At 44.4% G+C, this 57671-nt stretch carries 50 protein-coding genes and 2 tRNA genes (1 of these 52 running past the window's edge); 21 read left to right on the top strand and 31 right to left on the bottom strand.

The features are described 5' to 3' along the window. The 3 genes in view from DV872_RS07155 to DV872_RS07145 are tightly spaced (at most 58 nt apart) and all read right to left on the bottom strand, a layout consistent with a single transcriptional unit that may run on beyond the window. A protein-coding gene (locus DV872_RS07155; protein WP_114629177.1) for a hypothetical protein crosses the window boundary here: on the bottom strand, nucleotides 1-1472 show its 5' portion. It extends 169 nt beyond the left edge of the window; 1472 of the gene's 1641 nt are visible here — the first part of the coding sequence; the start codon lies at nucleotides 1470-1472; its stop codon lies off the left edge, out of view. Between the two features lie 2 nt (nucleotides 1473-1474). Then, entirely contained in the window at nucleotides 1475-3073 is a 1599-nt protein-coding gene (locus DV872_RS07150; protein ID WP_114629176.1) for a cyclic nucleotide-binding domain-containing protein, read from the bottom strand. 58 nt (nucleotides 3074-3131) lie between these two features. Next, nucleotides 3132-4076 carry a DMT family transporter gene (locus tag DV872_RS07145; RefSeq protein WP_114629175.1) on the bottom strand — a complete coding sequence of 315 codons (945 nt, stop codon included), beginning with the start codon at nucleotides 4074-4076 and terminating at the stop codon, nucleotides 3132-3134. 65 nt (nucleotides 4077-4141) lie between these two features. Between DV872_RS07145 and DV872_RS07140 the strand changes: the two genes are divergently transcribed. Beyond that, nucleotides 4142-5944: a diguanylate cyclase gene (locus DV872_RS07140; protein WP_114629174.1), complete on the top strand. Its 1803-nt coding sequence runs from the start codon at nucleotides 4142-4144 to the stop codon at nucleotides 5942-5944. 28 nt (nucleotides 5945-5972) lie between these two features. Here DV872_RS07140 and DV872_RS07135 read toward each other — a convergent pair whose 3' ends face one another. After that, nucleotides 5973-6506: a hypothetical protein gene (locus tag DV872_RS07135; RefSeq protein ID WP_114629173.1), complete on the bottom strand. Its 534-nt coding sequence runs from the start codon at nucleotides 6504-6506 to the stop codon at nucleotides 5973-5975. A 245-nt stretch (nucleotides 6507-6751) separates the two neighbouring features. On the opposite strand from DV872_RS07135, the gene DV872_RS07130 reads away from it, so the two are divergent. Next, nucleotides 6752-7321, top strand: coding sequence for an FHA domain-containing protein (locus DV872_RS07130; RefSeq protein WP_114629172.1), 570 nt, complete (start codon nucleotides 6752-6754; stop codon nucleotides 7319-7321). A 50-nt stretch (nucleotides 7322-7371) separates the two neighbouring features. On the opposite strand, the gene DV872_RS07125 is transcribed toward DV872_RS07130, so the two are convergent. The 7 genes from DV872_RS07125 to DV872_RS07095 form a co-directional block, all read right to left on the bottom strand. After that, the gene (locus tag DV872_RS07125) at nucleotides 7372-7914 is read right to left on the bottom strand and encodes an NADH peroxidase (RefSeq protein ID WP_114629171.1); all 543 of its coding nucleotides are present in this window, start codon (nucleotides 7912-7914) and stop codon (nucleotides 7372-7374) included. 123 nt (nucleotides 7915-8037) lie between these two features. Further along, nucleotides 8038-10329 (bottom strand): RND family transporter, encoded by a 2292-nt coding sequence (locus tag DV872_RS07120; RefSeq protein ID WP_114629170.1) that lies wholly within the window; start codon nucleotides 10327-10329, stop codon nucleotides 8038-8040. Nucleotides 10330-10339: 10 nt separating this feature from the next. After that, nucleotides 10340-11110, bottom strand: coding sequence for a lysophospholipid acyltransferase family protein (locus tag DV872_RS07115; protein ID WP_114629169.1), 771 nt, complete (start codon nucleotides 11108-11110; stop codon nucleotides 10340-10342). 236 nt (nucleotides 11111-11346) lie between these two features. Further along, nucleotides 11347-12522 (bottom strand): glycosyltransferase, encoded by a 1176-nt coding sequence (locus DV872_RS07110; protein WP_114629168.1) that lies wholly within the window; start codon nucleotides 12520-12522, stop codon nucleotides 11347-11349. Nucleotides 12523-12867: 345 nt separating this feature from the next. Beyond that, nucleotides 12868-13251 (bottom strand): GNAT family N-acetyltransferase, encoded by a 384-nt coding sequence (locus DV872_RS07105; RefSeq protein ID WP_158546872.1) that lies wholly within the window; start codon nucleotides 13249-13251, stop codon nucleotides 12868-12870. A gap of 59 nt (nucleotides 13252-13310) precedes the next feature. Continuing rightward, the gene (locus DV872_RS07100) at nucleotides 13311-13790 is read right to left on the bottom strand and encodes a GNAT family N-acetyltransferase (RefSeq protein ID WP_114629166.1); all 480 of its coding nucleotides are present in this window, start codon (nucleotides 13788-13790) and stop codon (nucleotides 13311-13313) included. A gap of 234 nt (nucleotides 13791-14024) precedes the next feature. Further along, nucleotides 14025-14096: transfer RNA gene (locus DV872_RS07095), tRNA-Gly, on the bottom strand. Nucleotides 14097-14235: 139 nt separating this feature from the next. On the opposite strand from DV872_RS07095, the gene DV872_RS07090 reads away from it, so the two are divergent. Further along, nucleotides 14236-15180, top strand: coding sequence for a calcium/sodium antiporter (locus tag DV872_RS07090; RefSeq protein ID WP_158546871.1), 945 nt, complete (start codon nucleotides 14236-14238; stop codon nucleotides 15178-15180). On the opposite strand, the gene DV872_RS07085 is transcribed toward DV872_RS07090, so the two are convergent. Beyond that, nucleotides 15160-15861 (bottom strand): arginyltransferase, encoded by a 702-nt coding sequence (locus tag DV872_RS07085; protein WP_114629164.1) that lies wholly within the window; start codon nucleotides 15859-15861, stop codon nucleotides 15160-15162. The genes DV872_RS07090 and DV872_RS07085 overlap by 21 nt on opposite strands. A 70-nt stretch (nucleotides 15862-15931) precedes the next feature. On the opposite strand from DV872_RS07085, the gene DV872_RS07080 reads away from it, so the two are divergent. Further along, complete coding sequence (locus tag DV872_RS07080; RefSeq protein ID WP_114629163.1) at nucleotides 15932-18082, top strand: peptidase U32 family protein; 2151 nt, start codon at nucleotides 15932-15934, stop codon at nucleotides 18080-18082. Here the strand turns inward: DV872_RS07080 and DV872_RS07075 are convergent. The 4 genes from DV872_RS07075 to DV872_RS07060 all read right to left on the bottom strand — a co-directional run bounded on the left by DV872_RS07075 (nucleotide 18073) and on the right by DV872_RS07060 (nucleotide 23958). Then, nucleotides 18073-19818: a lipopolysaccharide assembly protein LapB gene (locus tag DV872_RS07075; protein ID WP_114629162.1), complete on the bottom strand. Its 1746-nt coding sequence runs from the start codon at nucleotides 19816-19818 to the stop codon at nucleotides 18073-18075. The genes DV872_RS07080 and DV872_RS07075 overlap by 10 nt on opposite strands. Next, nucleotides 19815-22007, bottom strand: a complete 2193-nt coding sequence (locus tag DV872_RS07070) for a transglutaminase family protein (RefSeq protein ID WP_158546870.1) — start codon at nucleotides 22005-22007, stop codon at nucleotides 19815-19817. The genes DV872_RS07075 and DV872_RS07070 overlap by 4 nt, the downstream gene beginning before the upstream one ends. Beyond that, complete coding sequence (locus DV872_RS07065) at nucleotides 21937-22845, bottom strand: DUF58 domain-containing protein (protein WP_114629160.1); 909 nt, start codon at nucleotides 22843-22845, stop codon at nucleotides 21937-21939. Before DV872_RS07065 ends, DV872_RS07070 begins: the two co-directional genes overlap by 71 nt. A 177-nt stretch (nucleotides 22846-23022) precedes the next feature. Further along, entirely contained in the window at nucleotides 23023-23958 is a 936-nt protein-coding gene (locus DV872_RS07060; RefSeq protein WP_114629159.1) for a MoxR family ATPase, read from the bottom strand. 104 nt (nucleotides 23959-24062) lie between these two features. Here DV872_RS07060 and DV872_RS07055 point away from each other — a divergent pair. Both DV872_RS07055 and DV872_RS07050 read left to right on the top strand, forming a co-directional pair. Then, nucleotides 24063-24136, top strand: a tRNA-Ala gene (locus DV872_RS07055). Nucleotides 24137-24208: 72 nt separating this feature from the next. Beyond that, the gene (locus tag DV872_RS07050) at nucleotides 24209-25849 is read left to right on the top strand and encodes a hypothetical protein (protein WP_114629158.1); all 1641 of its coding nucleotides are present in this window, start codon (nucleotides 24209-24211) and stop codon (nucleotides 25847-25849) included. 3 nt (nucleotides 25850-25852) lie between these two features. On the opposite strand, the gene DV872_RS07045 is transcribed toward DV872_RS07050, so the two are convergent. The 3 genes from DV872_RS07045 to DV872_RS07035 are packed head-to-tail and all read right to left on the bottom strand — an operon-like array spanning nucleotide 25853 to nucleotide 27445. After that, entirely contained in the window at nucleotides 25853-26131 is a 279-nt protein-coding gene (locus tag DV872_RS07045; RefSeq protein WP_114629157.1) for a leader peptide processing enzyme, read from the bottom strand. Further along, entirely contained in the window at nucleotides 26128-26670 is a 543-nt protein-coding gene (gene lspA, locus DV872_RS07040; protein WP_114629295.1) for a signal peptidase II, read from the bottom strand. The genes DV872_RS07045 and lspA overlap by 4 nt, the downstream gene beginning before the upstream one ends. 13 nt (nucleotides 26671-26683) lie before the next feature. Beyond that, nucleotides 26684-27445, bottom strand: a complete 762-nt coding sequence (locus DV872_RS07035; RefSeq protein ID WP_114629156.1) for a Nif3-like dinuclear metal center hexameric protein — start codon at nucleotides 27443-27445, stop codon at nucleotides 26684-26686. 159 nt (nucleotides 27446-27604) lie between these two features. Between DV872_RS07035 and DV872_RS07030 the strand changes: the two genes are divergently transcribed. Together DV872_RS07030 and DV872_RS07025 are read left to right on the top strand one after the other, a co-directional pair. Next, nucleotides 27605-29083: an HDOD domain-containing protein gene (locus DV872_RS07030; protein ID WP_114629155.1), complete on the top strand. Its 1479-nt coding sequence runs from the start codon at nucleotides 27605-27607 to the stop codon at nucleotides 29081-29083. 118 nt (nucleotides 29084-29201) lie between these two features. Continuing rightward, nucleotides 29202-29432 carry a glutaredoxin domain-containing protein gene (locus DV872_RS07025; RefSeq protein WP_114629154.1) on the top strand — a complete coding sequence of 77 codons (231 nt, stop codon included), beginning with the start codon at nucleotides 29202-29204 and terminating at the stop codon, nucleotides 29430-29432. On the opposite strand, the gene DV872_RS07020 is transcribed toward DV872_RS07025, so the two are convergent. From DV872_RS07020 to rsmI, 4 genes are all read right to left on the bottom strand, one after another. After that, nucleotides 29429-30220: a TrmH family RNA methyltransferase gene (locus DV872_RS07020; protein ID WP_114629153.1), complete on the bottom strand. Its 792-nt coding sequence runs from the start codon at nucleotides 30218-30220 to the stop codon at nucleotides 29429-29431. The genes DV872_RS07025 and DV872_RS07020 overlap by 4 nt on opposite strands. Next, nucleotides 30220-31347, bottom strand: a complete 1128-nt coding sequence (locus tag DV872_RS07015) for an iron-containing alcohol dehydrogenase (protein WP_114629152.1) — start codon at nucleotides 31345-31347, stop codon at nucleotides 30220-30222. Before DV872_RS07015 ends, DV872_RS07020 begins: the two co-directional genes overlap by 1 nt. 77 nt (nucleotides 31348-31424) lie before the next feature. Further along, nucleotides 31425-31709: a flagellar biosynthesis anti-sigma factor FlgM gene (locus DV872_RS07010; RefSeq protein ID WP_114629151.1), complete on the bottom strand. Its 285-nt coding sequence runs from the start codon at nucleotides 31707-31709 to the stop codon at nucleotides 31425-31427. Nucleotides 31710-31759: 50 nt separating this feature from the next. Further along, nucleotides 31760-32440 carry a 16S rRNA (cytidine(1402)-2'-O)-methyltransferase gene (gene rsmI / locus DV872_RS07005; RefSeq protein WP_114629150.1) on the bottom strand — a complete coding sequence of 227 codons (681 nt, stop codon included), beginning with the start codon at nucleotides 32438-32440 and terminating at the stop codon, nucleotides 31760-31762. Nucleotides 32441-32497: 57 nt separating this feature from the next. Between rsmI and DV872_RS07000 the strand changes: the two genes are divergently transcribed. The 4 genes from DV872_RS07000 to ltaE all read left to right on the top strand — a co-directional run bounded on the left by DV872_RS07000 (nucleotide 32498) and on the right by ltaE (nucleotide 35726). Next, nucleotides 32498-32923: a hypothetical protein gene (locus DV872_RS07000; protein ID WP_114629149.1), complete on the top strand. Its 426-nt coding sequence runs from the start codon at nucleotides 32498-32500 to the stop codon at nucleotides 32921-32923. Nucleotides 32924-32953: 30 nt separating this feature from the next. Further along, nucleotides 32954-33256 (top strand): MGMT family protein, encoded by a 303-nt coding sequence (locus tag DV872_RS06995; protein ID WP_114629148.1) that lies wholly within the window; start codon nucleotides 32954-32956, stop codon nucleotides 33254-33256. A 50-nt stretch (nucleotides 33257-33306) separates the two neighbouring features. Beyond that, nucleotides 33307-34593: a 3-phosphoshikimate 1-carboxyvinyltransferase gene (gene aroA, locus DV872_RS06990; RefSeq protein ID WP_114629147.1), complete on the top strand. Its 1287-nt coding sequence runs from the start codon at nucleotides 33307-33309 to the stop codon at nucleotides 34591-34593. Nucleotides 34594-34688: 95 nt separating this feature from the next. Continuing rightward, the gene (gene ltaE / locus DV872_RS06985) at nucleotides 34689-35726 is read left to right on the top strand and encodes a low-specificity L-threonine aldolase (protein WP_230391477.1); all 1038 of its coding nucleotides are present in this window, start codon (nucleotides 34689-34691) and stop codon (nucleotides 35724-35726) included. Nucleotides 35727-35745: 19 nt separating this feature from the next. Here the strand turns inward: ltaE and DV872_RS06980 are convergent, their stop codons facing one another. From DV872_RS06980 to DV872_RS06965, 5 genes are all read right to left on the bottom strand, one after another. Further along, nucleotides 35746-37041, bottom strand: a complete 1296-nt coding sequence (locus DV872_RS06980; RefSeq protein ID WP_114629146.1) for a CBS domain-containing protein — start codon at nucleotides 37039-37041, stop codon at nucleotides 35746-35748. A gap of 26 nt (nucleotides 37042-37067) precedes the next feature. After that, nucleotides 37068-37190: a hypothetical protein gene (locus DV872_RS27105; RefSeq protein WP_255525815.1), complete on the bottom strand. Its 123-nt coding sequence runs from the start codon at nucleotides 37188-37190 to the stop codon at nucleotides 37068-37070. Nucleotides 37191-37323: 133 nt separating this feature from the next. After that, nucleotides 37324-39198, bottom strand: a complete 1875-nt coding sequence (htpG, locus tag DV872_RS06975; protein WP_114629145.1) for a molecular chaperone HtpG — start codon at nucleotides 39196-39198, stop codon at nucleotides 37324-37326. A gap of 363 nt (nucleotides 39199-39561) precedes the next feature. After that, nucleotides 39562-40122, bottom strand: a complete 561-nt coding sequence (locus tag DV872_RS06970) for a HEAT repeat domain-containing protein (protein ID WP_147283118.1) — start codon at nucleotides 40120-40122, stop codon at nucleotides 39562-39564. A 228-nt stretch (nucleotides 40123-40350) separates the two neighbouring features. Beyond that, nucleotides 40351-41181, bottom strand: a complete 831-nt coding sequence (locus tag DV872_RS06965; protein WP_158546869.1) for an AraC family transcriptional regulator — start codon at nucleotides 41179-41181, stop codon at nucleotides 40351-40353. Between the two features lie 132 nt (nucleotides 41182-41313). Between DV872_RS06965 and melA the strand changes: the two genes are divergently transcribed. From melA to DV872_RS06930, 7 genes are all read left to right on the top strand, one after another. Next, nucleotides 41314-42717 (top strand): alpha-galactosidase, encoded by a 1404-nt coding sequence (melA, locus tag DV872_RS06960; RefSeq protein ID WP_158546868.1) that lies wholly within the window; start codon nucleotides 41314-41316, stop codon nucleotides 42715-42717. A 253-nt stretch (nucleotides 42718-42970) separates the two neighbouring features. After that, complete coding sequence (locus tag DV872_RS06955) at nucleotides 42971-44731, top strand: sensor histidine kinase (RefSeq protein ID WP_147283117.1); 1761 nt, start codon at nucleotides 42971-42973, stop codon at nucleotides 44729-44731. Then, on the top strand, nucleotides 44728-46281 hold the full coding sequence (locus DV872_RS06950; RefSeq protein ID WP_114629140.1) for a response regulator: 1554 nt from the start codon (nucleotides 44728-44730) through the stop codon (nucleotides 46279-46281). The genes DV872_RS06955 and DV872_RS06950 overlap by 4 nt, the downstream gene beginning before the upstream one ends. Nucleotides 46282-46409: 128 nt before the next feature. Further along, nucleotides 46410-47660, top strand: coding sequence for a sugar ABC transporter substrate-binding protein (locus DV872_RS06945; protein ID WP_114629139.1), 1251 nt, complete (start codon nucleotides 46410-46412; stop codon nucleotides 47658-47660). Between the two features lie 73 nt (nucleotides 47661-47733). Beyond that, entirely contained in the window at nucleotides 47734-48636 is a 903-nt protein-coding gene (locus DV872_RS06940) for a carbohydrate ABC transporter permease (protein ID WP_114629138.1), read from the top strand. Continuing rightward, nucleotides 48626-49471 carry a carbohydrate ABC transporter permease gene (locus DV872_RS06935; RefSeq protein WP_230391475.1) on the top strand — a complete coding sequence of 282 codons (846 nt, stop codon included), beginning with the start codon at nucleotides 48626-48628 and terminating at the stop codon, nucleotides 49469-49471. Before DV872_RS06940 ends, DV872_RS06935 begins: the two co-directional genes overlap by 11 nt. Nucleotides 49472-49715: 244 nt before the next feature. Further along, nucleotides 49716-50960 (top strand): hemolysin family protein, encoded by a 1245-nt coding sequence (locus tag DV872_RS06930; RefSeq protein ID WP_114629136.1) that lies wholly within the window; start codon nucleotides 49716-49718, stop codon nucleotides 50958-50960. Here the strand turns inward: DV872_RS06930 and DV872_RS06925 are convergent. From DV872_RS06925 to DV872_RS06915, 3 genes are all read right to left on the bottom strand, one after another. Continuing rightward, a complete protein-coding gene (locus DV872_RS06925) occupies nucleotides 50957-52195 on the bottom strand; it encodes a DUF763 domain-containing protein (RefSeq protein WP_114629135.1) in 1239 nt (412 codons plus the stop codon). The genes DV872_RS06930 and DV872_RS06925 overlap by 4 nt on opposite strands. Nucleotides 52196-52200: 5 nt before the next feature. Continuing rightward, on the bottom strand, nucleotides 52201-53163 hold the full coding sequence (locus DV872_RS06920; RefSeq protein WP_114629134.1) for an iron-sulfur cluster assembly scaffold protein: 963 nt from the start codon (nucleotides 53161-53163) through the stop codon (nucleotides 52201-52203). Nucleotides 53164-53225: 62 nt separating this feature from the next. Then, nucleotides 53226-54401 (bottom strand): aminotransferase class V-fold PLP-dependent enzyme, encoded by a 1176-nt coding sequence (locus tag DV872_RS06915; RefSeq protein WP_114629133.1) that lies wholly within the window; start codon nucleotides 54399-54401, stop codon nucleotides 53226-53228. Between the two features lie 183 nt (nucleotides 54402-54584). Here DV872_RS06915 and DV872_RS06910 point away from each other — a divergent pair, with 183 nt between their 5' ends. Together DV872_RS06910 and aspS are read left to right on the top strand one after the other, a co-directional pair. Continuing rightward, entirely contained in the window at nucleotides 54585-55499 is a 915-nt protein-coding gene (locus tag DV872_RS06910; RefSeq protein ID WP_158546867.1) for a DUF2156 domain-containing protein, read from the top strand. A gap of 78 nt (nucleotides 55500-55577) precedes the next feature. Next, nucleotides 55578-57359 (top strand): aspartate--tRNA ligase, encoded by a 1782-nt coding sequence (gene aspS, locus DV872_RS06905; protein ID WP_114629131.1) that lies wholly within the window; start codon nucleotides 55578-55580, stop codon nucleotides 57357-57359. Nucleotides 57360-57671: the final 312 nt, after the last annotated feature.

The following is a 57671-nucleotide window of genomic DNA, read 5'->3' as shown; positions in this document are numbered from 1 at the left end:
TAGCTCCAGCGGTAGATGGCAACTCCGTCATTATTGGCCTTGTACTGCCCGTAAAGCCCATACTGGCTCTGACTGACAACATTATCCTCTTCATCATATTCCCAGCTGTAGGAAGCAATGCTCTGGTTGTTCTCTGCCGGACGTTCCTGCTCGTCATAATGCAGCTCTTCCAGCTTGTTTCCTCTCAGGTCATAGTTCCAGCGGAATACGGCCACACCCGAGTGATCTGTCTTTAGCTCATCATAGTCTGAGTAGCTTCTGGACTCTGTCATATTACCAAAATCGTCATAGATATAACGGTACATGGAAATTCCCCATTGATCTTCTTTAAGAGAATCATCCACATCATAGTATTTCTGCTCTGTAATATTGCCGCGTTCATCAAAAACCCAGCGATAGGAGGCAAATCCATTACTGTCCAGAACCTTATTCTGTGTCCTGTCCAGATTCTTCTGCTCCAGCTCATTTCCCTGAGGATAATGAATCCATCTGTACACGGCCACACCCGAAGCGTCGGGAATCATCAGACCGAGATCTGAATAATGCTCTTCCCTGATTCGGTTACCCATTTCATCGTAGATCCATTGGTAGCGGACTACCAGGTTTTTATCGGCCTTCAGTCCACCGTCTTTTCCAAAATTGACCTGGGATACTTTGTTCCCCTTTTCATCCCAGTGGTAAACCACAGATGCCAGCCCATCGTCATTTAAAACAGGGAAATCATAGCTGTCAAACCAGCTCTCTCTCAGCAGATTTCCCTGGTCATCCCACTCTCTGCGAACGACTGCCGGACGCCCATCTGAATCTACAGGGAGTCCTCTCTCATCCAGCTGCAGGACCCGTGAGAGATTACCTCTGTCGTCATAAAGAAAACGCAGCTCAAATACCCCGCTGTCACCGATTCTGTTTCCATCAGGATCAAAATAGAGCTCTGAAACCTTTCGGCCGCTTTTATTAACATCCCACATGATTGAGGCAATACCCTTGCTGTTAGCCTTAAGGTTTCCGTAGCGGTCATAATAGAAGGCGGCCGTTATATCTCCAGAAGAGTTCTGCCTGAGACGTACCGAATAAACACCCTGCTCATCGGGAGCGGGCATCCCTCTGGAATCCAGAAAAGTTCGACGGATGTAGTTTCCATTGTAGGAAAACTGAATAACAGGTACACCCAATAAGGGATCCTTTAAAGAAGTTCCCCTTCTCAAGTATTCAATCCGACTGATCCTTCCGTCATCAATTGTAGATATTCTATAACAATTAACAGAAAGAGCCTCATCTTCGGCCAGGGGATATCCGCCAACTAACCTCTCATCCTCTGCTATACGTATTTTCCTGAAGTAGGAGATCTCCTCCTGCCCGGATGCTGTACCGGGAAAAATGAAATGAAGCAGCATCAATGCCCCGAGGAAAATAAGAAAACACGCTGCCGGGCTCCGTCTGTGAGCTGATCTTCTATTTTTAACTGTACTCATATCTATATCCTCATGGTCTTCACAGGGCTTGTTCCCTGCACCTGTTTGATTATCTCGGCAAATTCTCCGAACTGTTTCAGAGAATCCTGTTTTCTCTTCTCTTCCTTCTCCTGCATCAGCTGATCCCTGAAACGGAAGATTTCCGCCTGAACCTTCATGGGCCGGGCAACCGAGAAGAACTGAAGTGTCCCGCTGTTTCCCGGTGTCTCAATCAGAACATCCCCGTAGTTGAGAAGGATCTTAACAATCCCTTTCTGAGAAACCCTGACATTCAGTATTCCAGAGAGGTCTGTCTGAGTGCGCTGCTCCTCCCTGGCGAAGGGTTTTCTCTCAATATCCCAGACATAGGGGAGGTCAATCTTATAGATATCATTCCACCAGTCCAGGGAAAACCAGAGGATTCTGAAGGCAGCTGACAGGCGCAGTGTCCATAGAATGAGCGGAAAGATTCTTCCCGTATCACCGCTAAGAATAATTGAGGCCACTATTGAGAGCAGTAGAACTGAGACCGGAACAAAGAGCTGAAAAAACAGAACAGCAGCGGACTTTCTGAAGATCCTGCTATCGGGTCTCTTTTCTGCAGCAATCTGGCTGTGTACGCCCCTATATCTCCGTGAAGCAACAGAAGCTGCCGCCTCAGAACCCGAGAGCTGATCCCTTACAAGCTCCCTGAATTTTTCCCTCTCCTCACCCTGGGAGACGGTATTCTGCAGGTTCTTCAGCTCCATCATTTTTTTCTGAAGGTCCTTGGGCTTATCTATATGCCTGAAGACAATTCCTGCTCCGGCTGTCTGTATCGTAAGATCTCCGATTTTCAGAAGATGTCTCAATATTCCGTTTACATTGACCTGTATACTTTTAATCTGATCCAGAGGAAGCTCCTCCTGATCTCTTCTGAAATTTCTCCAGTTAAAGAATCTTTTGGAGGCTGTTTTATCACTCACCCTGTAGAGTGTCATGTTTCTTAAAAAGACCTCGAAGCCTGCCAGAATCATCCCGACAGCACTGAGAACAAGGAACCACGAAGAAATCACCGACAATATAAGACCGAGAAGAATAAGGGACACAGGAACCAGCATAAACAGAGAGAAACTCTTCCTGCTGGTTCTCCCTTCAAAATGAAGCATTCCCTTCTTCTGTCCTGCAGGCTTCTTTACAGCCTTCCAGGCGTCTTCTGGAAAACCGGAAATATGATAGCCCGCCTTATCCATTCTGGGTTTCAGCGCTGCTTTCACCGAGGGGTAATTCTGAATAAAACGTCTGAATCCTTCTCCTCTCAACCTGAGGACAACAGTATCTTCAGCCGCCGTATATGGTGTATCCAGTTTACGGGGAACAGTCAGGGACTCAAGCCCCCAGAAATCTCCGGAAAAATAGCTATTTCGCCTCTGGCTTCCCTCTGAATTGAAAATGATTCTCCCTTCCAGCACCAGATATAGGCTGTCCAGAGTATCTCCCTTAAAAAGAACGGAATCCCCTTTCAGGTATTCCTGAATGAAATAGAATTCCAGCAGACCTTCTTTTTCATGCTTTGACAGGCGGCGAAAAAGAGGATGAGATAGGGCAATCTTGTGATATACATCGAATTCTGAGGTTTCCACACTTCAATATCGGCAGAAGGAATCTCCTCTATAAGAGCAAAAGTGATTTCGTCAAAAACTATTCTTCCATAGAGGCGGCTGCAGGCGAAGCTATGCCCCCGGAAACCGCAGGGCCCTCAGTATCAGAAATTCCCGGGGCGGAGGATCTACGAACTTCAAGGATTTCAGAAAGGAGAACACCCGAAATAATCAGAACAGCTCCTCCCAGCTGAAGAGGAGAAAAGTGCTCCCTGAGAATTATAACAGCAAGAATAGCCGAGAAAACAGGCTCCAGGGAGTAGAGGATTGCCGCTCGTGTAGGGGTTATGGAATTCTGAAAGCGTGTCATCACATAGACTGCCACCACAGACCCCAATAGACTCAGGAAAAGCATATTCCCCCAGAGGAGAAAGGACGAATTGATAAAAGGAGTCTCAAAAACAGGAGAACTGGCAAAAGCAATAAGGGATGTCACAAGTAACTGCAGAGCAGTCAGGGCACCGGCATCTTCACCGGGAGACCAGAGGTTCAGGCAGACAATATAAATACTGAATGAAGCTGCACTGACCAGGGTGATGAGGTCTCCTTTGCTCAGAGTTCCTCCACCCAGGCCTCCGGTAATAAGTGTTAACCCGGCAAAGGCTATGACCAGCCCCAGAAGGTTGGCTGCCCGGGGTTTCTTTTTCAGAATCAGAAACTGAAACAGAGGTGTCAGGAGGGCATAAAAGTAAGTAATAAATCCGGATCGGGAGGCGGAAGTATAATTTAATCCAACAGTCTGAAGCCCGTAACCGAGGTACATCAGTATCCCGAGAAAAAGCCCTTTAAGAAGCAGGTTTTTATTAAGAGCAGAAAGCTTGACCGGATTCAGAATAAGGAAGAAGATAAAGGCAGAGGAAAACCGGATACCCATCAAAAGCAGGGGAGAGACATAATCAAGTGCGACTTTTATTGAAACAAATGTCCCGCCCCAGATCAGGGTTATGAGGATTAGATAGAATTCGGCTTTTCTGGTGATATTCATGGAGGAAAATTAGCAGATCCGGCCTAAACAGGCAATAGAGAGTCAGCTGGAAATGCGGGTTAAGAATGAGAATCAATACAGGTTTTATCAGGACCATACTCTTATTAAGCACCATCCTCCTTATCCTGAGCAGCTGCAGTCTGATCAGGACTCATAATGTTGATATCTTAAGTGGAACAGCCGATGTCAGCGGCCTGGACTCCCAATACATTACATCCCTGGATGGGGAGTGGGAGTTCTATCCAGATCTTTTTCTGATACCGGGAGACATTAAAATTTCATCTTCCGCTAAAACGATGATAAAAGTTCCCTCAGTCTGGAAAGGGAATCCTCCGGGCCGGGGATATGGAACCTACAGACTTGTACTCACCGGACTTGAGCAGGGTAAAAGGTACAGTTTTTATTTTTTTGAAAAAGTCTCGGCCGCCTCCTATTACATAGACACCACTTTCATGGGCGGGGACGGAATTCCGGGAAAATCAAAGAATACAGAAATTCCGGATTTCATTCCTTCTCTGCACAGCTTCAGCGCAAAAGGACAGAGTGCGGTTCTTATGATTCAGGTATCCAATTTCAGCATGAAAAACGGAGGTCTCTGGGAATCTGTCCGCTTTGGTGAAGCAAAAACCGTACACAGGTACTGGGCACTCAGGATAATTCTTCTATCAATAATTATCGGAGCCATGATAACAATGGGAATATATCAGGTATTCCTCTTTCTTCTGTACAAAGAGGCACTGGCCACTCTGTGGCTGAGTCTGACGATAGGACTGGTTGTTGTCAAAACCATGATAACCGGTGAACATATTCTGATGAGATTCCTTCCGGGAATCAGCCAGATCTTTTTGTTAAAGCTATCCACCATGTCCGTTGTATTTATGATTCCTTTTTACCTGATGTTCCTTCACAAAAGTTTTCCGGGAATCTGCAGCACTAAAGTCCTGAAGGTCAATTTTATGGTATCTTCATTTTATGCTGCTCTCATAGTCTTTCTGTCATTTCTGAGTATGCAGTCTGTCATTGAATTCTATCTCTGGTTCATCATTATAAATCTGATCTATATAATCCTGATCATAATCAGAGCAGTCAGAGAAAAACGACCAGGAGCAAAATGGTCGCTCATAGCCTCAATACTTATTCTCAGTTTTGCCCTCAATGACATACTCTATGATATGCATATCATACAAACCGGCTATACCCTGAATCTGGGACTTCTGATTTTTCTTATGCTTCAGGCATTCCTCACTGCCGACCAGAATATTATGGCCTACTCAGAGCTCAAGCTGCTCCGTTCAAAACTGGAGGCCGAAGTTGAAAACCGTACTGAAGAACTGAAAGAGGAAAGAAATAAACTGGAAATCCTGGCCAGAAATGATACACTCACGGGTCTTTTTAACAGAAACAGCAGCAGTGATATATTTGAACGGGAGATACTCCGCTACCAGAGAACAAGGGTTCCATTTGCTGTTGTGATGATTGATCTGGATTATTTCAAGGCGATAAATGATTCCTACGGACATGCTGCCGGTGACTATGCTTTGCAGGAGCTTGGAAAAGCCATAAGGGATATTAGTAGAAGAACAGACTACTGTTTCCGCTGGGGTGGTGAAGAATTCCTCCTCCTCCTGCCTGACACAAAAGAAGCTGATGCCCGGATACATGCTGAAAAGCTACGCCAGAATATTGCTGATTCCCCAGAGGCCGGAGAGCAATCCTTTTACCTGACCCTGAGCTATGGTATCTCATCAATTTATGATCCCGGGGAGAAATCTGTAGATATTGTAAACAGGGCGGACACTGCTCTCTACAGAGCAAAAGAAGAGGGCCGAAACAGGGGTTATATCTACAAAAAACCCACGAATTCCTAAGCCCTCATATCTATTTGATAATTATCAATTAAAGTTCATCAAGAACTTTCTGGTTCATATCGGAAAATTTTTCTATAATAACGGTCACTGCATCCTCAACCATACAGGTCTGCTCTTCCAAATCAAGACTGAGCGGGGGAACAACAATACGGTAAAGGGGGGATGTTTTTTTCATTTCTCCCGTCGAGAAAACAAGAGACTGCCCTACTTCCGCACAACCCTCAATTTCCTGGTTATCAAGATCCATTGTCTCGGGAACATCCTTTCTGAGTCCGATACTTGTGTAACGAATCTTACGTTCACCATCCTCAAGAGGACTCAGAGAGATAAGAGAACCTGAATAAGTCAGAAGCAGGGCGGCTCTTTCGTCCTCAGGCCTGAAAACCCCGACTTCATCCATTCCCCGGTCTATCATCTCCTGTTCAAAGACTTCCATCTTTTCAATCCAGCTCTGCTCAAGGGCTGCATAGCTCTCATCTCTATCTTCCAAACCGAATTTAACAGCAACATCTCTTAAGTGATCTGAAACAGGTTCGGGAACTGTCTGTACTATTGTATTCATCTTCCTACCTCCGAAATTATCATCTCCCGGGAACCGGCTGCCGGCTACCAGCAGCTTACACTGCCGCCGACTCGCCACCGGTATTCTGCAAGCCGAGGAGGCCCTTCCCCCAAGGGGAAAGGCCTCCTCCCAAACAAATCCTGCGGGGGATGATATAAATATGCCCCGGAGTCAAAAAATTCGATATAGACCGTTTGGCCTATTCGGGGGTGAAAAAATAAACAATGTGATGTATATATGAAAGTATGTCGGACATAAAATACTTTTTACAGGGACGTGCAAAGGGAAATTCCCCCCTGATCATACCTCTGGAAAAAAAAGAAACAATAATCGGCCGCAGTAAAAACTGCAGTCTCATCCTTCAGGCTCCTTCGGTCTCAAGGAAACACAGCAGAATCAGAGTTGTCGGAGAAGATGTCTTTCTGAAGGATCTGGGCAGCCGGAACGGCAGCTATATCAACGGAGTAAGAATAATAGATGAAGCCCTCCTCCGCAGCAGTGATATCATCCGTGTTGGAGAGATGGAATTTACCTTTCAGGTAGAACTGCCGGAAGAAGAATATGAAGATGACTCTGAAAAGACTCAGATTGATATAAAGAAACAGCAGGAGAGTAATTTTGTAAAGCAGTTCAATCTCTCCTCCAGGGAAGAGGAAGTGTTTTACCTTCTTATTAAAGGACTCAAGATCAAAGAGATCAGTAAAAAACTCTTCATATCCCAGGGTACAGCCAAGAACCATGTACTCAGTATTTACGGTAAAACTGACTGTCACAGCCGGATTGAACTGGCTCAGAAGTACCAGGACTTTCAATAAAAAAGACCTCCGAAGAGGTCTTTTTTATTATCAGATTATAGATATACGACTTAGAAGTAGCGTTTCAGCAGACCTTCAAATACACAGCCGTGGCGCGCTTCATCTTTACACATTTCATGTACAGTATCATGAATGGCATCGTAGTTAAGCTGTTTGGCTTTAGTTGCCAGTTCTTTCTTTCCTTCACAGGCACCGTTTTCTGCAGCGGCTCTCATTTCGAGATTTTTCCTGGTAGAATCGGTTACGACCTCACCCAGCAGCTCTGCAAACTTGGCAGCATGCTCAGCTTCTTCCCAGGCAATTCTTTTATATGATTCAGCAACTTCAGGATATCCTTCTCTATCGGCCTGACGGCTCATAGCAAGATACATACCGACTTCGGTACATTCACCCATAAAATTCTGCTTCAGTCCTTCAAGGATTTCAGGATCACAGCCCTGAGCGGTTCCTACAAAATGCTGATCGGCCCATGCCATTTTACCGCTGACCTGCTCCTTGAACTTCTCGGCAGGGGCATTACACTGAGGACAGTTTGCAGGGGGAGTATCACCTTCATACACATAACCACAGACAGAACAAATGAACTTTTTCACAGACAGACTCCTTAATAATGATAATTATTCCTAAATAGATACTTTAGATTATCCCATTTCATTTGCGAATGCAATAACTTTTTTTAAAAATCTTTATTTATTACAATTTCAATAAGGTATAAATCAGAAGCGCCCGAAAGGTTTTGATTTAGAGACAAGAATCGGTGTAATAAAAATATCCGCCATATAAGCTGACAGCATTCCGAAGAATGTAAGAACTCCCATGTAGATCATACTGTTTACCTGAGAGACAGTAAAAACAATAAATGTTAGACAGAGAATGACTGTAGTCTGAGTAATAGCCGTCCCCACAACTCTGAAGCTGTGGCTGATTCCAGAAGAGTAGCTTCTTTTTTCAGTAATACCCTTTTTCATATACGAGATAAAATGGATAGTATCATCCACCGCCAGCCCCATAATCAGAGGCGCAACTGTCATAGTGACAAATTCCAGAGGGATTCTGAAGAATCCCATGATTCCGCCGCAGACAACGATTGGAAACAGGTTGGGTATCATAGCGATAAGCCCAATTTTAAAACTCTTGAAAACCGCAATCATCAATACCGTAATGATCATCATACTCATAAAAATGGAGCGGACCAGACCACGCGTTACATACTGGTTCATCAAGGCCATCTGGTATGTAGAGCCACTTAAAAAATAGTCTGTTTCTTCAGAAAATGCATCCTTTACAATGCGATCTATCTCATCAAGATTCTCTTCGATCACAGCCGATGAAAATCCGTTAAGCTCCACATGAATCCTCGTGGAGCCGTAATCTTCGGTCACCCATCCCCTGAGGAGTCCTGGAGAGAGCCGTTCAAAAACATTGAAAAGAGCTCTCAGCTGAGAATCCTTTTCTGGAATATCGTAGGTCCCTCTGTTCTTATGAAAGATTCTGTTGAATTCCCGCACTGTAGCAGTGAGAGAGCTTGTCCGGACAACAAGGGGAAGCCCTTCAATATCCGCCTGTACCTGATCAATAGCGGCAAGAACGTCTGTACCTTTGAGGTCATTTTCCTCAAGCAAAAGAGTCAATTCCAGATACTCAGTCGTTCCAATTGAGGAGTCGGCAATTCTTTTTTGATCCAGCATATGCGGAAGTCTGAGTCCCATCATTTTCTCGGCATCAAAATCAACCCGCAGCAGGGTTATGCCATAGATTGAAACAAGAGTAGCAAGAACAAAAATAACTAGAATGGACTTTTCATAATGCCTTACAGTAAAGGAAATTCTTTTCAAAATCGGTTCAAAATTAATGCTGATTTTTTTTGCACCCCGAGACTGACTGCGCCCCAGTGAAAGGATTCCGGGAAACAGAGTCATACTGATGACATAAACCACAATAAGGCAGAGAGATGAGGTATACCCCACCCATCGGATAGGCTCGATATCAACAAAAAGAAATGTCAGCATGGCAGCCGCTGTGGTCATAACAGTAAAAAGGATGGGGCGCCAGGTCTGAATAATTGCCTTGAAAACTGAATCCTTGCGGCTCTGACCGGAGGCATAATAAAGATCAAAAAAATGAGTTATATGGACTGAATACCCGATAGAGAGCCCCATGGTGAGTAGAATAGGAACAGCCATAAAGGCATTATCAAGCTCCTTCCCTGTCCAACCATAATAGGAAAAGACACCGGCAACCGAAAAAAAGATAATTACCAGAGTTCCGATAATAGCCTGAAGATTTCTGAGAATTAAGGCTGTCATCAATACAGAGACAATAGCTCCTATAATCAGGATTTTCATAAAATCCGCAAGCATCTCCTGCTCTTTGCGGTGAGCATAAACAGGAACACCTGTTGCTGTAAGTCGGATACCATCGGGAGCATTGAAGGACTTAACCGTATTATAAGCTGCCATTCCGGCAGTAAGCTGTGGAGTCTGATCTCCGCTCCAGTCACTACCCGTTGGATACTCTTCAAGATTCAGAAGTATCCAGGCCTGAGTCATATCCTCTGAAAACAAATGTCCTCTGAAAGACTCAATCTCAGTGAATTTCCGGCGGATCTCTTCGATCTCATCAGAATCAGTAACAAGTTCTCCACCTTCAAAACTAAAGGCCAGACCACCGGCCAGAACAGGGTTTACCGCACTCAAAGAAACAATGCTCCCTGCGAAAGGAACCTCTTCCAGCATCCGTTGTCCCAGGTTGTTGATAGTTTCAAGGCTGTCAGAAGAAAAGACATCAGAACTCTCCACAAGTACGGCCACAAACTCATTTTGGTTAAAGAGCTGGTTAAATCTGTCCTGAGAAGTTAAAACAGGGTCATCTGCAACAAAATAATCAGCCAGGTCCGTAGTAAAACGGATCTGCATGAGCCCTGGAATGCAGAATGCAAGAAGGGCCGCCGAGAGAAGAAAAATGAGTACAGGATATTTCTGTAAAGGCTTCAAATAATTCAGAACCATAACTCCGAAATCAGGACTTGTGATATTCAGCGATGGTATCTTCCATCCAGCAGGCTACTTTCTCAGCCATTTCCCTGAGTTCCTGTTTAGGGAAAGTATGACCTTCCTTCAAGGCAGGTGGATAATGAGCTTCACCGAATACACAGGTCATCTTAACCCAGTTTGGTGGAAGTTCCTTACCGAAGAGATGTCGTCTTTTCAAAATATAGACCATAGGAATCACCGGTGCCTGATGCAGATATGACTGATGGAAAGCACCGAGTTTAAATTTATGAATGGTCTGACTCAGATGGACAAGCTCTCCCTCGGGTAGAAAGTGAATATGGTACCCTCTCTTAAGAGCTTCACCTACGGGCCCTGTTATCATCTTAAAACCTACAGGATTCGCGGGAATCGGAAAGGCCTTAAGAACACGAAGTACAAAACGTACAAAGGGGACTTCATAGTTTCTCTGTACAACAGAGACATAAAGACGCTTTGGCAGCAGAATATAGTTGGCAAATACGGTATCAAAATAATGACAATGATTTGAGACAGTTATACAACCGTTCTTTCTCAGAACCTTATTAACATTTCTCTTGCCTTTGACTCTCAGGCCGAAATAAAAACTGCTGAAAAAAACCATAATTAAAGTAAGGGCAAAAAGAGGGGCCGTAACTATAGCAAACCATCTTTCAAAATAGATAAATTTATAAGGTTTCTTAAAATCAATTTTCTTGATGTTATTATTTACCTCAATGATTTTCTCTTCCGGAATATCAGGACGTTCTCTCGTTTCCATAATAATTACGTTGACTGCTTCTCTTCTAAAAGATAGAAGACTGTCAGACCCCTTTTATTTGATTACTATATTTTTTGTTCACAACGATATCCGGATTACACCGAAACCGGCAGAATAACTTATTCTATACCATTCCGCAGATATTAAGATATCTCTTTTGAGATTTCTTAATCCGGATACTCATTGCCGGGAAGCATCGGTATTCCGACACAGCTGCCCGGCAAAAGAGAATACCCTCAGGCCATTTTCTTCTCTTCCAGAGGAAGATTGTTGCTGGAACCATTTGAATATTCAATGACATCCTGATGGAGCTGCTCCATGGAATCAATAACCTTGTCCATTCTGAAGTTTTCAGCCATCTCAAGAGCCTTGGCTTTCATCTCAGTAAGCTCTTCTCTGTTTTCATACCAGTAGTCGATCTTGGCAGCGAGCTGGTCTATATCGTCAAACTGGAATACGAACTTTTCATTCAGACCAAACTGTGAAGCAGCACTCAAGGGAGAGTTACCGATAAGACAGGGCAGTCCGGAACCGAGGGCTTCAAGACAGGAAAGACTTTCCAGTTCAATAAGAGATGAATGAAGGTACATATCTGCTGTATTCAGATAGGTCATCTTCTCTTCATCACTGATAAATTTGACCTGGGGAACAACGGGTAAATCTTTTCCCTGCTTCTTAAGCTCATCTTCTGCAGGACCTTTTCCGCAGATCAGCAGCTGGATATTATCTTTATGCTTTGATTTCTTGATTGCTTCAATCATCATTGTCTGCTGTTTTTCATAGGCAAGACGACCAATGCTCAAAAGTACAAATTTATCGCCGAAGAACTCGGGTCTCTCTTTTTCCATGGGAACATACTGACGGGGAATACCGTTTGAAATAACACGAAAGTGGGCATTGCTGCCTTTACTTTTAATCAGATCGGCTGCGAAGGGAGAGGGGCAGTGAATTGCCTCAACTCTTCTGAATAGCTCAAAGTTGAACCAGTTATTGAAGAACCAGTCACCAAGATTGTTATCATTATTCATGGCACCGGTCATATTCTGTGACTGAATGTGGCAGGCTCCAAGAACGGGAACATCCATTTTCTTAGCCATTTTGACTGCGGGCCCAGCCATAAAATAAGGAAACTGAATCTGTACAAGATCAGCACCTGTAAAAGCCTTTTTCAGTATAGACTTCACACCCTTACCAAATTTAAAGTCCATGCTGACCATGGTTTCTTTTACACCGGGGAGATAGAAGCCCGGAACTTCAAATACTTCTCCATTAAATTCAGAAGCACTTTTTCCTGCAGTTGTTACAAGGGCAATATCATGCCCTCTGTCCTGAAGTTCTTTGACAAGTCTATGAGTTGCTACAATACATCCATTTCCTGGGTTCCAGCTGTCAATTACAAATACGATTCTCATTCCTTTTCCTCACTCTTCTGCAGGCTGTTCTGAATCAGTGAAGGGGGGGTACTAACTGCAGATTTCTAATAATTCATAAACAATAGAATATTCTGAAAATTAATTAAAGATATCTATGTTCAATAATCCGAATATAAGTATTAAACAGACATATAGAAGGATTGTGTTATTAATAAATTATTTTATTGAAAAAATCCAGCCCCCAAGGTGACTGGACCAAGCTATTTCGGGCCCCGCTTGCAAGACCGAGCAATGAAACGGGGCAAAATAACCAGTTTCCGCCAATACTCCGGTCTGCCTTAGACAGCCTGTGTATCCCCTTTCCCTGGGCATTTGCCCTAATAATTATAGCTTCAAAAAATGGGATTCTTTAAATTTTGAAGAATTCTGAAACCCGAGAGACTCATAAAATTTAAAAGCCTCTTTGTTCTCTGTATAAAGTCGTATCCCTTGATAATTTTTCTTTGCATGTTTAATAATTTTAAGCATCAATTGTTTACCTATGTTTTGTCTCCGAAATTTTGGACAAACATAAAGATGTCTTACTCTCCCAATGCTTGAAAGGTTCGTGTATGGATCAATGTTGAGTCCTCCCATACCAACAATTTCAGCGTTTATAAATGCCCCAAAAAAAATCTCTCCCTTTTTATCAAATCTATTGATTCCTGTAATCCATTCCTCAACCGTATTTGATACAAATGAAATTCCTTCTTTCTCAGAATCTATCACTAATGCTTTTAGAGTAAGAGAATTAATAAATTGAATTCTTCTTATTTGATATTTCATAGCTATTCAATGCGACCATTCATATATGTCTCTCTTGATAAATTATAATACCACTGCATTACTTTTTGATTTTCCAATGAAGTTAATTCTCTCTCTTTCTTAAATTTGAACTGAAATCCACATTTTTCATTGACTCTTTTTGACTGTAAATTATCTTCAAAGTGTCCATACCAGACTAGGTCTATCCCCTTATGAATGAAGGAATATTCAAGAACTTTCCTCACAGCTTCAGGAATGTATCCATTCCCCCAGTATTCAGGATTTAGAACATAGCCGACTTCTCTTTGTTTTATACTCTTGATTCTTTCATCAGGTGTCGATTCATGCAACCCGAACCCAGCAATAACTTTATTCTCAGTGGTAATAGGTTTCCATCCAGCATCAGGTCCTACTAAACTACTTTTTGCATATTCCAGAGAATCTTTTACATCAGATAATTGCCAGGGTCTTAAATTTAATCGTTTTGTTTCAAGAGTACGCATTAACAGTCCTTTTACATATTGCTTAATAGATCTGATATTCTCAGTATTTACGAATGAATTATGAAATATAACTTTGTATCCCGGAATCAACCAAAAGGATGATTTTGCGGTTAAACAGAAAGAATAGTGAATATATGCACTGGATTTTCGTAAAAGAAAAGAATCTATCCGCGGAAGGGTTCAAATACGGGCTTATAAATTAAAAAGCCGTTCCATATGGAACGGCTGATTTTCAGCGAAAGACGGGACTTGAACCCGCGACATCGACCTTGGCAAGGTCGAGCTCTACCACTGAGCTACTTTCGCAAATACTGAATCAACATAATATTCCATTTTCAAATTTAATCAAGACCTTCTGCAAAGTTTTTTCTTTTTAAGAATGCAGAACTTCCACAAATCATCTGAAGGGGGTATCATTTCCTATCTTTTTATTCAGGTGGTGGGAATGACACTTTTTTTATGGTTACTGGCTTTGACGGGGGGATTACTGATCCTAAGCCTCAGTTCTGACTGGTTCGTCGATGCTGCCGAAAAAGTGGGGATCTATTTCAGACTTCCCGGATTTATCATCGGTGTGGTGATTATCGGATTCGGAACATCCCTCCCCGAACTGGCTTCCAGTATTGTTTCTGTTCTGCAGGGACGTTCGGAAATTGTTATTTCAAATGCCATCGGTTCAAATATAACAAATATTTTCCTGGTTCTGGGGGTCAGTGCGCTTTTTGCAGACTCCTACACAATCCAACACGATATTTTCAAGACGGATCTCCCCTTCCTAATGGGCTCTGCCATCATGATAGGTCTTATGACCTATGATCAGAACTTTACGATTGCAGAAGGTATAATCTGTCTTGTTGCTTTAGCACTCTACCTGTACCGCTCCATTACTCATGGCCAGATATCCGAACAGATAAAAGAAGAGGAAGCAGAGGAACAGAACAAACCATCTGTGATGACCTGGCTTGTTCTTATAATCAGCCCTGTTCTCATAACCCTTGGTGCAGACCTGACCGTTAAATCAGTCGTAGCTGTTTCTGAGATTCTCAAGATTGGGACTGAAATTATTGCAGTAACCGTTGTATCACTGGGAACTTCACTTCCAGAAGTCATGGTATCCATACAGGCAGCCAGGAAAGGTAAGGGTGATATGGCTGTAGGAAACGTTATCGGCTCCAATATCTTCAATACTTTTGCCGTTATGGGTGTGAGTGCATTCTTCGGTACACTGAAAATATCATCTTCCTATCCCGTAAAGACACTTCCCATATTTCTCGGGGCCACTGTGATGGCGTACTTCATCGTGCAGGATAAGAAAGTATTCCGCTTTGAAGGAATACTGCTGCTGTTGTTTTATGTCTTTTTCCTGGGATCATCCTACGGAATCTTCTAAAACAGATTTCCAGCTGCCCTGATCCAGTAATTCATGGGGGTGAAAGCGCCCCTTATAAACCATCTTAGGACTCTCCTCAATGTAATATCCCAGGTAGTAATACTGAAGTCCCAGGCTGGCACTCTCCCTTATTTCTTCCAACACACTGAAGGTTCCAAGACTGTATTCGGAAAAGTCCGGATCAAAGCAGTAGTACACCGAACTTAGTCCCGTTGCAGATTGATCAAGTATTCCGAAGCCGGCAAGTTTTCCACCAATAAAATACTCAGACTGGAATGAAGGGACCACGGGTGTGTAGAAATTCCGGATAAATTCCTCTTCACTGCTCTCCTGTTCAAAGCGTTCCCTGCTGTGTTTTACATATATATCGTACAGCTCTCTACGGGGTTCAAGGGGGCGGAATTCCACCCGGGTATCACTGTTTTTCCTGATGACCCGTCTCTGACTCCTGGAGGCTGAAAACAAATAGGCATCAACCCTGATAGGCTTACATTTGAGACAATCCGGGCAGCAAGGTCTGAAAAAAACAGCACCGAAGCGCCTGTAACGCCTATCAAGGAGAGTCTGAAACTGTTCTAAATCCAGATCTGTAGCAACAAAGTATTCCTGTCTCCAGTTCTCGTTCTTGAGATAAGGACATTGATCTTCCTCGGACAGAACAGGTTCTCTCAGAATTTTCATAAGTTATATTCTATCAGAATCGGGGTATAAGAAACTATACACAGCAGCCCCGCAGGTGGTAGATTGCCACATGATAAAAACCGAATTACTGGCTCCCGCCGGAAATCTGGACAGCGCTATGGCTGCCCTTGAAAATGGAGCCGATGCTGTTTACTGCGGACTTCAGGAATTCTCAGCCCGTAAAGGGGCTAAAAACTTCACCCTTGAACAGGTCAGTCGTCTAAGGGAATGGACCCTTCAGAATGATAAGAAACTATATATAGCCCTCAATACAATTATTAAAGAAGATGAGCTTCCACGGATACTCGGCTACCTTCGCAGCCTGGAGGCACTTCAGGTAGACAGTATTATTCTTCAGGATCCGGGGCTTGCCCGTATTATTCATAATCACTTCCCCGGTCTCACTCTCCATGCCTCCACACAGATGGCAGTACATAATCTTTCGGGGCTGGAGATTCTCAAAGAACTTGGATTCAGCCGGGTTGTCCTCCCCAGAGAAATGACAATGAAAGAGATGGCGGGCTTTAGAAAAAACATGCCGAAAATGGAGCTGGAAGTCTTTATTCATGGAGCCCAATGCTACAGTGTTTCAGGTATGTGCCTTGCATCGGGAATGCTCCTGGGACGCTCAGCTAACAGAGGAGAATGCGGTCAGATCTGCCGCAACTGGTTCAATCAGGACAAGGAGAAGGGTTACTTTCTCTCATCAACCGATCTATGGGCAGGACCTCAGGTTCTGAACTTGCAGGAGATGGGGATAAGCTCACTGAAAATTGAAGGCAGGATGAAATCACCGGCCTATGCAGCCGCAGCTTCCCGCTATTACAGGGCGATCCTGGACGGAAGTAGAGCAGATAAATTGAAACCTCTGGAACAGGATCTGAGGATAGCATTTTCAAGAGAGTCGGGAACAGGACATCTGGAGAAGAAGAGAGGTATTTCAATGGTGGACCGGAAATTCCCCGGTCATAAAGGTCTTCCTCTTGGTGAAATCACGAGCAGTACTGGAAAACAGATTCAACTTAATTCATCTGCAGATCTCCATAAACGAGACGGTTTAATGTTCTTCGATAACAGGGGGCAGTCCTCCTCCTTTTCTCTTGAATTAAAACAGCCCCTGAAGGCAGGGGAAGTAAAACTGAATATTCCTGTCAATGCACCCCGCTCCGGAACAATGCTCTACAAGGTTCAATCCCACGACTTTCACAGCAAGGCTTTCAACGAAAACAGTCTTCCTTTATTTAAAATATCTCCCCAGGGGAATATCTGGTTCTCAGATGATCATATTGATCTGGAAATTCCAAAACTGAATTTCAATAAAACATATCCCCTGGAATCTGAAGAATCCACCGGAGACCTGGGGCCTGAAGAAAAAATTCTGGCAGAATTTGCAAAGAGTGGAGCCTACACCTTTATCCTGGACCGACTGAAACTCGAAGCCCGGGGAATTGATCTGAACCAGAGATTTATCCCTCCATCCCGCCTTAAAAAGTTACGCCAGGAGATCTATAAAGATATTGAAGCTGCACTGAAGACTTCTGAAGAACAGAGGATAGAAGAGATAGTAAAGCTGCTCAATTCAGAAGCCGCTACACTGGACAGTTTTATGTCACCCCTGCCTTACAGGGTCGAATTGAACCCCTCGGAGACGGAACTTCCCGTAATCATCCCCGAAGAGATTGATACGGCAGTTCCTGCAGAATTGGATGGCTGTAACTACTACCCTCTGTCGCCTCTGATTTACCCTTCCCCCGAGGGAGCCTTTGTAAAGAGAATTGAAAAGAAACTCCAGGACAGCTCTGCTTCTAAGAACTATGTGGGAATCGCTAACTGGGGACATATCCAGATGTACCGCAAATTAAAGTCTGCCGGTCATAAAAATCTGCGCTGCTATGGTGATACAGGGATGCTTCTGGCCAACAGTCAGGCGGTTCTTCAGATGAGGGAACTCCTTGGTCCCGGATTTACCGGAGCCTATGCCTGGATTGAATCAGAGAAAAATGAGACTCCTTCTTCTCTGAGCCCAGTGGGTAAAAAGTTTAAACCACCCCTTTTTATCAGTAGAAACTGTTTTAAAAAGCACAGTCTGGGCGGAAGCTGTACAGGATGTAAACGTAATATGGAATATTCCATGACACAGAAGGGCCAGAATTATAAGATTATTATACGTAACTGTCTCACATGGATTTTTGCTGCAGAGCCCGGAGAAGTTCAGAACTGAAAGACCTGCATCCGGAAGCTGCGAACCCAGTCTCTGAGCTCTTCAGACAGCTTTGATTCTACCTTGGTATTTCCTGAATAAAGAACCCTTCCCTCTGGATCACTCATTGTGTATTTTATTGAATCTGAAATGCTGATCCTCAGAACAAGTGCATTCCCCTTACCCTGAATCAGACGAAAACCACTCTGTTTCAGGAAGCTCTCAAGCCTCCGTTTCTGGAGGCCGGAAGCCTTTTCACCACTCAGCTGCAGCTCCAGAGGGAGGCGCAGGCCATATTGAACCAGAGAGCCCGGGTTCATCTGATACATCTTCATAAGAATATCATTCTTCTCCCGGCTGTTTCCTCTCATCAGGAGAACACGGCTCCGCAGAACATCTTCAAGTGGCTGCCTCTCCCATTCAGGGTTCAGCCCCTGTTCCGCACGGGCAAGAAGATCCTTGTCCTTAAGCTCCTTACCTAACACCAGATCATACCAGGGTTCAGCCTGGGGAAAGTCCTCCAAAGCCAGGGCATTGAGATAGTACTTCTCTGCCTGCCTGGGGAATCCTTCGGATCCCGATGCAAGAGTAAGAGAGCCCCTCAGCTCTGAACCGCCCTCCAGCTGAGAACGTCCTTCCCGGAAAGAGATATTTCTATAGAGAGTACGGTAATAAAGAGCCTTCCCCTTATTCTCAATAAGTTGAAGCAGACGCCGGCCTCTGGCGGATACTCCCCACTCCCTGAAAAGAAGCTGCTGTTGAACCTTTCCTTCATAGACTTCAAAAAACTGTCTGTAGAGATCCATTACGAACTGATCCTGATTCAGCCCGTAATAATACATCCAGGACTCATCATTATCCTCTTCGATCTTTCTGATCTCCATTAAAGACTCATCAAGGCGTCCCTGTACTCTGTACAGAGATGCCAGATTTGTCCGGGACAGAGGAGTCTTGTCCAGACCCACGGCCTCCCGAAATTCCCGTTCTGCATCGATGTAGGACTGCTTCATCATATATAGGTCGCCCAGTGCCAGATGACCGGCGGCCCTATCCATCAGTTCCAGTGACTGGGTGGCATAATCCACAGCAGCTTCATAATCATAAAAAGATTTCTCTGCCAGGGAAAGGTTGTAATATCCTACGGATGCAAAATAAGAATCCTGTTGCTCCAGAGCATCCAAAATGGCATCCAGATAGTATTTACGGCAGAGATCAGGGCTGTTTATTTCAGAATACAGGGTTCCAAGAGTAAGAGACAGGTTCCGATCGAAGTCCTTCTCAAGAGACTCCCTGATGCGGACTATTCCTTTCTCCGGCTGATGTGTTTTATAATACATCCATCCCAAATCATCCAGTAGAGTACTCTCTCCCTCATCCACAAGTGATTCCAGGTAAGAAAGAGACTCAAAATTCTGATCCAGATAGCCCAGTGTTGATGCAAGCTGCATTCTTAATTCCACAGAATTTGTCATATCGAGAACTTCTGCCTCTTTATAGGATTCAAGGGCAAGGGTATAGAGTTCCTGCTCTTCATACAGATCTCCCCGTACCATGGGGAATCGGAAATCTCCTGGATAATCTGCAATTCCCTTCTCTATCAGATTTAGAGCCTTCTCATAAAAATCTGTATCAACAGCCGAACGGATTTCCTGTAGGCGGAGTTCTGCATCATCCATTTCCTGTGCAGAGATCAGGACGGGAATAAGGAGTAATCCGAGGGAGAAAACAATTATGAAAAATCGAGCAGAGAGTCTCACTTTATCCTCCACTTAAAGAACAGCAGTCTGAATAGAATGCTCAGATAACGGACTCTTTCTTTCTTCTGAATTGAGCCATAAAGGAAGCTCCTTAACTCCTTCCCCTTCTCTTCAAGAAGATTCAGGTCATCAAGAGAGGACATTCCGAAGCGGATTTTTTCATACTGTGCTACAAAGCCGGGAAAAGAGTGGATCTCACTATTCAGATCTTCAGCATACTCCTGTATGGATTCCATTTTTCTTCTCTTTCTGAACAGGGATGTGAGGATAAACAGGTGAATGTGGAAAAAGTCTGATGCTTCTGAGCCTTTTTTCGGCACTCTGTTCAGGATCAGATAGAGAAAAAGCAGTTTAATACACAGGTAAATACACAGAACCAGAACAAGGACTGCTCCTCCGAGACGGACTGCTCTTCTCTTTAGAAAAATGAAAGATCCTGAATTATTTTTTTCCTGAACAGGCGAATCGCTTACTACCGGAATCTTCAGGGAATCCCTGTTCTCCAGAATTTCTCTTAAATATGGTTCCATCTCCTGTGGAGAAAAAGGTGTAATTGTAAACTCCTCTCCCGGAGCCGGAGTCTGGGAGGTGGGATCAAATTCTATCCATCCGAAACGGGGGAAATAGACCTCTACCCAGGCATGTGCCTGATTTGCTTTTACCGGATAATAATTGAGAACCTGGGAGGATTCATCAACCCAGAAGCCCAGAGCAACCCGCGAAGGAATACCAACACTGCGGCAGAGAAGGGCCATTGAAAATGCAAAATAAGAACAGTAGCCTTTTTCTGATTCAAATAAAAAATGTGATAACTGATCTCCGGTATCAGACTCCCCGGGATTCAATGAATAAAAATAATTATCCTGCAGATAATCTTTTACCGCTTCAACCTTATCATAATAAGTGAATTTCCCGTCAATGATTTCCAGCGCCAGCTGCTTGAGGTCTTCTTTCTCACTACCTCCTGTATAATACTCAAGAAAGGCTTTTTCTTCGGGAGTCCCGCTGTCAGGGGCAAGTGTCTCCAGTAGATCCCATCCCCAGGCCGTACTGACTCTGGAATCGACTCTGTATATCCTGGAGAAGGAAGAACTGTCCCAGCTAAGATAAGGAGTAACAGAGACCGGACTGTTAAGCCCCATAAATGCTGAAGAATCAAAGTTCACAAGGTAGTATTCCTGAACAACGGTCCTGGTCAAATTAAAATCGGGATACTCCCAGCTTCGGGGCAATTCTCCCAGCAGATAGTCGTTCTGCAGAAAATCGGCTGTCTCCGGTGCATCCTCAGTATCCCTGTAGAATCCTTTTTCCGGACTGTAGGCAGATAGAACAAAACGGCGGGTAAGATTTTTTTCCGCCCCGCCCTCCATCTTCATAAGAAAAACCAGATCATCCTTCATGGAAATCTTACTCTCAAGGCTGAGATATTCTGAAAAGTCAAAGCGAAACAGGGAAGATTCCAGAAGCCCCCCCCCTTCCTTACGGGATTCATTCTTATATAGGTGATTTAAAGGCAGCAGTCCCGAAAGGGGAAGAATAAAAAGAAGAATTGCCGGAATCAGTGCAAGACGCCTCCCTTTGCGGCCTCCGCTAAGAATCAACAGGATCTGTACAAACAGGAAAATGAAAATAAAGGCATAAGATATCTTCAGGTCATCCATAGGGAGCTGCAGAGACCATCCGCCACGGCTCATAATAAAGGACAACAAAATCAGATTGATAAGCAGCACGATAAAGTGCCCGGCCCTGCTTCGGATAGATATAAAACGGAGAGTCTGCGCCGTCATCACCGCAGGTAAAACAGGCAGAAGATAGGAATGAAAGTTCAGAAGGAGAAGATCCTGAGGCAGAGAGAGGCCTGCTGTAAGGAAAGAAAGGATTCTAATCAGTATAAAAAACAACAGAGAAATAAGCAGACTCAGAGAAAATGAGAGGATTTCCCTGTGGATACTTCTCTCAAGGGCAAATCTACAAGAGGAAACCAGCAGATCCAGAATAACAAAGAGTACAATTCCTAAAACAGGAGAAAGAGGTGCTTCAGGCAGAGTAGAGGAGCTGATACTCAACCAAAAGACTGTGAATATCAGAAGATGCTGAAAACGTTGAAGCAATGAGGGATTAAGCCTTAACAATGTTCCACCCCCGCAGCTTTCCTTTTCTCCCCGTCTTCTCAGAAGAGCAAAGGACAAGAATTTTTCTTGAATCCCTGAATGATGCATCAAGAGATCTCAGAACAGTTTCATCCGGCATCATTCCAGAAAAAAAATAGACAATACCGAAACGCTCCTCTTCAACCTTATTAAAGATTGTCAGACTCACTGGGTGCACCGAGGCAAAAAGATCGTCCTTTTCTAAAGCAGTAAAAGTCTCCAGCCCCTGAATTTTATCCTTCCCCGGCAGCAATGCCGTAAGCAGAAGCCCTGCCTCAGCCAGCTGCTGAGTCAAAGCGGATAGCTTTCTAAACAGACGATCCGTGTCATCCATACTGCCTGAACCGTCCAGCATCAACAGAGCCGACTTCTTTGAGGGAGACAGGCTGTTCCCCTCTTTTATAAAAAGCTCATCATGCCGGGCCAGCATCTTCCAGTTGATACGGCGGGGATCATCCCCTGGATAATAGGGGCGGGTATCAAAAAACTCCCGGTCTTTCTGCCAGGAAATAAATGCACGCTTCTCGGGCACATGATTTCTCCGGGCAGGGACTCCCCTCTCCAGATACTGTGAAGCAGGGTAAACTGTGAGCTGACTATTTTTTTCCCCCCTCAGCCGGTATTCAAAAAACCCGCACCAGTCCCTTAGCTTCAGGCAGTGATCCTCAACCTGATAAATACCTCTGGGAAAATAAGGTGTTTCTTCTGTTGATGAAAAATCCAATTCCAGCTTCCGATGCCCCACTCCCTGCCAGTAAAGACGGGAACTGAGAATCAGAGTTATATTGTTCTGCCCCGATTCCTCAACAAGCCCGGAATACTCTGTTCTGTCTGAACAGCGCAGAGGCAGAGCCGGACAGATCAGGGTCTTCAGCATCCCTGCCAGACGTATGAGAAAGACTGCAAGAATGAGAATATAGAGAATAAGGGAAACCAGTGCTCCTGCAAAGGGAAGAACCTGAGTCGAAGATATTGCGTATATCAGGAGAAAGAGAGAAAGAAAAAAAAAGCCGTCCCAGCTTGTGTTACCCTGAATTTCCCAGGGTTAGTGAATTTAGAGGAGCCCATCACACTCCTTCCGGCTGATCGTTGTAATCAGTTCGCCGGCATCCAGGTCACTGGACACAGTACTAACTCTGTGGGCCAATACAGGAACTGCCATATCCCGTATATCCTGATCTGTCACAAAATCCCTGCCGGACACAAAGGCGAGTCCCCTGCAGGCAGCAAGAAGCATAAGCGCGCCACGCGGGGAGACTCCCGCATAAAGGTCCTGAGAATTTCTTGTTGCTGCGCAGATTCTGATAATAGTCTTCATAAGACTCTCTTCACAGAAAACTCCCGCTGCAGCATCCTTGCATTTCATAAAGCTGGAAAGAGTGCAGACCGGCTGAAGTTCCGGAAGTATTGTATGAGAAGGATCTGATTTCAGTATGGACAGTTCTGAATCTTCATCAGGATAAGATGGCTTGAGACGGATCATAAATCGGTCTTTCTGTGCCTCGGGAAGGGGGTAGGTCCCTTCATGATCCAATGGGTTCTGAGTAGCAAGGACCAGAAAAAAATCTTTCAGGGGATAGGTTTTACCACCAAGAGACACCTGTTGTTCCGCCATCACCTCGAGGAGAGCCGACTGGACCTTAGGGGTTGTTCTGTTTATCTCATCGGCAAGCAGAATATGTGTAAAAACAGGGCCCGGTCGAAATTCGAAATTTGACTCTTCTCTATTCCACACATCCACTCCGGTAATATCATAGGGAAGCAGATCAGGGGTAAACTGTATTCTTGAGAAATCAGATAAATCTATCAATGCTGAAAGGGTCTGAGCCAGGGTTGTTTTACCCGTCCCGGGCAGCCCTTCAAGGAGGACATGACCACCTGCCAGGATAGCGGCACAGAAGAGACGGATCAGTTCATCCTGCCCCTGAATCACTTTCTTGAGTCCCTCATTTAGAGAATGTGGAATTTCTTTGGGATCTATTGTGATCATCACTCATTATTATATTGACGGATCGCCAAGAATACAATAAATTTAATTTTATAGAATATATTGACAGCTTTCAGCTAAGTCATTAAGATGGCGTTACGTTTTACGGGGGTGTAGCTCAGTTGGCTAGAGCGCGTGAATGGCATTCACGAGGTCATGGGTTCGATTCCCACCACCTCCATTATTGAGCTGAATCTTTTCTGTAATCACAGTGAAGTTCAGCTCTTTTTTTTTACAACAATAGGGATAAGACATGGGGAACAACGACATTTTTTCCGGTGATATTGATCCGGAAATTGCTTCTTTGCTCGGTATTGATGACTCTACAGACGTAGAAACTCCTGATTATGAGAACCTCTTCAACGATGGTGCAGCCGAAGAAATTACGGAAAGCTCAATCCTTGAAGAAGACATCAGCAGGGAGGGCTTCCTGCTTCCTGAAAAAGAGAGTCAGGAATCTAATCCTCTTTATTCAAATCCTAACTACTATAAATCCATATTAAACGGTGAAGGAGAACTGGCTCATAACATCCATGAAAATATTTCCCAGTTTCTCAAAGCCACAGATCCCAAAGAAAAACTTAAATTCAGAACAAGACTGATAGGTCAGTACTGGGAACTTTACGGCATTATATCTTCCAGAATAATGAAGCTTCAGGTTGAACCCAAAAGAGGTGTTCTCCGCTACGGACTGCTTCTACCTAATATAGTTTCTGCTGAGCAGCGTAAAATGCTGGGGAGCATCATCGAAAAGAATGAAACCGGGGAACCCATCTATTATGTGGATGAGTGGCTGGAAAAAGTTGCCTCCGGCATGGTTTCACCTCTTGCGACTGACGACCTGAAACCAACTAAAAGATCAGGTGACCAGAAGGTCAAAATGCAGCTGGATAAATCCAAAGGAAGCCGTGAGGCACACCTTGGAACCCTGGGAAATCTCCAGAAAAGGAGAAAATTGATTGAGGAGCAGCTGCAGAACCGTCTGAATGATCTGAAGAAACATACCAGAAATTCGGTGTTCAGCGAACTTGAAAGTCTCTATTCCGTAGGACAGAGCAAAAACATAGGTGATATGATAAATACCCTGAGAGAGCTTTCTTCTCTCCATAAGGATATGAGTATTCATTATGATCAGCTCAACAAGGCGGATCAGGATTTCAAGAAGCTGAGAAAAAAGGCCAAAGAGAGCGGTGCCATTGCAGAGGTAGCTCCATCGGAACTCCAGAAGGAGGGAGGCAGCATCAGACAGATGGCCAAACTCTGTGTAGGTCGTCAGGGAAACCACTTCCCCATACTGATGAATCAGTTCTTCAGCTCCCGTCTTCAGTCCATCGCAACCAGAGAAAATGTCATCAAGTTGCTTATGGAGATTGAAAAACTGGATGAAGGTGTTTTCAAAAGAACATTTCGTCAAAAAACAAACCGAATAGTTCCCCATATAATACTTATCCCCTGTTACGGTGACAGAGGAATCTGCTGGGAACCTTTTGAGCGATATAATAGAGCCACAAGCCGCGGCCGTGTTGCCATACCCATATTCCCAAAAGATCTTAAAATAGCTGTTCTGACAGCAGTTGCGGATCTGAGATGGCAGGTTTCAAAGGAAAAAGCTCAGCATTACTGGATGGAAGAGGGACTGACGGGTCATTATTACCAGTATTTTTCAGACAAGAAGCTCAGAGGAGATGTACGTCTGAAATTCATCGAAGACTATATTCTATGGATAACAAAAGAGGGTGAAGGGGTTCAGAAACTGGACAAGGAAGCCCGGGGTATATTCTGGAGAGACATCCCCTTTCCTCAGGATCTAAAAGATAATCTGAGAAAAAGAGGTTTTGTTTATAACGAGCTATATAAAAAAGATATGAACAGAGCGGCCTCGGACGGCTACTGAAATTTATCTACGCTTTTTGCTTGAAAAGATAGGATGCATATAGTCCTCCAGATTCCACTTTTTCGTAATAGCTTTAATGATTTTGGAGTAGAGGAAAAAAGACCCTACTACAGAAAATCCGATAATCAGCAGGAATATCAGCATTTTAACATTGCTGCCGGTTTCGGGTGTCAGCACCTTGTTCCCTAAAAAGAGGAACAAAACAAAAAGCCCCAACATTAGAACTACATTGAGTACGGTTCCACCTAACATAAAAAGTATGGTATTCAATTTCTTATTCATTTCTTTTCTTTCTCCTTCCCCCAGAACGATATGAACAGGAGGATTCCGAAAACAACAACTGATGCGTCTGCAATATTAAATGTGGGCCAGCGCTCCATTCCGAAAAGTCCGTAAAAACGAAAATCCAGAAAATCCACAACACCCTCGGGACGGAAGATTCTATCAATCTGATTTCCCAGACCGCCACCTAGAATTCCGGCAAGACAGTATTTCTGAAAAACTGTCTCCTCTCTGCTTCTTACGATATAAACCACAAGAACTGTCATGGCAATCAGAGGCAGGAGAATAAAAAGCCCCTTCCTGAAAGCCAGAGGCAGAGAATCACCCATACTGAAAGCTACACCTGTATTCCTTACGTGAATCAATCTGAAAAAATCATTCCACATGGTAAAAGCAATTGTTCTGTATGGAATTTTTGCTATTACCAGAAGCTTGGTAATCTGATCTGCAATTATCAGCAGAATGGTCAGAATAAAAGGCTTCATTAAGGTTTTCCTATTGGAAGCAGTCCCGTCGGGGAAAGCTGTTGTATCACTCATGTCACCTACCATATCAAAGACCTGTTGGAACATCAATGAAAATTGTTTCCAGTTTAAGCTCTTCCTCAACCTTTTTCTGTATGGACTGAACTCCAGTCAGTTCCGTCAGGTAGTGACCTCCAAAGAGGACATTGATTCCGGCTTCCAGAGATTGATGGTAAATCTGATGAGAGGAGTCTCCGGTAATATAGAGATCCACTCCCTCTTTTATGGCATCACTCACTTCATGAGTACCGCCACCTGATATGATGGCAACAGTGTTTATTTCGGATGGTCCGAAGGGCAGCATTCTTGGATTATGCTCCCAGCCGCCAAACAGGGCTGGAACCAGCTCATCCCGCTTCAGGGCTGTCTCCAACCTACCTTTAATACCTATATTAAAACCTTTATATTCCCCAAATCCTTCCTGATCCTTCAGGCCGAGGATATCGGCGAGTCCTGCATTATTTCCGTATTCAGGATGCATATCCAGAGGCAGGTGAACCGCATAGAGAGCAAGATCATTATCCATAGCGGTCATAACCCGTTTAAAATGATCTCCGATGACGGCCAGAGGTCTTCCCCAAAATAATCCGTGATGGACAAAAAGGAGATCCGCTCCTTCTTCGGCAGCCTTCTCCAGAGTTTCAAGGCAGGCATCAACGGCAAAGGCAACCCTTGTCAGCTTTCTATCATACTCACCGACCTGCAGACCGTTGAGTGAGGCATCCGCCCGCTCCATTGCATCTATTTCAAGAAAGGAACGGCACCATTTATCAAATTCCAGAATATTCATAAGACAAGTATACCTGATCTTTCAGCTCAACGCGAGATAATCACCTATGCTCATTTAAAGTATCTTTGCTTGACAACCGCCCCGCCAAAGATATATTTTGAAGTATAATGGCTGAATAGCAAACAGGCATTACAGAATACAGAATTCAAAGGAAAGGCCATGCCTCCTACCAACATATCCGAAAAAATCAAGGTTGCTATCCAGAAATCAGTGCCTGTGACCGTGACAACTTATAAACTGAACCATGAAACCGAAGTGTATCTTGAAGATATATTAGGAGTATACCTACGGGAACTCGGGCAGGACCCTCTTGTGGACCGCTTGGCCTATTGCCTTAAAGAACTTGCGGTCAATGCAAAAAAAGCCAATACGAAAAGAGTCTACTTTGAAGAAAAGGGTCTATCCCTGGAGAGCAAGGAAGATTATGCAGAAGGGATGAAAAACTTTAAATCCGAGACAATGGACCGGATTGATCATTACCTGGAAATTCAGAAACAGAAAGGTCTGTATATCAAGGTTTCTTTTCATACCTTCAGTTCCAACTTCAGAATAGCTATCCGCAACAATGTTCAGATCACCCGCAAGGAGCAGATGAGGATTTACGACCGCATTGCCCGGTCAAGGGCTTTCGATAGCATGGAGGAGGCTTTCTCTGAAGTCCTGGATGATTCAGAAGGTGCAGGTCTCGGTATAGTTATCCTGATCCTGATGCTTAAGAAAATGGGTCTGGATGAGGACTCCTTTGAAATCGATGGTTCCAGCGGTGAAACTATTGCATCACTGACCATCCCCATCGCCCAGGTTAAACTGGATGAAATGGACATGATGACAAGCAGAATTGTTTCTGAAATTGAGGCCCTCCCTCAGTTCCCTGAAAATGTTACCGTTATCCAGCAGCTTATAAATGACCCCAATTCTGATATAAATGAAATTGCGAGACGAATCAGTACCGACCCTTCTCTGACTGCCGACCTGCTCCGTGTGGTCAACTCGGCAAAATTCATGCTGCCCAACAGAGTGGACAATATTGCCGATGCGGTAAAGATGGTCGGACTCAGAGGACTGAAGAATCTACTGTACTCCTATGGATCAGAAAAGATTCTGAACCTGCCTCAGAAAAAGGAACTCTGGGACCATGCTCACAGGACAGCATTCTACTCCTTCAGTCTTGCAAGAAATATCAAACTTCCTAAAGATTTTATCGATGATGCATATGTCGGCGGTATCCTGCACGATATGGGAAAAATTGTTTTCTCAAGCATACATCCCGAACTTCTTGAAAAGATTCAGGAGTTCTCATCAGAAAAAGAGCTCTCCGCCAGTCTGTTTGAAAACCTGGCAGGTGGTTACAACCATGCCCAGATCGGTGCAAAAATCGCTGAAAAATGGAATTTCTCCAACTCTCTTGTGGAAGCCATCCGCTTTCACCACGAACCCCATTCATCAAGTGTAGCAAACAGAAAGGTAGTCAACTGTGTCTACCTGGCCAATGCTATCTGTGATATGGAAAAAGAGATGATAACCTTTGACCAGCTCGATTCAGATGTTTTAAAATTCTTCAGAATCACATCTGAAGCACAGCTGGACAGAATGAGAGAGATCCTCGGTCAGGCCTTTAAATCCGAATTGATGATGTAATTTCATTTTTCATTATTTTTATTCAGTTTATTGAATTTACCCTTGACCTCTGGCCACGCTTCTAATATATTTGTATATATGATATTTAATATATACATAAACGATTAAGGAGTTTGGTATGTCAGTAGTTGTTTATTCAACCCCAAGCTGTGGTTACTGCAATATGGCCAAGGATTACTTCAAGAAAAATAATATTGCTTTCACAGAGTATAACGTCGCCGTTAACTCCCAGAAAGCGGAAGAAATGGTCAAGAAATCAGGTCAGATGGGCGTTCCCGTGATCGATGTAAATGGACGTGTCATAGTCGGCTTTAACCAGTCTGCCATTGAAAATGCCCTGCACCGTTAAACCATAGACAAAGAAGAGGCCCAGGCATTCATAACAATACCGAAGGCAACAGAAACATTCAGAGATGCTTTGTTTCCATAGAGATCTATGGAAACAATGCCGCCTGTCTGTTCCGCAAGAGCAATACATTCGGGTGATACGCCCAGCTCTTCAGAACCCAGCACAAGAATCCCTTTCCGGGGAAATGAAAAATCTGCAATAGATTCTCCTCCCAGTTCCATAGCAAAAATACTTTCATCCATAGCTGCCAGCTCAGAATAGTTCATACGCCTCCAGGGGATACGCTGAGTACAGCCCATGGCGGTCCTCACAGCCCGTGGATGATCCGGATCCGCCGTGCCGGGAGAGATATAGATATTGGAGATACCTAGGCACTCAGCGGTCCTGAATACAGATCCTACATTAAAGGGAGAACGCAGTTCATCCAGATAGATGCTGCATGGAAAGCTCTGCCGCTCTCCGGCTCTTCCATCTTCAGGATTCAGAAGATCCCAGTCTGCAGGAGCAATATCAAGATAGCTCATAAAGATATGCCGCATTCGATTTACAAGAATAAGAAGAGAAGAGACATCGGCTGTTTCGGTGAGGAGATTCCGAATACTATTAACTGGATTCTCAGGGAGCCTCAGGGCCTCTTCTTCCTCAACTGCATTCAGAAATTCTTTCAAGTAGAGCAGGTCGGGATTTATTCCCTTATGGAGTCCAAGCTCCCACTCCCCCAGTATGCGGATAATTTTACGCTCCCGGGTGCCTTTCTTAAGAGAGAATAATTTTCTGACAGTAATCATTACCAGCTGCTTTTAAGTATTGAAAAAATCTGGTCAACAGTAATTCCACTGCTGCCCAGCTGAGTAAGCATCTGTCCTGTTGTTTCGGCAGCCAGAGCCAGAGAGTCCTGTGCAATGCCGGTATTTCTAAGCTGTGAAGGCATGGAATACCAGCCTATCAACTCCCGCACTGCGTCTTTCAACTCATCCGGAGTTCTGGGGGCATCTTCTATATCCCTGAGCTGATCCAGAAAATCACTGATCTCACTGGCGGCAACAGAACAAAGATAATCAAGGATAAAGGGCATCAGAATCATGGCAATAACAGAGCGCGACTGATCAAAATGACCACTTACAGCCATTACAAGAACTCCCGGCCAGAATATTCCTGTTTCCTGGTGCGCCATCGCTGTCAAAAATCCTGCTTCCATCAGATCGGAAGCGGCATCTAGATCCCACTCTCCGACGAGAGCTTTCTTTCTCCGCCACAGACGGCGGAAGGCTGAAACACTGTGTACTTCGGATAGAAATGATCTTGTGGGAAAAACGGCACATACCAGAGTATTCATCATCAGTTCAAAGAAAAGAGGTGTTCTGTACCTTTCTGGAAGCACCAGAGAGTGCACTGGATCACATACCTGCAGGCATGTGCTATTTGGATGGTAATTAATAATTCTGCTTATACCATTTCTGCTGTCGGTCAGAAGAAATCTCGACTGTAGAAACAGGGGCGACCAGAAGTCGCTGAGAACTTCGATACAGGGAAGTGAAAGACCTCCACCACTCCCCCTTTCCATAAGAGTATCAGGGTGAAGTCCTTCAGGTACGGAAGCGGCGACTGCTCTTGCAATAGCAATAGTTCGTCCTCCGCCCATCGCAAGGATTGACTCAACATGGCTGCCTTTTGCCAGATTCTGGCAGGTTTCAACAGAATAGGCAGTTCCTCTCAGGGCCTCTTCTTCATGAAGAATAGTACCAATACCATGCCCCTGAAGTAGACTCTGAAGTTTTCGGACCGAATCCTTATATAGAGGCTCACTGATCAGCAGAACCCGTTTACCAAGTTTTGTAATTTCGATACCAAGACGGTTTGTTTCATTAACCCCCTGCAGTACACGGGAGGGAACCTGTAGGAATATCTCGGCCATAATGACTCCTGAACTGTATTATTTGCAAAAAAAAGGCAGAGCTTTAAGCCCTGCCTGTAATATACACTGTAAATCTTTCAAATTCCAAATAGATCCATCAGTTTGTCTGCTACGGAGTTTACTACCGTGTCGTTGATATAATTCGGATCCTGCAGGCGGGCTTTGACCTCGGCAATACGATCTTCTCGGACATCGGGAGCAAGCTTCACGCTTTCCATGGTCTGAAGCAGTTCAGCACTTTTCTTTGCTTCACTGGAGACATCGATGGAATCGGATTTTTCTTTTAGTTCGGACCGGACTGCTTTCTCGGTTTTATTAAAACGAGATAGTGGATCTACCGGACCTATTCTATCTATTGTCATGTCAGCTCCTTTGCTCTCCATTAATAAATATCGACACGCCTGCCATAATATTAACCTTTTTTCTCCGCCGAAACAAGTAAAGCAAACTCACCTTTCGCATGATTTTCGCTTTCCAGCCGGTAAATTAAGTTATCGGCAGTTCCTTCTATATATTCTTCAAATTTTTTCGTCATTTCACGTCCCATGAGAATTTCACGCTCAGGGTCCAGTTCTCCTATCTCCTGAAGTACCTTTATGACCCTGTAGGGGGACTCATAAAGCATAAATGCTTCATTTCTTTCGAGAAGTTCAGTCAGTCTTTTTTTTCTTTTTCCAGATTTTGGAGATAAAAAACCTTCAAATAAATAGGATTTTCCATGAAATCCACAGACTGATATGAGAGTGGAGAATGCAGATGCACCGGGAATGGGATAAATTTCATGGCCTGCATCCCGGGCACAACGGACCAGTAATCGACCGGGATCGCTGATAACCGGGGTTCCCGCATCAGAAACATAGGCAATATTTTTGCCTTCATCCAGCAATTTTACAATACCGGGAGCACTCTGTTTCTCGTTCCGGGCCCTGCAGCTGATAAGATGCTTCTGAATTCCGTAATGATTCAGCAGTTTTGCGCTATGCCTTGTATCTTCACAGGCGATAATATCGACTTCTTTTAGGACTTCCACAGCCCGGTAGGTTATATCCTGAAGATTACCAACGGGAGTTGCCACCATATACAGTATTGCCATAAGATGTAGAATATATGAAACCTTGGCTTGTGACCAGATTACAGGGAGAGAACTCGGATGTTTCCTGAAATTCTTATAATAATTATCTTATTCTCAATTCTCCTTTACCTGATCATATCCTTCTTATTATCATCCAGACAGAAAGATGAGGGAAGAACTGACTCCTTCTCAGACGATTCAGATGTATCTGAAGATAAAGTCACCCCCTGTCCCCTCTGCGAAAAGGCCCTGCATAGGGGAGAACGAGTTCACTCCGTTATTTACAGCCAGGGCGAAGACAGACTGATGAATATTTTCGGTTGCCCCTGGTGCTACAGCAATCATCCGGCAGGTCATAGAGAGCCTTCAAGAGAACGCTACTGTCCCTCCTGTGGAGTACTTCTGAAGGAAGGGAGCTTTGCAGTGGCCAGAGTATTTGAAAGACCCGGCAGAAAGACTCATGTCCATGTTCTGGGATGCCCGGTCTGCCGGAATATGAGATAAACCCGGATATCTGGATACTGGGAGGATTCCATGGAAGAATTTTCGTTGCAAGTTATAAAAATCATTAAAAACATACCCCCCGGAAAAGTCTGCTCCTATGGACGGATCGCCCATATGGCCGGAGCGCCCCGGGGAGCCCGTCAGGTCGCCAGACTGCTCCACAGTTCCAGCAGAAAACACTCCATGCCCTGGCACAGAGTCGTCAATTCCTCGGGAGGCATCTCACTTGAGGGAGATGCCGGACAGATTCAGAGGGGGCTTCTGGAAGCTGAGGGTGTCGAGTTTACGGCCTCTGGAAAGGTCAGACTCGGCAAACATCTCTGGGAAGGCTGAAATTGCCCCTTGGACAGAGAGGGTATTGATCTGTTATTCTCAGATGTATTATGAGTACAGTCACAATCAAAGGTAAATCAATAGCTTCCGGCAGTCCTATAACCCTCAGGGGGTCAATACAGGTTCCTGCCTCAAAATCCCATACCATCAGAGCCCTGTTGATTGGCTCTCTTGCAGAGGGATCAAGCCGCATACACCAGCCTCTTTATTCAGCAGATACACTCTCCTGTCTCGATGCCTGCCGTAAACTGGGAGCCGTCATTGAAGACTGCAAAGATGGCTGGAAAGTCCTTTCCCCCATCCCTTTCGGAGCGGGAGAAGATGTTTATATCGATGTCGGTAACTCGGGAACATCCCTTTACCTTCTTACAGCCATTGCTGCTGTACTGGGCAGAAAGGTCCATTTTGACGGTGATGATCAGATCAGAAGCAGGTCAGCGGGGAGACTCCTTAATGCCCTGAAAGCTCTCGGAGCCGAAGTGGAGTCATCTGAAGACGGATATGCACCCTACTGGGTAAAAGGCCCCCTTAAAGGTGGAGAGTGCTCCATTGAGTGCCCCACCAGTCAGTATCTTTCGGCTCTTCTTCTTGCAGCACCCCTACTGGAATCTTCAGACAGAGAATGCCGAATCAAGGTTCCCCTTCTTATGGAACAGCCCTACGCAGAAATGACCCTGAAATGGATGGAAAGACAAAACATCCGTTGGCAGCAGAAGGAGATGAAAGAGTTCACTATTTCCGGTGGACAGAAATACAGATCCTTCGATGCAGTCATTGCCGCCGACTTCTCATCGGCCACATTTTTTTTCTGTGCCGCAGCACTGACCGGCTCTACCCTTCTTATCAAAGGACTGGATATGGAAGACAGTCAGGGTGATAAAGCCGTTCTGGATTATCTGAGTACCATGGGTGCTTCTATAAGACATACAGAAAAAGGTATTGAAGTAAGGGGTGGTCAGCTGAAAGGTGCAGTACTGGATCTTAATGACACCCCCGATGCCCTCCCGGCCATGGCTGTGACAGCCTGTTATGCCAAGGGAGAAACCCGCATTATCAACGTTCCTCAGGCGCGAATGAAAGAGACTGACCGTATTTCAGTGATGACCGCCGAACTCAGAAAGATGGGAGCAGAGATAGAAGAGACCCCTGACGGTATGATTATTCAGGGCAGTCCCCTGACAGGAAACACTGTGAAAGGACACGGTGATCACCGTGTCGTAATGTCCCTGGCCATAGCCTCACTTGGAGCAGTCGGTGAAACAGTGATCGATACGGCAGAAGCCGTGAATATAACCTATCCCGGATTTTTTGAGCAGTTTGAGATCCTCCGGCCTTAACTCTCAGGCCCTGAGTCTTTTCCTCTGTGAGAGAAGCACTGAATTGATATGCCCCCCGGACCCATAAGAAGTCCCTACTACAAGGAGAATCCCGAATGAACATGAAAACGACAGCAATTGAACTTAGAAGTGATACCTTTACCCGCCCCTCACAGGCCATGCGTCAGGCAATGTATGACGCCGAAGTGGGAGATGATGTCTACGGTGAAGATCCCAGCATAAACGCTCTGGAAAGCAGAACCGCAGAACTCTGCGAAGCCGAAGCGGCTTTATTTGTAAGTTCGGGAACCATGGGCAATCTTATCCCGCTTATCATAATGGGAGGGCGCGGAAAAGAAGTGATCCTTCACGAGAATGCCCACATCCTGCACCACGAAGTGGGAGGGATTGCTGCTGTTGCCGGAACTGTTCCTATTGCTGCTGCAGGAGAGCGGGGAATTCTTACTCCCGATGCCGTAGCAGGAAAAATCAAGGAAAATGACTACGACATAGCTCATACCAGTCTTATTACCATAGAGAATACCCATAATTTTGAAGGTGGTACCTGCTGGAAAAAAGAAGATCTCGCCGCCTTATCCGCTTATGCACAAACTAAGAATCTCCCCATACATATGGACGGTGCCCGCTGTTTCAATGCCTGTGCGGCTACCGGAATGAGCCTGAAAGAGATTTTTTCCTATGTGGATTCTGCCAATCTCTGTCTCTCCAAAGGACTGGGTGCACCCGTGGGTTCAATGATTGTCGGAAGCAGATCCCTGATTGAAGAATCCAGACGCTGGAGAAAGATACTGGGCGGCGGAATGCGTCAGGCGGGAGTTATTGCCGCTGCCGGACTCTATGCCCTGGAGCACAACAGAGAGAGACTCAGTGAAGATCATGATCATGCCATGGAACTGGCAAAGAGCCTTGATGCATGCGGATGGGTAAAAGTAGATCTGAACAGGGTGGAGACAAACATCGTATTTTTCAATACTCCCGGAATCAATGCTAAAACAGTAGAGCAGAAACTGGCTGAAAAGGGAGTCAGAGTCATTGCGACCGCTCCTGAAGAACTCCGCCTTGTAACAAGTCTTGAAGTTTCTTCAGAACAGATAAAAGAGGCCTGTCGGATCATTACAGAACTCAGTTTCTAATAAGCCCTGATTATCTGAATTATCGCCGTTCCAGATAATTCAGATAATCAGTTCGGGTCACAATCCCCAGTAACCGGCCTTCATGGGTCACAGGGATATGTCCTACATTAAACTGCAGAAAAAAAGACTCCAGCTCTTTCACACTGGCATCACTTTTACAGCTGTGGACCTTTCTGGTCATATAGCTGCGGACCGGTGCCTTCATCTGCTCACTCTTACGGGCTTTACTGATATCTCTCAAGGTCATAAACCCGATCAGTTCATTATCGTCATTGAGCACCGGCGCTCCTGTATGACCGATTTTTTCCAGAAAGATTGAAGCATCCAGCACAGACCATGAATCCTGAATGATATCCACATCAGGAGTCATGAGATCTTCAGCTGAAACGGCGGGAAGCAGGGAATGTGTCAGTCCTTTTATAAACGATTCATAGACCTCTTGTCCGAATTTACCCTTAAGCTGAGCAGATGCCGCACGGGTATGGCCGCCTCCGCCCCAGGGAGCCAGAATACTGCTCACATCGATTGTCTCTTTCTGACTTCTACCGATAATCAGGGTTTTATTTGCCTTCTCCAGTCCGAAAAGGACAAAGAGAGCATCCGCATTTTCTACCTCGAATACCTTTTCAACAATGGGAGCCAGACCGCTGACCTGATCTTTCATTTCAAAGTAACTGAGAATAATCGTATGTCCGTGAATTTTCTTATATACCAGACGGTTCAGAACCTGATGAAAGAGAGATATCTGGTAATCCTGTTTCAAAGGCTTTAAAAACTGACTGACCAGCTTCATACTGGCCCCCTGCTTCATCAGCCAGGTGGATGCCCTGAAATCTTCAACACAGACATTTTCATGAGTAAAGTTTCCGGTATCTGCAAAGATCCCTGTGAGGGCGATTGTCGCATCCACAGGATTAAGCTCGGTCCCACTCTCCTTAAGAATCAAAGCCAGAATAGTGGTATTAGAACCATAACTTTCGGAATGGATCTCTGCATTTTTAAGATCACAGCTGTCATTACAATGGTGGTCATAGACAATCATCCGACCATCAAAATCCGGAAGGAACTCCATATATTCCCGTATACGCCCGCTGGTCCTTGTATCCAGGATAACTATTTCATCCACATGCTGATCCCTCAGGTCTTTTGAAGACATAAAATTCAAATGCTTTTTATAAAGATTGTACAGAGATTTGGCAACAGGATGGATCAGACGGCTCTTCACACAGACGGCATCGGGATAGAGATAACGTCCCAGAACAAGAGAACCCATACAATCCAGATCCATATTACTATGACCAACGAGTATTTTCATATTATTTTACTGAATGTCATCAGAGTTTAAACCCTATTCCGGTAGTGAACACCGTAGAGTTGATGAACATTTATGTTTTTCTTCTTCTGGGCAGTAAGCATTGTCACTGCAGCCAGCATTAAAAATAAGACAGAAACGAATTTCCTCATTACAACCTCCGGAAGAAGCTTCCTAATTCAATTATTTCTCATCGGACTGCATTAATCAAAAAAAAAAGACTGCCTCAGTTGAGACAGTCTTCATTATACCGGGATAAATTCCGGTAGTATTTACAAAAGGTACTTAAAGAGCCTTTTCCAGAACCCGGTTCAGCCTCTTGGCAAAAGCATGTGGATCTTTCAGAGGAGCCCCTTCGGCCAGAATAGCCTGATCCAACAGAAGATGACTCACGTCTTCAAGAAGAGTCATGTCTGAAGAATCCTGCAGCTGTTTGACAATGGCATGGTCCGGATTCACTTCCAAAATAGGTTTGATCTCGGGCATTTCAGTCTGACCCATGGCCTTGAGCATCTGCTGCATCTGGGCAGTGGGATCATTCTCATCGGCTACGATACAGCTGGGAGATTCATGAAGACGACTGGATGCTACAACATCCTTAACTTCTTCACCCAGAGCATCTTTGATTTTTTTCAGAAGAGGTTCAACGGATTTTTCTTTCTCTTTGTCCTCGTCTGTTTTCAGATCGTCAGCAGAACCGCTCTTATTGACGCCCTTCATCTCTTTTTCTTTGTATGAGCCCATCATGGGAGCAACAATTTCATCGATCTCATCATCCATGATCAGAACTTCGATTCCCTTCTTCTTATATGCTTCCAGGAGGGGAGAGTTTCTTAAGGTACCTTCATTATCACCGGTGATGAAGTATATGGATTTCTGATCTTCTGTCATGCGGTCAACATAAGCCGCCAGACTCGTCCAGCCTTCCACCGATGTGGACTTATAGCGTACCAACTCCATTAGATCATCTTTATTGGCATAATCGGAGTAGATTCCTTCCTTGAGAGGACGGTTATACTGCTCGATAAAATTTTTGTATTCTTCTTCCTTGTCGGAAAGCTTTTTCAGCTCGGAAAGAATCTTTTTTACAGAGGCATTTCTAATGCTGGCAAGGACTTTATTCTTCTGAAGAATTTCACGGCTGACATTGAGAGGGAGGTCTTCGGAGTCGATAACACCTCTGATGAATCTCAGGTAGGTGGGGAGAAGCTCTTTGTCATCATCGGTGATAAACACACGGCGTACATAGAGTTTCACACCGGGTTTATAATCGGCCTGATACATATCGAAGGGTGCTTTTTTGGGAATAAAAAACAGGGTTGTGTATTCCAGAGTACCCTCGGCGCGAGTATGAATTCTGTGAAGAGGATCGTCCATATCGTTTGAGATAGATTTGAAGAATTCATTGTATTCCTCATCCTTGATCTCTTTTGTTGAACGTTTCCAAAGAGCGGAGGCAGCGTTGATCTGCTCGATCTTGTCTTCTTTGACCTCTTTCTTATCGTCCCCTTCTCCCTCATAACTGCTTGATTCATAGTGCAGAAAAATAGGGAAGGCGATGTGGTTGGAATACTTCTTAATGATCTGTTCAAGATCATAACGGTTGGCATACTCTTTACCGGTATCATTCAGATGAAGGATAACGGAAGTACCATTTCCTTCTTCTCTTTCAGCAGAATCCAGGGAAAATCCCTCTCTTCCGTCACTGCTCCATTTCCAGGCAGAATCTTCACCGGCTTTTCTTGAAATTACATCGACCTTGTCGGCAACCATAAATATAGAGTAGAAACCTACACCGAATTGTCCAATGAGGTTGGAATCTTTTCTATCGTCACCGGAAATCTGACTCAGAAAGTTCTTGGTTCCTGAACGGGCGATGGTACCAAGAGAGTCCACCAGATCCTGTTCGCTCATACCGATTCCATTATCTTTAATGGTCAGGGTCTTTTTATCATTTTTGTCAATTATGATATCAACACGGGGATCAAATTCCAGATTCTTAAAAGCATCATCGGTGAGAGTCAGATATTTCAATTTGTCTAAAGCATCTGATGAGTTTGAAATCAGTTCTCTCAGAAAGATTTCACTATGAGAGTAAAGTGAGTGAATCAGAAGATCCAGCAGCTGATTCACTTCGGTTTTAAATTTTCTTTTCGACACGAACATGTCTCCTTGTCACAATAAATAAAATGAGTTTTTTCCATCCCGCCACAGAATTAAGGCAGAAATAGTTTCTATGGAGTATAAAGTAATAAGTTTCTGCTCGACAGGCAATAATGACTTTGACTTCTATGTGAGAATTCGGCTGGGGATTTCAGATAAAATTACAAAAAGGTACGAATTTTCAGGATTTTCAAGAAAATAATTAAATAATGAACTATTATTAAGTATGAATCACTTTCATTCCTGCGGGGAAGGTAATCTATTATCGGTGAGGAAATACGGTTAGGGGCAACTGATTTTCCTTATGCTCAGGCATAAAAACATCGAATAGAAAGTCTTCCCCTCTCATTTTATAATCAGCTATTTATCAGCAAGTATCTCTTCAGCAAGTTGACGGGTCTTTCTTATGAATCCCGACTCTGTATCAGCTACATGAATCACTCCGTCCCGAAGGATACTGGATATCATCAATGAATCATCAACCTTCATAATCTGCTTTATGGCAAGAAGTGTATTATAAACAAGAGCATCTGAAATATAGGCTTCTTTCTTTCCAGTCAAAATCAGGTAAAATGCAGCATTCATTTTTTTATTACCCATTCCCAGCTGGCCACATGAGGTAACGGCAGTAGAAAGGACATATGTAATAGGCTCATTCAATATCACTGTAACCAAAGATTCGACAGCACCGGGATGATCTGTTTCACCAAGAACTCTTACCGCTTCATTACGGACCTGACTGTGATCATTATCAATATGAAAACTGTCGATACTGATATTAACAATCCCTTCACAGGCAAGGAAGGTCAATATACTCAATACACCATCACCATCCTCGCTGCTCATCATTCCTTTGGCAATCATGTTTTCAAGGCTGTGTACAGCTTCCAGCTTCTGGTTGGGATCCCGCGATTCCGCCATTGTTCTGATTATAGAAAGACTGACAGAATTATCTGTTGCAGTCAGTAAAACCGTTGAGACAAGGAATAGTAAAATTGAACAGTATAATATTTTTGACTTCACTACCTAATCATCGACATTACAATCCTTTAGAACAAGGCTCATTGTAATAAAAAATATGTAAATATTAAGAATGAGACAGTGGAGAAATCATAAAAGCACAAATTTACGGCTTTTGTAATTTTCCGGTTATTCCAGGTATTTCCCCTGAGACTTTTTATACATACCTGGAGTAATTCCGTAGCTTTTCTTAAAAAGCTTTAGGAAATTCTCATAAACCTGAAAGCCGGAGGAATAGGCTGCCTGTTTGATTGAAAATCCCTCTTCCAAAAATTTCCTGGCCTCCTTCAAGCGCCTTGCCCGAAGATGCTGAGCAATACCAATCCCGGTTCCCTCCTTAAAAAGTCTGGATGCATAACTCCGCTCCAAATGAACATAATCGGCCACATCTCCGGCGTTAATGGGGGTCTGAAAATAATTGTCGATATAGTTACGCATCATCACCACATGAGGAGCCCGGGAAGTTTCTCGGGATGTTGGAAATTGCTCATTGTGACTCTTCAGAAGATCCGCCATGATTCTAAAAGCCAGGGCATAGTCTTCCATCTCCCGGGAAGCTGAGGACTCTTCACTTCCCATAATCATTTCCTCATAAAGATGAAATATGGATTCAACTCTTTCTGTCTTTAATATAGGCCGTTCGCTGTTGATTCCGATCTTCTCCAGATAAGGAGCAAATGAGCGATCCAATCCCAGCCAGAAATAGTGCCATGGTTCCCTGGAATCAGCCCTGTAAAGATGATGTTGATCAGGGAAAATAACAAAGCAGTCCCCACTTTCCAACAGCCAAGACCGGCGATCTGTTTGAAAACGACCCTTGCCACGATACACGATATGAAACAGCAGGTAGGGTCGGTATCCACCATATTCATGGGAGGGGACACATCTCTCATCGCCGTAAAAAAGGAGCTGCATTTGAGGAGCATCATTGAGAAAATGGAAAAGTCGATTGCTTCGCATAACCATTTTTTACTGTATATTTACTAATTTTGCCATAATAAAACAACAAATTAACAGTATTCAACTGAAAAAATAGACCATACAATCAATATACAAACGAGGAAAATCAAAACACAAAGAAGAGGTATGAATATGGCAAACATCGTAATTGTCGGCGCCGGAAGCCTGGTTTTCTCCAGTCGGCTCACAGCTGATATATTGAGTTATCCGGAACTGCAGAGTTGTAATTTTAAACTTGTGGATACGGACCCCATTCGTCTGAAATATGCCCAAGAAATCGTAGAAAGGATCTTCAAGGAGGGGAAATATAGTAAAGCAACTGTATCCTCCTATGCTAACAGATCAGAGGCCTTGAAAGATGCCGATTATGTGATTATCAGCATACTTGTCGGAGGTTATGAAGCAATAGAGAAAGAGATCGATATTCCCGCCAAATACGGAATTGACCAGTGCATCGGTGATACCTTGACCCCGGGTGGGATTATGCGCTGTGCAAGAACCCTCCCGATACTGGAGAGTATGGCAAGGGATATTAAGAAAATATGTCCGGAAGCTGTTGTTCTGAACTACACCAATCCCATGGGTATGCTTTCAAAAGGATTTATTGAGGAGGCCCCGGAAATACAGTATGTAGGTCTCTGCCATTCCGTACAGAGTACAGCCGATAAATGGGCAAAGCGCCTGGAAATTCCTCTGGAAGAGATCAACTTCAAGTGTGCCGGAATCAATCATGAGGCCTGGTTTACCAAATTTGAACATAACGGCAGGGATCTCCTCCCTCGAATCAGGGAACTGGCCGTCAAACCGGAAATATGGTATGGCGACTCAGCTCGTATGGAATATGTAAAACACCTTGGTTACCCTGTCACCGAATCCAGCGGGCATGTCTCCGAATATAATTCCTGGTTCCGGAAAGATGCAGAAACAGTAAAACGATATTGCCCGGGAGAGTATTCTGAATGGAATGGCGGCCATGGTTTCATCAAGACCCTCTACGATAGACCGGACTGGAAAAAACAGATGCAGAAGATGGCCGATTGGGAAGATCCTATCGACCTGAAAAGAAGCCGTGAATATGGTTCCCAGATAATCCATGCCATAGAAACCGGCGAAGATACGGTAATATATGGAAATGTTATGAACGACGGCCTTATTGAGAATCTGCCCTATGACGGCGTCGTGGAAGTCCCCTGCCTTATTAATAAGAATGGTATTCAACCCCTTCATGTCGGGAGCCTTCCTCCTCATCTTGCTGCGATCAACCGAATGCAGATGAGTGTTCAGGAACTCGCGGTCCTGGCAACACAGAACGGTGATGCAGAGCAGTTATTCCAGGCCATGACAATGGATCCTCTGACAGCCATGAGCTGTACCCTTGACCAGATCCGTGGCATGACCCGTGAACTGATGGAAGCCCATAAAAAATGGACGCCCTGTATGAATGGTGCAATCCCTGAAGACAAACCGCTTGTATATGAGATGGAACCTGAAGCTGAGGTGGGAACGCACACCGACCCTGCAAAGGCCAATCAGTAAAAAGTGCTTGAGGAAAGGATGAGAGTTCTCTACTCAGGCAATTCATCTCATGATTTCTATTTTATACATAGGGGATCAACAGCCGGAATACACTGTTCCAGGAATAGGAGCAGTGTATTCCCAGGCTGGTAATTCCTGGAATTGACAAGTAGGAGTTCTCTGCTATGATAAAAAAAATGGAAAACGTATTAATCATTGTCCCCACCGGCCCTGGAGCTGCAGAAATCCTTAAATCAGACCTTCAGGAATATTGGTGGGCCTGAAAAACTGGGTACAGAAGAGCTTGAGAAACCGGCTTTTTCTGACAATTTCCCTGGTCAGCACAATCCTGCTGTTCACACAGGGAACTTCACTTCTATTAACCTCAAGCAATTCCATCGAAAACCTGGTTCTCAGCGAAGCCGCCACAACCCTGAACCTGGTCAGACAAAATCTAAATTCCCAGTTTGAACAAATGTCCTACGTAATTAAGGACCTGGAAACAGACGAAGAGTTTATAGAAAAACTTAAGGATATCGATACAAATGGACACGATTTAACCAATACTCTACTGCGGTATATCAGTAGAAGGGTGGGGCTTATGTCCATTACAATGCTTCCAATTGAGAAGGGAATTCTTTCCACAACCTATACCTACGACATAAAAGAAAAGGAAATTCGGGAGAGTCATTGGTATCGGCAGGTTATTGAGACCGGAACTCCACTTTTAATTTATATGGATGTCAGGGATTTCAGCTCTCTGACTCTCCCTGATCAGACAGAAGATGATACAAAGGGAAAAAGGGAGCAAAGGACTCAGTACATCACTCTGGTTCATCCTCTGAGCGACCGTAGCGGTAAGTTTCAGGCCATGATTCTGGTATCTCTCGACTATTTTACTATTTTTGAAAATATCATCCTTCATATTCCCAGCGATGAAAACCGTCAGCTTTATCTTTACAACAAAAATGGAGACATACTCTTCCCGTTTATACACAAGGGGCCTTCACTGAACAAGGATGAGTTGCTCTCCTTTCAGAATGAAGGTCATGTCGCCAGGTCCATAGGAAAAAAAGAGTACTGGTATGTCTATTCAGCATCTAAAGATGGAATACTTCTTTTAGAAGAAATTCTCAAATCCGAACTTATGGCTCCGGTCAACAGGCATAGACAATTTTTCATCTTCAGCCTGATAATCTCTCTACTGATCACTCTGTTTGTCAGTTCACTTCTCTCTTCACGGATTACCAGGCCTATTAAGAGACTGGAAAAGGAGATGCATCGCTTTGAGGATAAGCAGTTCAGTCTCTCAGTTCCTGAAGAACAGTCCGATGAAGTGGGAGCTCTGGAGCGCTCATTTAATCATATGATGACAAGGATGCAGGATTACCAGCAGCGTCTTTTAAGGAACCAGGAGGAGAAGAGGAGTGCCGAACTGAAGGCTCTTCAAGCTCAGATTAAGCCCCATTTTCTCTACAACACCCTTGATTCTATAAAATGGATGGCCCTGATTAAAGGAAATGATGGAATTGTTGAGATGGTCAGTGCATTGACCAGCCTCTTGAAAAACAATATCAATCAACATGAAGAGATGATCCCTCTGAGTCAGGAAATGGATAATATCCAAAAATTCATGACTATACAGAATTTCCGATTTCCTGAGAAATATGATCTGACTATAAGCATTGAGCAGGATTGTGCCTCCCTCCCTGTACCGAAACTTATTATCCAGCCTCTGGTTGAGAATGCCCTTCTTTATGCCTTTACAGATGAGAAAGGCTGTGTTGATATCTGCTGTAGAAAACAGGACAAAGGCTTCATCTGTATGGTTGCTGACAACGGACGGGGATTTGACAAAGATATTCTCCGGGCCTGGGAAGAAGGGAGCACCATCCCCAGTAAAGGAAATGGAGTATCTCTTCAGAATATCCGAAACCGTCTTCGACTGCACTACGGTGAATCCTCCGTATTGAAACTGGAAAACACAGAGAGCGGTGGACTCTGTACAATTATTATTGAAGGAGAACGCTTATGATCCGTGTCATGCTGGTGGATGATGAATTATTGGTCCGAATGGGCATTAAGATGCTGGTTGACTGGGAAGCGGAAGGCTTTTTCCTGGCCGGTGAAGCGGCAAACGGCAGAGAGGCTTTGGATATATGGCAGACGATTCAACCCGATATCATTATTACAGATATTCTGATGCCCGAGAAAAATGGGATTGAACTGATGAAAGATTTAAGGGAGCAGAACTATAGCGGTCTCATTGCGATTCTCAGTAATCATGATGATTTCGATTATACAAGGGAGGCCATGAGAAATGGAGCCTGCGACTATATTCTTAAATCTGATCTGAACAAAGATAATTTTCGGCAGTTTCTACTGTCGGTCAGCGAAAAACTGGAGAACAGACTGCACCAGAGTATCCAGGACCGGAACCCCCTCCTTCTGCAGAATAGTCTGAAGGAATTCATTTTTGCCCCATCCTCAAAATCAAGAGAAAGGAAATCACTGTGTTTACCCGAAGGGTATGAAGATCTCTCCTATCGAGTCTCAATCCTTCAGATCAAAGATGCCAATACTGACAGTCACCAAAAATACAAAATATATCAGCTGGCAACAGGGATTCTCACTCCGGATAAAGTCTTCTTTTACGATGGAAGCCAGGAAAGTATGCACTGGATTCTCCTTTTTTATGGTAATTCGGATGAATTGTATGATGATTTAATCAGACTGAAATTCAGACAGCTGCAGAGTGCTCTGAAGACCTACATCCACACCAGCGTATTCATAGCAGTAGGAGAGATAACAAAGGATCCAAACTATCTCTACATGGGTTATCAAAAAGTTAAAAACATTCTCTGGCAGAGCTTTTTTCATACGACTCAGATCTGCTGCTTTCAGAAAGATCCAACTCTGCAATCCCGGAAAGATGAGAATGTAGAGTCATTCTATAACGATACAGAAAAGCTCCTTGCACCCGCACACAGCCGGGAAGAAATAGAACTCAGACTGAATAATCTTTTTGAAGAAATTCTCAGACGGAAGGATGCCTCATTGTTAAAATATCTGGCTCTAAGAGCTGCAGATGTCATAAATCAGAAACATACAAAGAGAGCCGTGGAAAACCCTGAATTTAACCCCTCCCCTTTTCAGACCGAAACACTATGGAAACACGGCTCTCCAGAAGAATTAAAAGAGCTGCTCCTCGAAAATCTATCAGCCCTGAACAGCCGTGGCAATGACCTGCCCATTGCCCTGATAAGCAGAACACTTTCCTATCTGGACGACCATCTGGCCTCACCCCTAACCCTCTCGGAGGTAGCCGAACATACGGGTTTAAGCAGAACCTATTTCAGCAGCTGGTTCAAAGATAAAACAGAGGAAAAATTCAGCGACTATCTGAGCAAAAGAAGAATAGAAAGGGCAAAAGACCTATTAATACACCACCCGGAATACCGCATATACGAAATTGCTTCACTTGCCGGGTTTCAGAATGAAAAATATTTCAGCCGCATATTTAAGACCATGACATCAGTCAGCCCACGGGATTATCGGAACAGAATACACGAAATCATAATATAAGAAACCATATTACTTTCTCATTGCAAATACAACAGAACTGTTGTGTCCCTTTTCATATAAATTCCTATCTATTGCATTGGTAATACTGCTCTTACAATAAAGCTACAATATTAAGGAGGTTGTTTTTAATGAAAAAAACAGCATTTATTCTACTTTCCCTACTACTAAGTGTTTCGTTGTGGGCCAATGGACAGCAGGAGGCCAAAACCGACGGATCTCAGACTATCAGCTATGCATTCTGGGATAAAAACCAGGAGCCCGGCATGAAAGCAATGGCCGATGCATTTATGGCTGAAAATCCCGACATCACCGTAGAACTCCAGGTATCCAGCTGGAGTGATTACTGGACAAAACTTGAGGCTGCAACCCTCGGTGGAAACATGCCCGATGTTTTCTGGATGCATGTCACTCGTTTTTATAAGTATGCCGATGCAGGAAAATTGATGCCATTGAGCGACCGGATTAAATCAGCCGGTCTGGATATGAGCAAATACCCTGCAGGTGTTACAGAATTATATACAATTGGAGACGAACACTACGGAGTTCCCAAAGACTTCGACACCATCGGTCTTGTCTATAATAAAGAAATATTCGATGCCGCCGGCATAACCTATCCCGATGCCAGCTGGGACTGGAATAAAATGGTTGAAGTAGCTCAGAAGCTGACAGATGCAGAGAACGGAGTCTATGGATATGCAGCAGCAGTCGACAGACAGGAAGTATACTATAACTATATCCTCCAGAATAATGGAACCATTATCGACTACGAGAAAAACCGCTCCGGTTTTGACAGTCCTGAGACTATTGCTGCCATACAGCATCTTTATGACATGATTCATAAGTACAAAATATCTCCCACAGTTCAGCAGATGGCCGATACCAAGCCCAATGCCATGTTCTCATCCGGCAAACTGGCCATGTATTTCACCGGAGCCTGGAATGTTACCTGGCTGACAAAAAATGAGATAACATCACAGATTGCCGATCTGGCAGTACTCCCCATGGGTAAAAGAAGAGCCACTGTCTATAACGGTCTTGCCAACTCAGTTGCCGCAGACAGTCAGGCTCCCGATGCCGCCTGGAGATTTGTTGAATATCTGGGAAGCAAGGAAGCTCAGCTGATCAGTGCTGCCGAAGGTTCTGCAATTCCCGCATATGAAGGAACCCAGAAACCCTGGATCGATTACAACAAAGACTTCAACCTGAATGCCTTTGTTGAACAGCTGGGAGATGGATTTGTCTACCCATTCAGTAAAAAATCACCCCAGTATCTCCAGTTCGAAAAAGAGACCATGGTCAAAATCATGAATAATGAAATCGGTGTCAAAGAAGGCTGTCGTGTCATAGCCAACAGAGTCAACGAAGTACTCAGCGACTGATAGGATTTCTTCAAGAATCAATTTTACCCCGGGAGTATTTGCTCCCGGGAATTTCTGACAGGAACTTTACTCCATGAATAAAAAAATGAAGCGCCGTCTGAGTAACATCGGATGGGGCTATTTTATGATATTACCCACAGTCATCGGGCTGGTAATTCTGAACCTATGGCCAATGATACAATCGTTCTACCTGAGTCTCTGCAGTTCAGGAGACTTTGGGCAGTTCAAATGGGAGGGCCTGGGCAATTACTATGAATTGATCAGTGATCCCGATTTCTGGCTGTCCATGAGGAACACAGTTCTCTTTACCCTCTATACTGTCCCCCTGGGAGTGTTTTTTTCTCTGATAACAGCTCAGTTTCTTAATACGGGAATCAAGGCTCGAAGTCTGTTCCGAACCCTGTTTTTCATTCCCGTCGTTTCCGCTCCGGCAGCCGTAGCCATGATCTGGCGCTGGATCTATAACGCCGATTATGGGATTCTGAACCAGCTTTTAGGAATGGTCTATATACAAGGTCCTTCCTGGAACACAGATCCCGCCTGGTCTCTCATCTCCATAGCCGCCATAGCCATCTGGTCGTCTGTCGGTTATAACATGATTATTCTGCTGGCAGGTCTTCAGGGAATTCCGAAAATGTACTACGAAGCCTCTACAATTGATGGTGCCAGCCCCCTGCGAAGCTACTTCAGCATAACCCTTCCTCTGCTGACTCCCTCTATTTTCTTTGTTGTCATCACCAGTGTAATCAACGGTCTGAAACAGTTCGACCTGATCTATATGATGTTTGAATCCAATAACTCCAACCCGGCCTATCCCGGCACCAGAACCCTGGTTCGCTACTATTATCAGAAAGGGTTCGAACTGATGGACAAAGCCTATGCTTCATCTGTCATTATGGGTCTTTTGATAGTAATTATGATCGTCACCTGGATTCAATTCCGGGGACAGAAGAGATGGGTACATTATGGAGACTAGAAAACCCCTTATGAAAGAGAGAACAACAAATCATTTGATCATTTATATCCTGCTGGGATTGGGTGCCTTTACCATGATCGCTCCTTTTCTCTGGATGTTCCTGACATCCGTAAAGACTCTTGGTGAATCCATCCAGGTCCCTCCTCGCGTTATGCCGGAGATTTTTCAATGGGGAAACTATAAGGAGGTAACCCACCTCCTACCCTTCGGTCTTCTATTCCGGAATACAGCAGCCATGATAATCGGTCGTCTGATTCCTGTCATGATTTTCAGCTCCATGGCAGCCTACGGATTTTCAAGACTGAAATTCCCCGGAAGAGACCTGATGTTCTCCCTGGTTCTGATACAGATGATGGTACCACCACAGATTTTCCTGATACCTCAGTATCTGATCGCCATCAATTTGGGTTGGCTCGATTCTATTCCGGGCCTGATCCTTCCCGGTTTCGTCAGTGCCTTTGGAACTTTTCTTCTCAGGCAATTTTTTCTGAGTATTCCAAATGATCTGGAGGAGGCAGCAATAATAGATGGCTGCAATCCTTTCCGGATCTACTGGAAAATCATGCTCCCTCTCAGTGGTAACGCATTAGTCTCCCTGAGTATTTTCACTGCTCTTTTTGCATGGAAAGAACTGATGTGGCCTCTGATTGTGAACACAAAAACAGAGATGTTCACTCTTTCTGCTGGTTTAGCCAATCTTCAGGGACAGTTTTTCACTGACTATCCTGTAATGATGGCCGGTGCAACTATCGCCATCTGGCCTATGATTCTTCTTTTCATAGTCTTTCAGAAACAGTTTGTAAAAGGAATTGCTTCCACAGGGATCAAGGGCTGAGGACAGGGGTGTGGCAGAAAAAACTGTCCACACCCCCCTTTTCATTTAATATATTAAATGAAAAAACAATTATACTGATTATTTATCAAATCACGATCTAAAGAGATAATCTTGCATATTCTTACAATTTCATGAATAATTTCACTATGGATGACCCCGACCCTTATTTATATAATTCAACTCTTTTTGGAACTCTGAACCTCCAGCCGCTTCAGACGGCACATGCAGAAGGTTTTACGGTTCTATGATTTCACAAATATCACTGTTGATCTTCCTCCTTATGATGTCGGCTCTGTTTTCATCAACAGAGACAGCCTTCACATCATTATCTCTTTTCCAGATACATGAGATTGAGAAAACAAAAGGCAAGCGTGGACGGCGAGTCACCAAACTTACAAAAAAACCTAATGTGCTGCTCACAACTCTGTTAATAGGTAACAACCTTGCAAATATCGGAGCTACAGCACTCGCCACATCTCTGACAATCAGCATCTTCGGATCACAGTTTATCGGTTTTATGACAGGAATACTGACCCTTTTCGTCCTGATATTCGGTGAAGTAACCCCCAAACAGATCGCCCTGGCCAAAAATGAGAGCATATGTCTTAGAATGGCCCGTCCCGTTCATATATTGAGCTTTATCTTCCGTCCCGTCATATGGGCAATTTCCGGGATCAGCTCTCTTATCACACGCCTCTTTGCCGGGCAGGTGAAAAAGTCATTTACCCTGGACAATCTCCTGCAGATGGTCTCTCTGGGTGAAAACATGGGAATTGTAGAGAGCTATGAAAAACAGATGGTCAAGAACGTTTTCCGCATCAACGATACACCGGTTAAGGGGATAACCACCTACAGAACCGAAGTATTCTGTCTGGATAAGGAATCAGCAATAGAGGATATTCTGGATGAGCTTCTGGAAAAAGATTTCTCCAGAGTCCCTGTCTACAATGATAATCCGGAACATATTGTGGGAATAGTCTGGATTAAAGATATCCTGAAAGCTCTGGCCGCCGGAGAAAAAGGACTGCGTCTGAAAGATAACATGCACGAACCCTTTTATATTCCCGAAACAAAAATGGTTCATGACCTTTTTCATCAGTTCAAGGAAGAGAAAATCAATCTGGCTGTCGTTCTTGATGAGTACGGCGGCTTGACTGGTATTGTGACTATGGAAGATGTGATCGAAGAGATCTTCGGTGAACTCTATGATGAAAACGAAGAGACCGAAACTGATAAGATTCTAACTGGTGATAATAATGAATGGATCATCCAGGGAGATACATCATTTTATGATCTCTATGATCACCTCGGCCTGGATCTTGAACATGACATCAAGACTCTGACCATCAGCGGCTACCTTACCGAAAAGCTGGGAGTGATTCCAATCGAAGGAACGGAAGCTGTTCTGCCGGAAGGTCGCTATACTGTCTCAAAAGTCACCAACAATAAGATTGAAGAGATCCGTTTTAAGAAATCTGGGAAAAGTTAAAACAGCTCAAGCTGTGAACCCTTCTCTCTTTTTTCACTTTGCGAACGGCTGTAGGACCTTCGGGGTCCTCCAACCACAGAGGCTACCGTCCTGCCGCCGAACTCCGCCGAGTGGCGCCTGTCCCAGTCCATAACCTGTTCAGCATCGACTTCAATATTTCCAAGAGATTCTATCCGGAGCTGAAGCTGATGCAGACGCTTGAGACTGTCCCTCTTTTCACTCTCAGCCACCCGGCTCCTTGAAACCGAACGTCCCAGATATTGCAGGGTCTCATCATAAACCTTGAGAGGAACAGGAAAGGGGTGGCCATCTTTGCCGCCGTGAGCAAAGGAGAACCTGGCGGGATCATCAAAACGGCATGGTTTGCCGTAGAGAACCTCACTCACCAGAGCCAGTGACCTCAATGTCCTGGGACCAAGCCCCTGGATCATCAGAAGATCCGAGAAATTCACAGCTCCGGACTCACCGGCGGCAGCAAGTACGGCTCCCAGCCTTTTGGGGTCGATATCCTCCGGCCTGACATCATGACGGGAGGGCATCAGAAGCTGTCTGAGTTCTCCGGTCTGAACTGAATGGGATTGTCTGCTGAAATCAAGAATGGCATTGTGGGCCTCTGCGGATCGGCTGTCACTCAGGTTGATAAGCTCACCCTGATTCCTACCGGACACCGCCGCCTGAGGATCCAGAACAAAAGACTTTATCCTGGGAGAGTGCCAGTGATAGCGTCTGGCCATGCCACTCTCCTTGTTCATGCCCTGCTGTACAACAGCCCAATGCCCTTCTCTTGTTAATATGAAATTATGAAGATAGATCTGAAAACCATCCTGAAGACAGCTGTTATCCACTTTGGCACTGAGACGGGAAGAGCGGATAAGATCATCCGCATCAAGACCTTCCCGTCCGGATATATCGATGATTTCATTCGGAGTTGCCCGGGAATAACGTCCCCGCCCTCCACAGACATAGATCCCCAGTTCATGAGAGAGAGGATTCAGACCTCTTTTCAAAGCTCCCATAACCGAAGTTGTGATACCGGATGAGTGCCAGTCCATTCCCATGACACAGCCCAGAGACTGAAACCAGAAAGGATCACTCAGCCGGGTCAAAAAAGCATCGGCCCCCTGTTCCTCCACAAGGATGCGTACAACTTCCCGCCCGAGTCGGGCCATCCTTTCGGACAGCCAGCGGGGTACTGTTCCATTGTGCAGTGGCAGATCTGCCGTGCCGCTTTTCATACTTCCTATTGTACAGAGACTCTGATTGAATCGTCTACCTTATCACGCAGGCCGTTCTCGATAAAATTAAGAGTTCCGGTCAAGGCGGAGCTGCAGCTCATACAGGCACCCTTATAGGTAATAGCAATAACTGTTGTCCCTTCATCTCCATCCCGAATATCCAGGATTTCAACATCTCCGCCGTCCTTGTGAAGGAGGGGTTTGACTTCGGCATCAAAATAGTTCTCGATCAGACGCATCTTCTGAAAGGGTGATCGGGTTGTAAAAGGTTCCTCAACAATCCGAACCTTCTCCATATCCATCTGAGCCCTTGTCTCTTTGAGAATATCCACAAGATAATATTTTTTCTGTTCATGACCGCCGGGTTTGATACAAGACTTACAGAAGGCTCCCGCCTTTGTATAATCTGTAATCTCTTCAACAGTCTTCAGATCATTAATTCTGATAACTTCCTGAATTGTCTTGAGAGTAACACGAGCACATTCACAGACCATTTCATCATCATCCAGGATTCCTTTCTCGACACCCTTGAAGATTGCTGCTGCCTGCTTGATTACATCGTAGGCCATTACGGAACAATGCATTTTCTGAGGGGGAACAGCCGGAGTATCCGGATCATCCCTCAGAGCCTTTTCCACATCTATGTTGGTAATCTGAATAGCTTCATCTACAGTCTTTCCAAGACATAACTCAACCATCATGTCACTGGAAGCAATGGCTGTACCGCATCCGAAACTCTTGAAGCTTGCTTTCACAATAACATCAGTTTTCTTGTCTACGGCCCAATACAGGCGAACCGCATCACCACAGGATTCGGCACCCCAGTCTGCAACAACCAGTCGGGCACCCAGGGTCTCGGCTTCTTTCTCGGTAATTTGACCCTGATAAACAGGATTATCCATTCTGTCTGCTACCTTGTTAGAGTAATTATCCCAGAGAGAACCTCCAAGCAGATCATTCTTAGCCATATAACTTATCTCCTAATACTAGCAAAGCCGGTTTACGGCTTTGGTGATTTTATTGTTTTGGCCTAAGGGCCTACATAGGTACTTGAAATGTCTCTGAGCCTCTGTACCGTCTTATATATAATTTCAATTGCGCTGTTAATTTCCTCTTCCGTTGTAAAACGGGAAAGAGAGAAACGAACTCCCGTATGAGATAGATTATTATCCATATCCATTGCCTGAAATGTGGCATCCGCTTCAAGTTCTTCTGAGGAACAGGCGCTTCCGGTTGAGGCTGCTACTCCGTTTTTATTTAGATCCCAGAGAAAAGCCTCTCCTTCAATCCCCTTGAAACTGGCCAGAATGGTATTGGGTGTTCTATATTTTCTCTCACCGATAATCATGGTGTCTGGTAATGCAAGAATAGCATCTTCCAGCTTATCTCTGAGTTTTCGGACTTCCTTATCGTAATAATCGATATGCTGAACAGCCAGCTCCATTGCCAGTCCCATTCCCACCATAAATGGAACATTTACAGTACCCGCTCTCTTTTTACCCATCTGCTCTCCACCGTGAAGCAGAGCTGTGTTGGGAGCGGCAGATCGGACATACAGTCCGCCCACACCTATAGGTCCATGAAATTTATGGGCAGAGAATGTCATATAATCAACAGGAACTTCCTGAAGGTTTATAGGGAGCTTTCCAAAAGCCTGTACTGCATCGGTATGAAACAGTACACCATGCTCTTTCGTATATTCCGCCATCTCTTTTATAGGATTGATAAGGCCAGTCTCATTATTGGCCCACATGATTGAGACCAGAGATGTTTTTCTGGGAACCAGATTGGCTTTAAGACTCTCAAGAGTGACAAGGCCATCAGAGTTAACCGGGAGATAGGTGATCTCTACACCATGCTCTTTCTCAAGATACTGGCATGTATGAAGAATACTGGGATGCTCAATCTGTGATGTAATAATATGACAGGGTTCTCCCTTGGCTATTGCATCAAGAAATGCACCCTTGAGAACTGTGTTATTACCTTCTGTGGCACATCCATTTATAATAATATCATCTTCATCCGCTGCTCCGACAGCACTATACATGCGGTCCAGAGCAATACTCATGGCAGGATGGGTTTCCGTACCAAAGCGGTGAAGAGAATTCGGGTTTCCGTACATCTGACAGAAAAAGGGATCCATTGACTGTTTTACCAGAGGATCCACAACTGTTGTGGCATTGCTGTCGAGATAGATTCTTTCCATTGAATACTCCTGTTAGACAAATATAATTAATTTTCAGCAATAAGAAAACAGCTTTCCACCCCGATAGTCTAGTAAAAGCATAGGGATTGATACTTTTTTCTTGCTATGGAGTGTCTGGGTTAGTATATTCCAGAACATATATACATCATGAACGAAACATCCTAAATGAGACCCGGAGGAAGAATGGAAAGGGAAAAATTTAAATACGAGCATAGAGAACTGCTTGCACCAATGCTGCAGGATATAAAAATACCCCTTTCAGAATATTGTTTTGCCAATCTTTATTTTTTTAGAAACACCCATAAATATGAAGTTTTAAAAAGCGGTGAATTCTATTTTCTTTCAGGGTTGAGCTACGATAAACTGCGCTACCTGATGCCCCTGAAGGATCTTCGGTATTCAGAAGAATATACAAACGAGCTTGTACGTATAGGAAAAGAGGAAGACTACGATATGATCTTCCCCGTTCCCGAAGAGTGGCTCCCTTCACTGGAAAAATGGAATTTCTATCATGATCACCTTGAACAGGACTCTGACTACTTATATACAACAGAAAAAATGCAGCACTACCCAGGAAGAAAGCTTCATAAGAAGAGGAACCTCCTCAAACAGTACCAGAACCTGTATGTACCCCATGTAGAAGAGCTCCGGGATGACAACATTCAGCAGCCTCTGGATCTTCTGGACTCCTGGCAGGAAAGCTCCACACAGGAGATGGGAGATTCAGATTACTACCAGTGCAGGGAAGCCCTTGAAAAAAGAAAACAATTCCGCCTGAAGGGCGCCATTTTCTATGCAGATTGTGAACCTTCAGGATTTATGCTTGGAGAAGAGATCAGCCCTGATATATTTACAATTCACTTTGCCAAGGGAGATGTAAACTACAAGGGAATCTATCAATTTATGTTCAACCGTTATGCAGAACACTTTTGCAGGGGATTCAAAGAGATAAACCTTGAGCAGGATCTTGGAATTGAGGGCCTCCGAAAAACAAAACGTTCCTACCTTCCCGACAGGATGGCTCTTAAATACAGAATCCACTTTAAACAGACTGAACCTTCTGTCCAGGAAACTGAGCTGGAAAGTCCCCGGGATTAGTCAAATCCATCCTAATAAAGGATTTTGCCCCAGCAGCCTCATTGATTCTGACTGCCCAGAAATGATACATTCCTTTCTATGGAAAAGATGAAAAGAACCGCAACCTGCGGCAGTCTCAGAGCCTCTGATGATGGAAAGACCGTAATCCTCAATGGATGGGTCCATAGAAACCGCGATCACGGCGGTATCCACTTTATTAACCTTAGAGACAGATATGGTGAAACTCAGATCGTGGTAGATGAAGATGTTCCCGCCCCGTTGGCGGAACTGGCAGGCAGCCTGAAATTTGAATACTGTGTTGCCATAGAAGGGCTTGTCAGAAAAAGACCCGACTCAATGATAAATCCCGATATGCCCACCGGTGAAATTGAGATATCAGTAAAGAATATTGAAGTTCTCAATACAAGTCTCACTCTCCCCTTTATGGTGGAAGATGAAACTGATTCCAATGAAACCGCACGCCTGAAATACCGCTACCTGGACTTGAGATCCAAGGGTATGCAGAACAGAATTATTCTGAGAAACAAGGTGACATACGCTCTCAGGGAATATCTCCAGAAAGATGATTTTCTCGAGATTGAAACACCCACACTGATTAAATCCACCCCCGAAGGGGCCAGAGACTTCCTGGTTCCCTCCAGACTCCATGCGGGAAAATTCTTTGCCCTGCCCCAGTCTCCTCAGCTGTACAAACAGCTTCTGATGGTTTCAGGATTTGATAAATACTTCCAGGTGGCCCGCTGCTACCGTGATGAAGATGCCAGGGGTGACAGACAGCTTGAATTCACCCAGATCGATATAGAGATGAGCTTCGTATCCAAGGATGACATCTTTGCCGTCGCCGAAGGAATGATGGGTCACATCTTCAAGGAAGCACTGAACACTGAGCTGCCTGTCAGCTTTGAACGTCTCCCCTACGATGATGCCATGAATCTCTATGGAAGCGATAAACCAGACCTCCGTTTCGGACTGGCTTTTCAGGATTTCGCATCCTTTGTTCCCGGCAGTGAGTTCTCAGTATTTAAATCTGTTCTGGAGTCCGACGGTGTGGTCAAGGCCATGGTTGTTCCCGGTGCGGCAGCTGATTATTCACGTAAAAAAATCTCTGATCTCGAAGAAACTGCAAAAACATTCGGCGCCAAAGGTCTGGCCTGGATGAAGGTAACTGCAGAAGGTCTGGACGGGGGAATCTCAAAGTTCTTCACAGCCCAGGCTGATGAGATAAAAAAAGGTTTGGGAGCCTCCGAGGGAGACCTGATTCTCCTGATGGCTGCGAACTGGAAGACTGCCTGTAATTCACTGGGAGCCGTACGGTCAAGACTCGGAAAGGATCTCAGTTTAATTGACGAGAGTCAGTTCAAATTTGTCTGGATTGTAGACTTTCCTCTTTTTGAATACAACGAAGAAGATCAGGCATGGGAACCGGCTCACCATATGTTCTCCATGCCTCAGGATCAGTACCTGGACACATTTGAAACCGATCCCGGCCCCGTAAAGGGAGACCTATACGACCTGGTTCTCAATGGATACGAACTTGCTTCGGGATCTATCAGAGTCCACGATCCAGAGCTGCAGCAGAAGATCTTCAATGTGGTCGGCTTTCCCAAAGAGATTGCCGAAGAGCGTTTTGGATTCCTTCTGGAGTCCTTCCGCTATGGTGCGCCCCCTCATGGAGGAATTGCCGCCGGTCTGGACCGCCTTGTAATGATCATGGCTGGTAAGAGCTCCATCAAGGAAGTTATCCCCTTCCCGAAAAACAGTGCAGGAATGTCTCCCATGGATGACAGCCCCGCCATTGTAGATACCGATCAGCTTCAGGATCTGCACCTGCAGGTTATTATGCCTCCGGAAGAAGATTAAGCACCGGAGTATGGTTCCAGCCGTACTCTGCTTTAAACATAAAGACTTATAAATATTAAAGGGGCTGTTGCAAAAGTCTAATTAGACTAAAGCGACAGCCCTTTTCTTTTTCAAAACAATTATTCGAAAGTCTTTAAATGTAAAAAGGGGCCGCAAAGCGACCCCATCGTGCTACAATTTGTTTAACTACAAACAATTAAAAGGAGCACGAATTGAATCTTACCTCATTTTCACAATATCAGCAATTATCCCTGGATCTAAACATTTCAATTCCATTCGAAGTCACTGATCACGAAGCAGCTCTACTAATAC

The organism is Oceanispirochaeta sp. M1, from assembly GCF_003346715.1.
Lineage (GTDB): Bacteria > Spirochaetota > Spirochaetia > DSM-2461 > DSM-2461 > Oceanispirochaeta.
Note: the sequence above shows the minus strand (reverse complement) of the source record. Positions and strands in the feature narration are given on the sequence as shown.

Coding starts and splice junctions, on each gene's coding strand:
- DV872_RS07145 (WP_114629175.1), bottom strand. CDS start 4,076: ATGAATATCACCAGAAAAGCCGAATTCTATCTAATCCTCATAACCCTG.
- DV872_RS07140 (WP_114629174.1), top strand. CDS start 4,142: ATGAGAATCAATACAGGTTTTATCAGGACCATACTCTTATTAAGCACC.
- DV872_RS07135 (WP_114629173.1), bottom strand. CDS start 6,506: ATGAATACAATAGTACAGACAGTTCCCGAACCTGTTTCAGATCACTTA.
- DV872_RS07130 (WP_114629172.1), top strand. CDS start 6,752: ATGTCGGACATAAAATACTTTTTACAGGGACGTGCAAAGGGAAATTCC.
- DV872_RS07120 (WP_114629170.1), bottom strand. CDS start 10,329: ATGGTTCTGAATTATTTGAAGCCTTTACAGAAATATCCTGTACTCATT.
- DV872_RS07115 (WP_114629169.1), bottom strand. CDS start 11,110: ATGGAAACGAGAGAACGTCCTGATATTCCGGAAGAGAAAATCATTGAG.
- DV872_RS07110 (WP_114629168.1), bottom strand. CDS start 12,522: ATGAGAATCGTATTTGTAATTGACAGCTGGAACCCAGGAAATGGATGT.
- DV872_RS07100 (WP_114629166.1), bottom strand. CDS start 13,790: ATGCGTACTCTTGAAACAAAACGATTAAATTTAAGACCCTGGCAATTA.
- DV872_RS07090 (WP_158546871.1), top strand. CDS start 14,236: ATGACACTTTTTTTATGGTTACTGGCTTTGACGGGGGGATTACTGATC.
- DV872_RS07085 (WP_114629164.1), bottom strand. CDS start 15,861: ATGAAAATTCTGAGAGAACCTGTTCTGTCCGAGGAAGATCAATGTCCT.
- DV872_RS07080 (WP_114629163.1), top strand. CDS start 15,932: ATGATAAAAACCGAATTACTGGCTCCCGCCGGAAATCTGGACAGCGCT.
- DV872_RS07065 (WP_114629160.1), bottom strand. CDS start 22,845: ATGCTGAAGACCCTGATCTGTCCGGCTCTGCCTCTGCGCTGTTCAGAC.
- DV872_RS07060 (WP_114629159.1), bottom strand. CDS start 23,958: ATGATCACAATAGATCCCAAAGAAATTCCACATTCTCTAAATGAGGGA.
- DV872_RS07050 (WP_114629158.1), top strand. CDS start 24,209: ATGGGGAACAACGACATTTTTTCCGGTGATATTGATCCGGAAATTGCT.
- DV872_RS07045 (WP_114629157.1), bottom strand. CDS start 26,131: ATGAATAAGAAATTGAATACCATACTTTTTATGTTAGGTGGAACCGTA.
- lspA (WP_114629295.1), bottom strand. CDS start 26,670: ATGAGTGATACAACAGCTTTCCCCGACGGGACTGCTTCCAATAGGAAA.
- DV872_RS07035 (WP_114629156.1), bottom strand. CDS start 27,445: ATGAATATTCTGGAATTTGATAAATGGTGCCGTTCCTTTCTTGAAATA.
- DV872_RS07030 (WP_114629155.1), top strand. CDS start 27,605: ATGCCTCCTACCAACATATCCGAAAAAATCAAGGTTGCTATCCAGAAA.
- DV872_RS07025 (WP_114629154.1), top strand. CDS start 29,202: ATGTCAGTAGTTGTTTATTCAACCCCAAGCTGTGGTTACTGCAATATG.
- DV872_RS07020 (WP_114629153.1), bottom strand. CDS start 30,220: ATGATTACTGTCAGAAAATTATTCTCTCTTAAGAAAGGCACCCGGGAG.
- DV872_RS07015 (WP_114629152.1), bottom strand. CDS start 31,347: ATGGCCGAGATATTCCTACAGGTTCCCTCCCGTGTACTGCAGGGGGTT.
- DV872_RS07010 (WP_114629151.1), bottom strand. CDS start 31,709: ATGACAATAGATAGAATAGGTCCGGTAGATCCACTATCTCGTTTTAAT.
- rsmI (WP_114629150.1), bottom strand. CDS start 32,440: ATGGCAATACTGTATATGGTGGCAACTCCCGTTGGTAATCTTCAGGAT.
- DV872_RS07000 (WP_114629149.1), top strand. CDS start 32,498: ATGTTTCCTGAAATTCTTATAATAATTATCTTATTCTCAATTCTCCTT.
- DV872_RS06995 (WP_114629148.1), top strand. CDS start 32,954: ATGGAAGAATTTTCGTTGCAAGTTATAAAAATCATTAAAAACATACCC.
- aroA (WP_114629147.1), top strand. CDS start 33,307: ATGAGTACAGTCACAATCAAAGGTAAATCAATAGCTTCCGGCAGTCCT.
- ltaE (WP_230391477.1), top strand. CDS start 34,689: ATGAACATGAAAACGACAGCAATTGAACTTAGAAGTGATACCTTTACC.
- DV872_RS06980 (WP_114629146.1), bottom strand. CDS start 37,041: ATGAAAATACTCGTTGGTCATAGTAATATGGATCTGGATTGTATGGGT.
- DV872_RS27105 (WP_255525815.1), bottom strand. CDS start 37,190: ATGAGGAAATTCGTTTCTGTCTTATTTTTAATGCTGGCTGCAGTGACA.
- DV872_RS06970 (WP_147283118.1), bottom strand. CDS start 40,122: ATGGCGGAATCGCGGGATCCCAACCAGAAGCTGGAAGCTGTACACAGC.
- DV872_RS06965 (WP_158546869.1), bottom strand. CDS start 41,181: ATGCGAAGCAATCGACTTTTCCATTTTCTCAATGATGCTCCTCAAATG.
- melA (WP_158546868.1), top strand. CDS start 41,314: ATGGCAAACATCGTAATTGTCGGCGCCGGAAGCCTGGTTTTCTCCAGT.
- DV872_RS06950 (WP_114629140.1), top strand. CDS start 44,728: ATGATCCGTGTCATGCTGGTGGATGATGAATTATTGGTCCGAATGGGC.
- DV872_RS06945 (WP_114629139.1), top strand. CDS start 46,410: ATGAAAAAAACAGCATTTATTCTACTTTCCCTACTACTAAGTGTTTCG.
- DV872_RS06940 (WP_114629138.1), top strand. CDS start 47,734: ATGAATAAAAAAATGAAGCGCCGTCTGAGTAACATCGGATGGGGCTAT.
- DV872_RS06935 (WP_230391475.1), top strand. CDS start 48,626: ATGGAGACTAGAAAACCCCTTATGAAAGAGAGAACAACAAATCATTTG.
- DV872_RS06930 (WP_114629136.1), top strand. CDS start 49,716: ATGATTTCACAAATATCACTGTTGATCTTCCTCCTTATGATGTCGGCT.
- DV872_RS06925 (WP_114629135.1), bottom strand. CDS start 52,195: ATGAAAAGCGGCACGGCAGATCTGCCACTGCACAATGGAACAGTACCC.
- DV872_RS06920 (WP_114629134.1), bottom strand. CDS start 53,163: ATGGCTAAGAATGATCTGCTTGGAGGTTCTCTCTGGGATAATTACTCT.
- DV872_RS06915 (WP_114629133.1), bottom strand. CDS start 54,401: ATGGAAAGAATCTATCTCGACAGCAATGCCACAACAGTTGTGGATCCT.
- DV872_RS06910 (WP_158546867.1), top strand. CDS start 54,585: ATGGAAAGGGAAAAATTTAAATACGAGCATAGAGAACTGCTTGCACCA.
- aspS (WP_114629131.1), top strand. CDS start 55,578: ATGGAAAAGATGAAAAGAACCGCAACCTGCGGCAGTCTCAGAGCCTCT.